The organism is Stappia sp. ABD4_338 (genome assembly GCF_056312175.1).
This window is the reverse complement of sequence record NZ_CM149982.1, coordinates 518,318-571,184: the sequence shown is the minus strand read 5'-3', so window position 1 is coordinate 571,184 and position 52,867 is coordinate 518,318. Positions and strand designations below refer to the sequence as shown.

62 protein-coding genes (2 of these 62 cut by a window edge) are annotated in these 52,867 nt (G+C 66.8%); 35 read left to right on the top strand and 27 right to left on the bottom strand.

Annotation, left to right across the window (positions count from 1 at the left end; genetic code table 11):
* The 3 genes from ACYX4S_RS02540 to ACYX4S_RS02530 all read left to right on the top strand — a co-directional run.
* A protein-coding gene (locus ACYX4S_RS02540) for an anhydro-N-acetylmuramic acid kinase (RefSeq protein ID WP_476361772.1) crosses the window boundary here: on the top strand, positions 1-976 show its 3' portion. The gene continues 188 nt to the left of window position 1, outside the view; the window shows 976 of its 1,164 coding nt (coding positions 189-1,164); its start codon lies off the left edge, out of view; the stop codon is at positions 974-976.
* Positions 977-985: 9 nt separating this feature from the next.
* Entirely contained in the window at positions 986-1,417 is a 432-nt protein-coding gene (locus ACYX4S_RS02535; protein WP_476361771.1) for a DUF6665 family protein, read from the top strand.
* Between the two features lie 122 nt (positions 1,418-1,539).
* The gene (locus ACYX4S_RS02530; RefSeq protein WP_476361770.1) at positions 1,540-2,562 is read left to right on the top strand and encodes a DUF1402 family protein; all 1,023 of its coding nucleotides are present in this window, start codon (positions 1,540-1,542) and stop codon (positions 2,560-2,562) included.
* Between the two features lie 26 nt (positions 2,563-2,588).
* On the opposite strand, the gene ACYX4S_RS02525 is transcribed toward ACYX4S_RS02530, so the two are convergent.
* Both ACYX4S_RS02525 and ACYX4S_RS02520 read right to left on the bottom strand, forming a co-directional pair.
* Complete coding sequence (locus ACYX4S_RS02525; RefSeq protein WP_422069642.1) at positions 2,589-2,876, bottom strand: hypothetical protein; 288 nt, start codon at positions 2,874-2,876, stop codon at positions 2,589-2,591.
* 33 nt (positions 2,877-2,909) lie between these two features.
* Positions 2,910-3,593, bottom strand: coding sequence for an MBL fold metallo-hydrolase (locus ACYX4S_RS02520; protein ID WP_476361769.1), 684 nt, complete (start codon positions 3,591-3,593; stop codon positions 2,910-2,912).
* 603 nt (positions 3,594-4,196) lie between these two features.
* On the opposite strand from ACYX4S_RS02520, the gene ACYX4S_RS02515 reads away from it, so the two are divergent.
* The 6 genes from ACYX4S_RS02515 to ACYX4S_RS02490 all read left to right on the top strand — a co-directional run bounded on the left by ACYX4S_RS02515 (position 4,197) and on the right by ACYX4S_RS02490 (position 8,885).
* Positions 4,197-5,033: a cold-shock protein gene (locus ACYX4S_RS02515; RefSeq protein ID WP_476361768.1), complete on the top strand. Its 837-nt coding sequence runs from the start codon at positions 4,197-4,199 to the stop codon at positions 5,031-5,033.
* 160 nt (positions 5,034-5,193) lie between these two features.
* A complete protein-coding gene (locus ACYX4S_RS02510) occupies positions 5,194-5,712 on the top strand; it encodes a GNAT family N-acetyltransferase (RefSeq protein WP_476361767.1) in 519 nt (172 codons plus the stop codon).
* A 3-nt stretch (positions 5,713-5,715) separates the two neighbouring features.
* Positions 5,716-6,579 carry a 23S rRNA (adenine(2030)-N(6))-methyltransferase RlmJ gene (locus ACYX4S_RS02505; RefSeq protein ID WP_422069643.1) on the top strand — a complete coding sequence of 288 codons (864 nt, stop codon included), beginning with the start codon at positions 5,716-5,718 and terminating at the stop codon, positions 6,577-6,579.
* Positions 6,580-6,700: 121 nt separating this feature from the next.
* Complete coding sequence (locus tag ACYX4S_RS02500) at positions 6,701-7,159, top strand: cytoplasmic protein (RefSeq protein WP_422069644.1); 459 nt, start codon at positions 6,701-6,703, stop codon at positions 7,157-7,159.
* Positions 7,153-7,827, top strand: a complete 675-nt coding sequence (locus ACYX4S_RS02495) for a ribonuclease T2 family protein (RefSeq protein ID WP_476361766.1) — start codon at positions 7,153-7,155, stop codon at positions 7,825-7,827. The genes ACYX4S_RS02500 and ACYX4S_RS02495 overlap by 7 nt, the downstream gene beginning before the upstream one ends.
* Positions 7,824-8,885, top strand: coding sequence for a DUF1176 domain-containing protein (locus ACYX4S_RS02490; RefSeq protein WP_476361765.1), 1,062 nt, complete (start codon positions 7,824-7,826; stop codon positions 8,883-8,885). Before ACYX4S_RS02495 ends, ACYX4S_RS02490 begins: the two co-directional genes overlap by 4 nt.
* A 24-nt stretch (positions 8,886-8,909) precedes the next feature.
* Here the strand turns inward: ACYX4S_RS02490 and ACYX4S_RS02485 are convergent, their stop codons facing one another.
* A complete protein-coding gene (locus tag ACYX4S_RS02485) occupies positions 8,910-9,164 on the bottom strand; it encodes a hypothetical protein (protein ID WP_476361764.1) in 255 nt (84 codons plus the stop codon).
* A gap of 300 nt (positions 9,165-9,464) precedes the next feature.
* Between ACYX4S_RS02485 and ACYX4S_RS02480 the strand changes: the two genes are divergently transcribed.
* Complete coding sequence (locus ACYX4S_RS02480; protein WP_476361763.1) at positions 9,465-10,079, top strand: glutathione S-transferase family protein; 615 nt, start codon at positions 9,465-9,467, stop codon at positions 10,077-10,079.
* Positions 10,080-10,089: 10 nt separating this feature from the next.
* Here the strand turns inward: ACYX4S_RS02480 and ACYX4S_RS02475 are convergent, their stop codons facing one another.
* Together ACYX4S_RS02475 and ACYX4S_RS02470 are read right to left on the bottom strand one after the other, a co-directional pair.
* A complete protein-coding gene (locus ACYX4S_RS02475; protein ID WP_476361762.1) occupies positions 10,090-10,929 on the bottom strand; it encodes a phosphate/phosphite/phosphonate ABC transporter substrate-binding protein in 840 nt (279 codons plus the stop codon).
* A gap of 157 nt (positions 10,930-11,086) precedes the next feature.
* On the bottom strand, positions 11,087-11,758 hold the full coding sequence (locus tag ACYX4S_RS02470) for an outer membrane protein (protein WP_476361761.1): 672 nt from the start codon (positions 11,756-11,758) through the stop codon (positions 11,087-11,089).
* A gap of 34 nt (positions 11,759-11,792) precedes the next feature.
* Between ACYX4S_RS02470 and ACYX4S_RS02465 the strand changes: the two genes are divergently transcribed.
* From ACYX4S_RS02465 to ACYX4S_RS02445, 5 genes are all read left to right on the top strand, one after another.
* Complete coding sequence (locus ACYX4S_RS02465) at positions 11,793-11,981, top strand: hypothetical protein (protein WP_293717856.1); 189 nt, start codon at positions 11,793-11,795, stop codon at positions 11,979-11,981.
* 113 nt (positions 11,982-12,094) lie between these two features.
* Positions 12,095-13,138, top strand: a complete 1,044-nt coding sequence (locus ACYX4S_RS02460; protein WP_476361760.1) for a calcium/sodium antiporter — start codon at positions 12,095-12,097, stop codon at positions 13,136-13,138.
* A gap of 102 nt (positions 13,139-13,240) precedes the next feature.
* Entirely contained in the window at positions 13,241-14,035 is a 795-nt protein-coding gene (locus tag ACYX4S_RS02455; RefSeq protein ID WP_476361759.1) for an SDR family oxidoreductase, read from the top strand.
* The gene (gene uvrC, locus ACYX4S_RS02450) at positions 14,032-16,083 is read left to right on the top strand and encodes an excinuclease ABC subunit UvrC (RefSeq protein WP_476361758.1); all 2,052 of its coding nucleotides are present in this window, start codon (positions 14,032-14,034) and stop codon (positions 16,081-16,083) included. Before ACYX4S_RS02455 ends, uvrC begins: the two co-directional genes overlap by 4 nt.
* 82 nt (positions 16,084-16,165) lie before the next feature.
* Positions 16,166-16,465: an HlyU family transcriptional regulator gene (locus tag ACYX4S_RS02445; RefSeq protein ID WP_476361757.1), complete on the top strand. Its 300-nt coding sequence runs from the start codon at positions 16,166-16,168 to the stop codon at positions 16,463-16,465.
* Positions 16,466-16,494: 29 nt separating this feature from the next.
* Here ACYX4S_RS02445 and ACYX4S_RS02440 read toward each other — a convergent pair whose 3' ends face one another.
* Positions 16,495-17,232: a GNAT family N-acetyltransferase gene (locus ACYX4S_RS02440; RefSeq protein ID WP_476361756.1), complete on the bottom strand. Its 738-nt coding sequence runs from the start codon at positions 17,230-17,232 to the stop codon at positions 16,495-16,497.
* A 195-nt stretch (positions 17,233-17,427) separates the two neighbouring features.
* On the opposite strand from ACYX4S_RS02440, the gene pgsA reads away from it, so the two are divergent.
* The 4 genes from pgsA to ACYX4S_RS02420 all read left to right on the top strand — a co-directional run bounded on the left by pgsA (position 17,428) and on the right by ACYX4S_RS02420 (position 20,318).
* On the top strand, positions 17,428-18,006 hold the full coding sequence (pgsA, locus tag ACYX4S_RS02435) for a CDP-diacylglycerol--glycerol-3-phosphate 3-phosphatidyltransferase (RefSeq protein ID WP_293717868.1): 579 nt from the start codon (positions 17,428-17,430) through the stop codon (positions 18,004-18,006).
* 53 nt (positions 18,007-18,059) lie between these two features.
* Entirely contained in the window at positions 18,060-18,311 is a 252-nt protein-coding gene (gene moaD / locus ACYX4S_RS02430) for a molybdopterin converting factor subunit 1 (RefSeq protein ID WP_476361755.1), read from the top strand.
* A gap of 12 nt (positions 18,312-18,323) precedes the next feature.
* Positions 18,324-18,815 carry a molybdenum cofactor biosynthesis protein MoaE gene (locus ACYX4S_RS02425; RefSeq protein ID WP_476361754.1) on the top strand — a complete coding sequence of 164 codons (492 nt, stop codon included), beginning with the start codon at positions 18,324-18,326 and terminating at the stop codon, positions 18,813-18,815.
* Positions 18,816-19,052: 237 nt separating this feature from the next.
* Complete coding sequence (locus ACYX4S_RS02420; protein WP_476361753.1) at positions 19,053-20,318, top strand: multidrug effflux MFS transporter; 1,266 nt, start codon at positions 19,053-19,055, stop codon at positions 20,316-20,318.
* A 67-nt stretch (positions 20,319-20,385) separates the two neighbouring features.
* On the opposite strand, the gene ACYX4S_RS02415 is transcribed toward ACYX4S_RS02420, so the two are convergent.
* Positions 20,386-21,483, bottom strand: a complete 1,098-nt coding sequence (locus ACYX4S_RS02415) for a serine hydrolase domain-containing protein (RefSeq protein WP_476361752.1) — start codon at positions 21,481-21,483, stop codon at positions 20,386-20,388.
* A 216-nt stretch (positions 21,484-21,699) separates the two neighbouring features.
* Positions 21,700-22,599, bottom strand: a complete 900-nt coding sequence (locus ACYX4S_RS02410; protein ID WP_476361751.1) for a branched-chain amino acid aminotransferase — start codon at positions 22,597-22,599, stop codon at positions 21,700-21,702.
* 356 nt (positions 22,600-22,955) lie between these two features.
* Here ACYX4S_RS02410 and ACYX4S_RS02405 point away from each other — a divergent pair, with 356 nt between their 5' ends.
* Genes ACYX4S_RS02405 through ACYX4S_RS02395 form a run of 3 tightly spaced genes read left to right on the top strand, consistent with a single transcriptional unit; the run spans position 22,956 to position 25,598 of the window.
* Entirely contained in the window at positions 22,956-23,432 is a 477-nt protein-coding gene (locus tag ACYX4S_RS02405) for a MarR family winged helix-turn-helix transcriptional regulator (RefSeq protein WP_293718197.1), read from the top strand.
* A 7-nt stretch (positions 23,433-23,439) separates the two neighbouring features.
* Positions 23,440-24,174 (top strand): response regulator, encoded by a 735-nt coding sequence (locus tag ACYX4S_RS02400; RefSeq protein ID WP_476361750.1) that lies wholly within the window; start codon positions 23,440-23,442, stop codon positions 24,172-24,174.
* A complete protein-coding gene (locus ACYX4S_RS02395; protein ID WP_476361749.1) occupies positions 24,165-25,598 on the top strand; it encodes an ATP-binding protein in 1,434 nt (477 codons plus the stop codon). The genes ACYX4S_RS02400 and ACYX4S_RS02395 overlap by 10 nt, the downstream gene beginning before the upstream one ends.
* Before the next feature lie 27 nt (positions 25,599-25,625).
* Here the strand turns inward: ACYX4S_RS02395 and ACYX4S_RS02390 are convergent, their stop codons facing one another.
* The 4 genes from ACYX4S_RS02390 to ACYX4S_RS02375 form a co-directional block, all read right to left on the bottom strand.
* Positions 25,626-26,312: a TetR/AcrR family transcriptional regulator gene (locus ACYX4S_RS02390; protein ID WP_476361748.1), complete on the bottom strand. Its 687-nt coding sequence runs from the start codon at positions 26,310-26,312 to the stop codon at positions 25,626-25,628.
* Positions 26,313-26,438: 126 nt separating this feature from the next.
* Complete coding sequence (gene proC / locus ACYX4S_RS02385) at positions 26,439-27,263, bottom strand: pyrroline-5-carboxylate reductase (protein ID WP_293717883.1); 825 nt, start codon at positions 27,261-27,263, stop codon at positions 26,439-26,441.
* Positions 27,260-27,760 carry a type III secretion system chaperone family protein gene (locus ACYX4S_RS02380; protein ID WP_293717885.1) on the bottom strand — a complete coding sequence of 167 codons (501 nt, stop codon included), beginning with the start codon at positions 27,758-27,760 and terminating at the stop codon, positions 27,260-27,262. Before ACYX4S_RS02380 ends, proC begins: the two co-directional genes overlap by 4 nt.
* Positions 27,761-28,105: 345 nt before the next feature.
* Positions 28,106-28,393: an accessory factor UbiK family protein gene (locus tag ACYX4S_RS02375; RefSeq protein ID WP_422069664.1), complete on the bottom strand. Its 288-nt coding sequence runs from the start codon at positions 28,391-28,393 to the stop codon at positions 28,106-28,108.
* A 186-nt stretch (positions 28,394-28,579) separates the two neighbouring features.
* Between ACYX4S_RS02375 and lgt the strand changes: the two genes are divergently transcribed.
* From lgt to ACYX4S_RS02345, 6 genes are all read left to right on the top strand, one after another.
* Positions 28,580-29,422, top strand: a complete 843-nt coding sequence (lgt, locus tag ACYX4S_RS02370) for a prolipoprotein diacylglyceryl transferase (protein WP_476361747.1) — start codon at positions 28,580-28,582, stop codon at positions 29,420-29,422.
* Positions 29,415-30,521 (top strand): class I SAM-dependent methyltransferase, encoded by a 1,107-nt coding sequence (locus ACYX4S_RS02365; protein WP_476361746.1) that lies wholly within the window; start codon positions 29,415-29,417, stop codon positions 30,519-30,521. The genes lgt and ACYX4S_RS02365 overlap by 8 nt, the downstream gene beginning before the upstream one ends.
* 89 nt (positions 30,522-30,610) lie before the next feature.
* Positions 30,611-31,381 carry a peptidoglycan editing factor PgeF gene (gene pgeF, locus ACYX4S_RS02360; RefSeq protein ID WP_476361745.1) on the top strand — a complete coding sequence of 257 codons (771 nt, stop codon included), beginning with the start codon at positions 30,611-30,613 and terminating at the stop codon, positions 31,379-31,381.
* A gap of 86 nt (positions 31,382-31,467) precedes the next feature.
* Positions 31,468-32,625, top strand: coding sequence for a M24 family metallopeptidase (locus tag ACYX4S_RS02355; RefSeq protein WP_476361744.1), 1,158 nt, complete (start codon positions 31,468-31,470; stop codon positions 32,623-32,625).
* Positions 32,626-32,699: 74 nt separating this feature from the next.
* Complete coding sequence (locus ACYX4S_RS02350; RefSeq protein WP_476361743.1) at positions 32,700-33,218, top strand: hypothetical protein; 519 nt, start codon at positions 32,700-32,702, stop codon at positions 33,216-33,218.
* A 250-nt stretch (positions 33,219-33,468) separates the two neighbouring features.
* Entirely contained in the window at positions 33,469-34,401 is a 933-nt protein-coding gene (locus ACYX4S_RS02345) for a ribose-phosphate pyrophosphokinase (protein WP_293717899.1), read from the top strand.
* Positions 34,402-34,478: 77 nt separating this feature from the next.
* Here ACYX4S_RS02345 and ACYX4S_RS02340 read toward each other — a convergent pair whose 3' ends face one another.
* On the bottom strand, positions 34,479-34,922 hold the full coding sequence (locus tag ACYX4S_RS02340) for a DUF4399 domain-containing protein (RefSeq protein ID WP_476361742.1): 444 nt from the start codon (positions 34,920-34,922) through the stop codon (positions 34,479-34,481).
* Between the two features lie 146 nt (positions 34,923-35,068).
* Here ACYX4S_RS02340 and ACYX4S_RS02335 point away from each other — a divergent pair, with 146 nt between their 5' ends.
* Complete coding sequence (locus ACYX4S_RS02335; RefSeq protein WP_293717903.1) at positions 35,069-35,515, top strand: DUF411 domain-containing protein; 447 nt, start codon at positions 35,069-35,071, stop codon at positions 35,513-35,515.
* A 4-nt stretch (positions 35,516-35,519) separates the two neighbouring features.
* Here ACYX4S_RS02335 and ACYX4S_RS02330 read toward each other — a convergent pair whose 3' ends face one another.
* The 6 genes from ACYX4S_RS02330 to ACYX4S_RS02305 all read right to left on the bottom strand — a co-directional run bounded on the left by ACYX4S_RS02330 (position 35,520) and on the right by ACYX4S_RS02305 (position 41,245).
* Positions 35,520-36,692 carry a glycosyltransferase family 61 protein gene (locus ACYX4S_RS02330; protein WP_476361741.1) on the bottom strand — a complete coding sequence of 391 codons (1,173 nt, stop codon included), beginning with the start codon at positions 36,690-36,692 and terminating at the stop codon, positions 35,520-35,522.
* 33 nt (positions 36,693-36,725) lie between these two features.
* Entirely contained in the window at positions 36,726-37,709 is a 984-nt protein-coding gene (locus ACYX4S_RS02325) for a UDP-glucuronic acid decarboxylase family protein (protein ID WP_476361740.1), read from the bottom strand.
* 86 nt (positions 37,710-37,795) lie between these two features.
* Positions 37,796-38,638 (bottom strand): ABC transporter permease, encoded by an 843-nt coding sequence (locus ACYX4S_RS02320; protein ID WP_476361739.1) that lies wholly within the window; start codon positions 38,636-38,638, stop codon positions 37,796-37,798.
* The gene (locus tag ACYX4S_RS02315; protein WP_293717909.1) at positions 38,625-39,398 is read right to left on the bottom strand and encodes an ABC transporter ATP-binding protein; all 774 of its coding nucleotides are present in this window, start codon (positions 39,396-39,398) and stop codon (positions 38,625-38,627) included. Before ACYX4S_RS02315 ends, ACYX4S_RS02320 begins: the two co-directional genes overlap by 14 nt.
* 40 nt (positions 39,399-39,438) lie before the next feature.
* Positions 39,439-40,488 carry an ABC transporter substrate-binding protein gene (locus ACYX4S_RS02310; protein ID WP_422069673.1) on the bottom strand — a complete coding sequence of 350 codons (1,050 nt, stop codon included), beginning with the start codon at positions 40,486-40,488 and terminating at the stop codon, positions 39,439-39,441.
* 178 nt (positions 40,489-40,666) lie between these two features.
* Positions 40,667-41,245 carry a cache domain-containing protein gene (locus ACYX4S_RS02305; RefSeq protein WP_476361738.1) on the bottom strand — a complete coding sequence of 193 codons (579 nt, stop codon included), beginning with the start codon at positions 41,243-41,245 and terminating at the stop codon, positions 40,667-40,669.
* 253 nt (positions 41,246-41,498) lie between these two features.
* Here ACYX4S_RS02305 and ACYX4S_RS02300 point away from each other — a divergent pair, with 253 nt between their 5' ends.
* The 6 genes from ACYX4S_RS02300 to ACYX4S_RS02275 all read left to right on the top strand — a co-directional run bounded on the left by ACYX4S_RS02300 (position 41,499) and on the right by ACYX4S_RS02275 (position 46,631).
* Positions 41,499-42,119 (top strand): 50S ribosomal protein L25/general stress protein Ctc, encoded by a 621-nt coding sequence (locus tag ACYX4S_RS02300; RefSeq protein ID WP_293717913.1) that lies wholly within the window; start codon positions 41,499-41,501, stop codon positions 42,117-42,119.
* An 81-nt stretch (positions 42,120-42,200) separates the two neighbouring features.
* Positions 42,201-42,962, top strand: coding sequence for an aminoacyl-tRNA hydrolase (pth, locus tag ACYX4S_RS02295; RefSeq protein WP_476361737.1), 762 nt, complete (start codon positions 42,201-42,203; stop codon positions 42,960-42,962).
* A gap of 114 nt (positions 42,963-43,076) precedes the next feature.
* Entirely contained in the window at positions 43,077-44,177 is a 1,101-nt protein-coding gene (ychF, locus tag ACYX4S_RS02290) for a redox-regulated ATPase YchF (protein WP_293717917.1), read from the top strand.
* 288 nt (positions 44,178-44,465) lie between these two features.
* On the top strand, positions 44,466-45,551 hold the full coding sequence (locus ACYX4S_RS02285; RefSeq protein ID WP_476361736.1) for a linear amide C-N hydrolase: 1,086 nt from the start codon (positions 44,466-44,468) through the stop codon (positions 45,549-45,551).
* Between the two features lie 124 nt (positions 45,552-45,675).
* Positions 45,676-46,134 (top strand): MaoC family dehydratase, encoded by a 459-nt coding sequence (locus tag ACYX4S_RS02280; protein WP_293717921.1) that lies wholly within the window; start codon positions 45,676-45,678, stop codon positions 46,132-46,134.
* Positions 46,131-46,631: a MaoC family dehydratase gene (locus ACYX4S_RS02275; RefSeq protein ID WP_476361735.1), complete on the top strand. Its 501-nt coding sequence runs from the start codon at positions 46,131-46,133 to the stop codon at positions 46,629-46,631. Before ACYX4S_RS02280 ends, ACYX4S_RS02275 begins: the two co-directional genes overlap by 4 nt.
* 46 nt (positions 46,632-46,677) lie before the next feature.
* Here the strand turns inward: ACYX4S_RS02275 and ACYX4S_RS02270 are convergent, their stop codons facing one another.
* From ACYX4S_RS02270 to ACYX4S_RS02235, 8 genes are all read right to left on the bottom strand, one after another.
* A complete protein-coding gene (locus tag ACYX4S_RS02270) occupies positions 46,678-47,160 on the bottom strand; it encodes a GNAT family N-acetyltransferase (protein WP_476361734.1) in 483 nt (160 codons plus the stop codon).
* 125 nt (positions 47,161-47,285) lie between these two features.
* Entirely contained in the window at positions 47,286-47,993 is a 708-nt protein-coding gene (gene bluB / locus ACYX4S_RS02265; protein WP_476361733.1) for a 5,6-dimethylbenzimidazole synthase, read from the bottom strand.
* The gene (locus ACYX4S_RS02260; RefSeq protein ID WP_293717926.1) at positions 47,990-48,538 is read right to left on the bottom strand and encodes an adenine phosphoribosyltransferase; all 549 of its coding nucleotides are present in this window, start codon (positions 48,536-48,538) and stop codon (positions 47,990-47,992) included. The genes bluB and ACYX4S_RS02260 overlap by 4 nt, the downstream gene beginning before the upstream one ends.
* 99 nt (positions 48,539-48,637) lie before the next feature.
* Complete coding sequence (locus tag ACYX4S_RS02255) at positions 48,638-49,513, bottom strand: S-methyl-5'-thioadenosine phosphorylase (protein ID WP_476361732.1); 876 nt, start codon at positions 49,511-49,513, stop codon at positions 48,638-48,640.
* 141 nt (positions 49,514-49,654) lie between these two features.
* Positions 49,655-50,542: a cytochrome c1 gene (locus tag ACYX4S_RS02250; protein ID WP_476361731.1), complete on the bottom strand. Its 888-nt coding sequence runs from the start codon at positions 50,540-50,542 to the stop codon at positions 49,655-49,657.
* Between the two features lie 28 nt (positions 50,543-50,570).
* Positions 50,571-51,836 (bottom strand): cytochrome b, encoded by a 1,266-nt coding sequence (locus tag ACYX4S_RS02245; RefSeq protein WP_476361730.1) that lies wholly within the window; start codon positions 51,834-51,836, stop codon positions 50,571-50,573.
* A 26-nt stretch (positions 51,837-51,862) separates the two neighbouring features.
* Positions 51,863-52,423: a ubiquinol-cytochrome c reductase iron-sulfur subunit gene (gene petA, locus ACYX4S_RS02240; protein ID WP_293718203.1), complete on the bottom strand. Its 561-nt coding sequence runs from the start codon at positions 52,421-52,423 to the stop codon at positions 51,863-51,865.
* Positions 52,424-52,649: 226 nt separating this feature from the next.
* Positions 52,650-52,867: the 3' end of an ABC transporter ATP-binding protein gene (locus ACYX4S_RS02235; protein WP_476361729.1), read on the bottom strand. It continues 1,624 nt past the right edge of the window; only the last 218 of its 1,842 coding nucleotides appear in the window; the start codon falls outside the window, past its right edge; its stop codon occupies positions 52,650-52,652.

The window sequence follows — 52,867 nt, the reverse complement described above, 5'->3', positions numbered from 1 at the left end:
AGCGGCGGACTGGGCCTTCACGGGGCCGGAGCCCGCGATCTTCCGTGAGGCGGAAGAGGCCGTGACCACGGCCCAGACACAGGCGGTCGCGGACTTCCTGGCCGAAGAAGGACTTGCCGCTTCCGACATCTCGGCAATCGGCTTTCATGGCCAGACGGTGCTGCACCGTGCGCCGGTCCCCGGGCGCCATGGCGAGACCCGCCAGCTTGGCGACGGACGTGTCATGGCGGATCGGCTGGGCATCACGGTGGTCAACGACTTCCGCAGCCGCGACATGCAGCTTGGCGGCCAGGGCGCGCCCCTTTCGGCGATCTATCATCAGGGACTGCTCGCCTCAATCGACGCCGGTCCCGAAACGGCGGTGCTCAATCTGGGCGGTGTCGCCAACATCACCTGGGTCGACGAGACGGGCACGCCCCACGCCTTCGACACCGGCCCCGCCAACGCTCCGCTCAACGACTGGATTCATGCCCACGGACGCGGCGAGATGGACCGCGACGGGCTGATCGCGGCGCGCGGAACCGTCGACCGGCAACGGCTCGGGCAGCTTCTCGACCATCCCTACCTGAGTGCGCCCTATCCCAAGTCACTCGACCGCAACTCTTTCACCGCCCGAATGGCCGACGGCCTCGGCCTTGAAGATGGCGCGGCGACGCTCACCGCCTTCACCGGCGGCGCGGTCGGCAAGGCGCTGGACCGCCTGCCCCGGCGCCCGCGCCGGCTCATCGTATGCGGTGGCGGCCGGCGCAATCCGGGGATGCTGGAAGCAATCGCGCGCGAGGCCGGAGTGGAGGCGACAAGCGCCGAAACGGTCGGTTGGCGCGGCGACGCCATCGAGGCGGAATGCTTCGCGTTCCTCGCCCGGCGTACGCTGGAGGGGTTGCCCATCGGCTTTCCCCTGACCACGGGCGTGCCCGAGCCGGCAACCGGCGGCGAGATCCATCATCCGGCCGCCGCCTCCGCCGCACGGAGCTGACGACACGCCATGGCTCCCCTGACAGGCCCCACCCGAAAGCCTCCCGCCGGAGAAGACCCGCTCGGAGAGGCGATCCGTCACGAGACGCTCGGCGAGATGGCCGCGACGCTTGGCCGACTCAACACGGAGCTGGCCACGGCGCTCGCGCGGCTGGAAGGCGCCCGCGACCGCCTGCTTGCGGCGGGACAGGACGGCGATGACGCAGCCGGTCTCGCCGAGCGATGGCAGCGTCGCCACCGGATCGCCTGCGAAGCGCTTTGGAACGTGATCATCCAGCGCGAATTGTGCGGCCTGCGCCGTCACGACGCCTTTCTCGACAGCGAGCGCGTACCGCGCTCGGTCCGCATTCTCATGGGGCCGGCCTCCCTTGCCCGGCCCGCCCCCGATCCCCGGCACTCAGCGCCGCGTCCCGTTTCGAGCCAGGACCCTTCCAAGACATGAAAGCCGCCTCGATTTCCCTAAAGTCAGAAAATCCCTGTCGCGACGGGCTTGCGCCCGTTCCCGCACGCAGCCAAACCGTGTATGGAGAGGGCGGTTCGAAGTCCTGCAAGACAAGGTCGCACATGTCCCGCGTCCGAAAATTCCTTGGCCGCGCGCGGCCTGCCCTGCGCCACCTGCCGCACGCCGTCGCCCTGGCGGCGTTCCTGCTGCCGCTGACGCCCGCGGCGGGCTCTCTCGGCCTTGGCATGGGCGTGGCCATGGCGGCAACGAAGGTGCCCGAGGGCAACCGCAACGCCAGCCAGCCACGCATTCCCTTCGCCTCGGCGCGTCGGACCTCGGCGAGCCGCAGCGCCTATGACAGCAAGTTCGAGCGCATTCTCAACGTGCTGCGACGCGACAGCCGGCTGATGCGCGACATCAAGCGCGTGGCGGGTCTCTACGGCATCGATCCGATCCACATGATCGGCGCAATCGTCGGCGAACACACCTACAACTACGACAGTCTGGACAGCGCCCAGTCCTACTACGTGAAGGCGTTGAGCTACGCCGGCATCCGCATGGAATTCGCCTATGACGGCACCCATGTCGCCGATTTCGTCCAGCGGCCGGAGTTCAAGCGCTGCAATGCCGGCTCCAAGGAGACCAGCCGGCTGTGGACCTGCTACGAGCGGATCTGGAATTCCCGCTTTCGCGGCAAGAAGGTCGACGGGACCCGCTATCCGCAAAAGAACTTCAACGAGGCGTTCTTCCAGCCCCTGTTCTCCGGCCAGAGCTTCGGGCTTGGCCAGCTCTCGCCGCTCACCGTCCTGAAGATGAGCGACAAGGTGGCCAAGACCAGCGGGTTTCCCAAGCTCGACGTGCGCAACGAGCAGGAGATCTATCGCGCCACCATGGACCCGGGAAAATCCCTCCACTACATGGCCGCAGTGCTGCGCGATTCCATCGACGCCTACAAGCAGGTGGCGAACATGGATATTTCCGGCAATCCCGGCCTGACGGCGACGCTCTACAATCTGGGCAATCCCTGGGACAGGGCGTCAGCCTTCCGCCGCCGCCGCGCCTCCGGAGCCGCACGCTGGCCGGAGGAGAACTACTACGGCTGGCTGGTCAACGAAAAGATCGAGGAGCTACGCTCCCTGCTATAGGGTGTGGCCAGGGCGCCGGCCCCGGCTCACTCCCACCAGCAGACTTCCTTCCGCACCTTGACGAGTTCGCCGGTCTTCGGATCGCGAACCGGGGTGGGCATGACATTGCAAACCTTCACGCGGCTTTGAAGCGGCGAACGACCGCCGCGAATGTAGGGACCGCCGCGCGCCTCGTCCCGCTCGAGCCGGTCGAGTTTCATGGTCCGGTCGAGGAAGTCCTCGGCCTTCGCGATGCCGGGCAGCGCAAGCGCAAGCACGCCGAGCAGAAGCCCCGTTCGCAGCACCGGAAACCGTCCCGTGCGATGTCCGCTCATGATCGTCACCCTGCCTCGTCTCCGGATCCCGCCTCAGCGCAGAAACGGGTTGGTCTTGCGCTCGTGGCCGATGGTTGACGCCGGACCGTGGCCCGGCAGGAAGCTGACATCATCGCCAAGCGGAAGCATCTTGTCGCGGATGGAGGCGATCAGGGTTTCGTGATCGCCTCCGGGAAGATCGGTGCGCCCGACGGACCCCGCGAACAGCACATCGCCCGAGATCGCGAAGCGCAAACCGCGATCGAAGAACACCACGTGACCCGGCGCATGGCCCGGGCAGTGCAGCACCTCGAAGCTGCGACCGGCCATCTCCAGGGTGTCCCCTTCCTCGAGCCACCGGTCGGGAGAAACGGAACGGAGACCGTCGACGCCGAACTGTCGCGCCTGCTCCTCGACCCGGTCGAGCAGCATCTGGTCGTCACGATGCGGGCCGATGACCTGGACACCGAGCCGCTCGGAGAGCTCCGCCGCGCCGCCCACATGGTCCAGATGCCCGTGGGTGAGCGCCACCAGTTCGACCTCCACCCCATTCTTTGCGATCGCGTCGAGGATCACCTCCACGTCGCCGCCCGGATCGATCACCGCCCCCTTGCGCGTTGCCTTGTCGAAGACGATGGAGCAGTTCTGCTGAAAACCGGTGACCGGGACGACGATGATCTGGATCGGCGGTTCGGCGGTGGCGGCGGCTTCCTGCGGGGTGTCGGACTGGTCGTTCATCTGGCGCGCCTCGCGGGGTCGGATTGCAGTGCCTCCTGACGTACCCCTTCCGCCCCCGATTTGACAACCACGCGCGGCCGGCCGCATCCGACCTGTCATTTTCGGCAGGAACGCGCGGGAGCGTCTCGCGAAAGTGTCTGGAGAAGTTGCAGGACCGACCGTTTCGTTGGGTTTTCCTTGCTCGAAAGCCGTTCAAGACCGTATGATGCGCGCGCGGTTGGCAAGGATGTGGCGGCAAACGGGTCCTGAATGGAATGGAGGTTGTGTCCGGCAGCACTTGCGTCGGGCATGAGCATGGGGAGCGCGATCCCCCACCGGCGCGAAAATCCGGACGGTTCGCGGTGAGGGTCCAGGGGGCTCCACGCGAGCGGAAGAACGGAAAGACGGCGCCGTTGCCAGAACATTCTCGATACGGGCGCGGATCGACGGATCGGACCGGAAGGTCCGGAATTCGGCGGCACCCGAACGAGGCACAGCATTCCCTGACAAACGTGCTTTGGAAACGGGGCGTCGCCGGGCGGGATCGCGCCTTGGCCGGACGACACCAGCATGGTGACCAGCGAGCCTATCGGATCAGCAGGCTCAAAACCGGGTGAATTGGACATGGATGACTGGGGTTCGGACAACCGTCGGCAAGGCAGACGGCGCGGTGGTTCGAAGGGATTTGGCGGCGACCAGGAAGAGTTTGGCGGCCCCGACCACGGCAAGCGCAACAAGCCCGAGCGTGGCCGCAAGCGCGACAGTTTTGGCGAGCCCGGCTGGGCCGGTGCTCCGGGCGATGAGCCCGGTTTCGTTCCCGACACCCGTTTCGGCGGTGGCGACCGTTTCGGTGGCGGTGGTGATCGTGGCGGCGACCGTTTCGGCGGTGGAAACCGTGGCGGAGATCGCTTCGGCGGTGGAAACCGTGGTGGCGACCGCTTCGGCGGTGGTGACCGTGGCGGCGACCGCTTCGGCGGCGGTGATCGTGGCGGCGACCGTTTCGGCGGTGGCAATCGTGGCGGCGACCGCTTCGGCGGCGGCGAGCGCGGCGGCGACCGCTTCGGCGGCGGTGACCGTGGTGGCGACCGTTTCGGCGGCGGCAATCGTGGCGGCGACCGCTTCGGCGGTGGCGAGCGTGGCGGCGACCGTTTCGGCGGCGGCGAGGGCGAAGGCGGGTTCCGCGGTGGCCCCCGGCGTCCGCGTCCTCCGGTCGAGCGCGGTCCACGCCAGGCGGGAACGGTTAAGTTCTTCAAGGCCGACAAGGGCTTCGGGTTCATCATGCCGGACAATGGCGAGGCGGATGTCTTCGTGCATATCTCGGCTGTCGAGCGCTCGGGCCTGACCACTCTGGAAAGCGATCAGCGCGTCACCTTCGAGACCGAGCCGGATCGTCACGGCAAGGGACCGAAGGCCGTTGAGCTGAAGATCGAGGACGGGGAAGGCGGCGACGCGGAAGCGTAAGCCAGATCTTCCGGCGACCTTCTTTCTTTTCGACATGTGCGGCGGCCCCTTTCCGGGGCCGCCGCATTGCGTTTCCAGGCACCATGCGTTTCGGGTTTGCGCGGCGCGCGCGCCTGGCTTAGGACAGCCCTTCATCGTCACCACCCAAGGACTGCTCCGAATGAGCGCGATCATCCGTCCCTATGTTCCGGAAGATGCCCGGGCGGTGCTTGCCGTGAACGAGGCGAGCCTGCCGGCGGTCAACAGCATCGACACGAGCGAACTCGACGACCTCGCCCGCCAGTCCGTCGCGACCCTGGTCGCGGTCGAGAAGGATACCTTGCTCGGCGTACTGATCTGTCTGGACCAGACGGCACGTTACGACAGCCGCAATTTCGCCTGGCTGAAGGAAAACCTGGGCGAGTTCCTCTATGTGGATCGCATCGCTCTCGCCCCCGAGGCGCGCGGTCGCGCACTTGGCCAGGCGCTGTACGGGCATCTGATCGACCTGTTCGCCCGAAACTCCGAATATGCCGGATTGCCGCTTGCCTGCGAGGTCAACACCCGCCCGGCCAACCCCGGCTCCCTGCGCTTCCACGCCCGTCTCGGTTTTCGCGAGATCGGCACGGCCGATCACGGCGACAAGGCGGTGGTTTATCTCGCCCGCTCGCTCGCCGGAACGCCCGCACAAGGATCCTGACCCGTGAACTATCGTCACGCTTTTCACGCCGGCAACATCGGCGACGTGCTCAAGCATGCTGTCCTCGCCCGCGTCATCACCTATCTCCAGGCAAAGCCCGGCGGCATCCGCATCATCGACACCCACGCCGGCATCGGGCTCTACGACCTGACCAAGGGCGACGCGCTGAAGACCGGGGAATGGCGTCAGGGCATCGGCAAGATACTGGACGCCAATCCGCCGAAGCAGATCGCCGAGCTTCTCGCCCCCTGGCTCGATGTCGTGCGCGGCATGCCGGAAAACGCGGACGGGCTGAAGGTCTACCCGGGGTCTCCGGTTCTGGCCCGTCGGCTGATGCGGCCCCAGGACCGGCTCTCGGTGACCGAACTGCATCCCGACGACTACAAGCGGCTGGCGGAACTCTTCGCCGGGGACGTTCACGTCAAGGCCATCGAACTCGACGGCTGGAACGCGCTGCGCGGTTTCGTGCCGCCGAAGGAATCGCGCGGCGTGGTTCTGGTCGATCCGGCGTTCGAGGAAACCAACGATTTCCAGACGCTGGCGACCGGCATCTACAAGGCCTGGCGCCGTTTCGGAACCGGCTGCTACATCGCCTGGTATCCGATCAAGGACCGAAAGACGGTCAATCGCTTCTATGATGCCATGAGCCAGGCCGGCATCCCGCGCATCCAGATCACGGAACTGATGGCCGCGAAGCCCCGCGCCGGGGGCCCCATGACGGGCAGCGGCCTGTTGATGATCAACGCGCCCTGGACGCTCAAGGCCGAGCTTCAGACCCTGCTGCCGTGGCTCACCAAGGTGGTGGCGCAGGGAGCGGGCGCGGACTGGCGCTTCTTCGATCTCACCGGCGAGATCAAGGAAGGTTGAGCCTCGCCGGGGAGGTGCATTGCCTCTTCGACTTGACCCCTGCGTGAGGCTGCCGCATCGTGCGGTTCCGAACGACCCGGAGGCACGGTGCCACCGGCATTTCCCTCATGAGGAGATTTCCATGGCAAGCCTCGCCTCGTCCGGCAAGTTCGCAGCCGGACTCGCGCTCGTTCTCGCCCTTGCCGCGCCTTTCGCTCCCTCCACCGCCGATGCCGGTGAGCGGCCCTACATGTCGTTCAACGGTGAGCCGCGGCTGCCCGCCTGCACCGATTCTTCGGTGACCGGAGCGGTTGCCGGACGTGTCGCGCGGGCCGATCCCGACTACGGCCGAGGCCTGACCATCACCGGCATGGAGCGCGTGGTGGAGACCTCCTACCAGGTCGACAGGCCAAGCCCTTATGCCCGCCGGTTCTGCGAGGCACGCGCGCACATGAGCGACGGACGCACCCGCCGCGTCTACTACGCGATCTCCGAGCATGCGGGTTTCCTGGGTCTGGGCTGGGGTCTTGAGGCTTGCGTTGCCGGTGTCGACCCCTGGCGGGTCTATGACGCGCGCTGCCGAACCACCCGTCCGTGGTAAGTCTCACGCGAAAACGTCTGGCACTGGGCGCGGCGGCATTTGTCCTGCTGGCCGCGCTCACCACCCTTGCACCGGCGCAGGCCCGGGCCGAAGCACCCGGGCGGTTCGACTACTACGTCCTGGCCCTGTCGTGGTCACCGAGCTATTGCGCCCGCGCCGGGCGCAAGGCCGACCCGACGCAGTGCAAGGTGACCCGCCCCTTCCGCTTCATCGTGCATGGCCTGTGGCCGCAGTACGATCGAGGCTATCCTGACTTCTGCGACGCCGGTCCGCGCGAACCCGACCGCGCAACGGTGAACGCGATGCTGGACATCATGCCGAGCCGGGGCCTCGTCCGGCACCAGTGGCGCAAGCACGGCTCCTGCTCAGGACTGTCACCCGCCGCCTATTTCGACCTCACCCGGCGCGCCTTTGACAAGATCCGCATCCCTCCCGCGTTCAATACGCTGAGCAGTGGCGGACAGGTCTCTCCCGACGCGGTGGAGAAGGCCTTCCGCCTTGCCAATCCGGGTCTGCGTGATGCGGCCATGGCCGTCGCCTGCCAAGACGGGAGACTGTCCGAGGTGCGCCTGTGCCTGACCAGGGATCTGGATTTCCGGACCTGCCGGGCCGTCGATCGGCGCGGATGCCGGCAAAAGAGCATCTCCGTGCCGGCGCCAGGCCGATGATAGACCTTCGCACGCTCCTCTCCCTTGCCGCTCTCGCCGCACTGGTGCCTTGCGCCCCGGTAAAGGCGAGCGAGACCGATACGGCCGGCTGGTCCGTCACCTGTCCCGCCGCGCCGCAGCAGCCCTGTTCGGCCCGGCTTGCGGAGGAAAATCCGCCCGAGGGCGGCCCGGCCTTTGCTCTGGTGCTCGAGCGCACGCCTTCAGGTCTGGCTCTTGCCTTCGAGGCGCCCTTTCCCCGCCCCGACGATGCGCGGGCCATGCAATGGGACGTGGACGGTCTCCCGCTCGTGGTGCTGGCGCCCGACGCCTTCGCCCCCTTCGGGTCGCTGTCGCACCTCTATGTGAGCGATCCCGCGACGGGCGGGCGTATCCTTCAGGGGCTCACCGGGGGAAACCGGCTGCGGGTCTCCTTCCTCGACGCGCTTGCAAACGCCCATGAGATTTCCTTCGAGCTTGCCGGCACGCGGGCCGCGATCACCCGGATTACCGGCGCGGACGCACCGTCCGCAGGCGCCGCGCTGCCGGGCGTCGGTCCGCCGACGGCAAAACCCCGCCTCGACCCGCCGTCGCGGGCCGAGGCCGTTGCCGCCCTTGGCGTCCCCCTGGCCGTGGTCGAACGCCATGTACGTGCCTCTGATTGCGAGGCTCCCGACAGCCCGGGCCTCGCCGGCGCTCAGACCCTGATCGGCGTGCTCTCGCAGGTCGCGACCCTTTACGCACTGCCCTGCACGGCAGGAGCGGGGGCCGGCAACACGGCCACCTGGCGGCTTTATGTGCGTGATTCGGGAGAAATCGGCGGGGTGGAGGATCTGGTCTTCGCCGTGCACGACCCGCGCTTCGGCTGGGTGGGAACCGACCTGCTGCCGCAACCGGCCTTCGACGGTAAAACCCTTGAACTTTCGGCAAGTTTCACCGGCCGCTCGGACCGCCACTGCGGCTTCTCCGGCCGCTGGGTGTGGCAGGATTACGCCTTCAGGCTGGAGGAAATGAAAAGCCCGCGCACCTGCGCCGATGCCGACACGCCGTCGCGGTGGGAAACCCGCTACGCGCGCCCCTGAGCTTATCGGACCGGCCGCAGGGGCCTACTTGCGCAATGCCCCGTCGAACCGGCTGCGCAACTGCCGCGGCGCCATCCGCAGCGGATCCGTCACGGCGGCAAGACTGGGGCTCGTGTCGCGGAAGACCGCGTTCACGGCGTCATGATAGCGCGACATGGGAACGTCGATCGCCTCCGGGCGCAGCGGAGCGAGCGCGGGGACCGACAGCGCATAGAAAACGGCCATCAGAACCGCCGATTTCATCAGCGCCGACAGTGGGGAGGCAAGAGAGAGGCGCATGTCCCGGTCCTTCGTTCACTCGCCACGGGCGACGGAACGACGCTAGAAACAGCCCCTTAACGGGATCTTACCCGACCGCTGTCAATTTTTCTCAAGAACGCGCTGAAAGCCTTGCAGATTTTCAATTGCTTGGGTTTCAATGCAATCTCGCGTTAACCAGCGCGAACCGCGGCGGCGTTTTCTTCGCCACCCACCACACGAGACGGCGCCGGCCTGCAGTGAAACCGCGCTGTTCCCGCCACCCGACATGCCTGCCAGGTTCAGGGACCTCCAGGCCGCACAAGTCAGGACCACTTCGTCATGCCCGTTCTTCGTTCCTCGCCCGCCTCCCCCTTTGGCCGCAAGGCCAAGATCGCCGCAGCCGTGCTCGGCCTGAGCGACCGGATCACGGTTGAGATGACCGATACGACCGACCCCAACGACACCATCCGCAAGCAGAATCCGCTCGGGAAGATCCCCGCCCTGGTGCTCGATGACGGCAAGGCGCTCTACGACAGCCGCGTGATCGTGGAGTATCTCGACCATCTCGCGGGTGGGGGAAAGGTGCTGCCGCAGGGGCCGTCGCGCTTCGACGTGCTGACCCTGCAGGCACTGGCCAACGGCATCATGGATGCCTCCATCCTGCAGGTTTATGAGGCCCGCTTCCGGCCCGAGGAGCGTCGCGATCCGGACTGGCTCGCCTACCAGGCGGACAAGGTGCGCCGGGGTCTTGCAGCGCTCGAAGCGACACCGCCCGCGACGATGGCGGACGGAGAAATCCCCGATGCGGGACAGATCGCCCTCGCCTGCGCGCTCGGGTACCTGGACCTGCGCTTCGAGGGCACCTGGCGGACCGAGCATCCCCGGCTTGTCGCCTGGCTGGCGGCCTTCGAGGCGGCGGTGCCCTCCTACGACCAGACCCGCTTCAAGCCCTGATCGGCAACGCTCACGCCAGATCCGGATAGCCGAGCGCGGCCGCTCCCGCGTCGCGCCCGGAGATCACCCGGTAGTCGTCCGGCGTGAAGGGGACGAAGCCCTCGAGAAGCAGCCCGGCGCGGGTTCCCGCGTCGAGTTGCCCGATGGACAGGGCAACCGCGCTGCGCAACTTCTCGACCTCGCGAGGTGAACGCGAGGCCGTGATGAGAGGCAGGCCCGGGGTTTCCGGCGTCCTCACAAGCACCCGAAGTTTGCCAGTCGCCGGTTCATGCAGGCGCGCAAGCTCGAAGCTCACCGCATCGATGGCAGCCGCATCGGCGGCCCCGTCCGCCACCGCCCGAAGGGCGGCGCGGTGCGAGCCCGTGGCGAGCACCTGCGAGAAGAACGGGGCTCCCCCGGCCAGGGGCGCAACCATGTGGCGCAAGGCGCCCTCGCCGGACTGCGATCCTGGATGGTTGAACGCAAGCCGGCATCCGCGCAGGCCGGAAAGCTCCCCGACATCGTCGTCGGCGCGCACCACCACAACGCTGCAATAGTGGCCGGGGCGGCAGCCGGACAGGCGATAGGCCGGCGCGCCAAGAAGGTCCACACGACCTTGCAGATGACGCACATAGGGAAGACCGCAGGTCTGCCCGACAAGCAGCCCCGGATGCAGCCAGAGATCCTCGAGCGAAAGCGCGCGGGCAAGCGCATCCGGCGCGGCGAAGCCCTCCTCGCGCAACGCGTCGCGCAACACGGACCACCAGCGGTCGTTCAGGTCGCGAAGCTCCGGCCAGTCATACATGGGAAGCCCGGCCACCGGCGCGCCATGCGCGGCTGACGCCGTCCCGACCGCATTGCCGCTGCTCACACCCTGCCCCACCCCTTCATGTCGCTCCTGGCCGCGAAGGTTAGGGGCGGCGATGGCAGCAGGCAAGCGGACACGAAAAAGGGGACCGGCTTGCCGGTCCCCTTGGTATCGTCGTTCAGCGCCGGGGCGCCTGTCCGGGGCGAGCCCGGACAATGCATCAGAACTTGTAGCTCATGCCGAAGCGGACCTGATTGTTGTTGAGGTCCGTCTTGTAGGCCTGACCGCCGAGCGAGAAGGTCTCGCTGCCGTAGTCCTGGTACATGTATTCCAGACGCGCTGTGACGTTCTGGGTCACGGCACCTTCGATACCGGCACCGGCGGCCCAGCCGACCTTGGTCTTGCTGTCCGAAATGCCGTTTGCCTTGGCTTCGACGTCCGCGATGGCAAGACCACCGGTACCGAACACCATGAAGCGGTCGAAGGCCCAGCCGGCGCGTGCGCGCACGGTGCCGTTCCAGTCGCTCGAGGTGTTGTAGTTCACACCGGCGACATTGCGGGTCTTGTCGATGTCGCTCAGGCTGAAGTCGGCCTCGGCACCGAGCAGGAAGTTCGGCGACAGCATGTAGTTGTAACCGGCGTGCACACCGCCCATGACACCGCTGTCACGATTGGTAAAGCGCCCGGTGACGCCGTTGGACGTCTCGAATTCAGACCAGTTCCAGCCCAGATGACCACCGAAATAGAACCCCGACCAGTCGAATCGCTCGGCCGGAACCGGATCGGTGTAGGTGTAGGTCTCGGCCGGCTGCGGAAGGTCGGCCGCCTGAGCCGTCGCGGCCGCGGCGATGGCGACGGCAAAGGTCATGCCGGCAGCTGCTAGACGCTTCATGCGAATACTCCGTTACAACGTGGATCTCGGTCGAATGGCACAAACCATCCGCGCCCCCAGCCCATCTGATATGGCGATTGAATGTGGCAATGGCAGTCAGGAAATGAGGAGAAATGCGGGCAATCGCGACTTTCTTGCCTGTCATGGTAACCAGTCGGTTACCATGCGCCGCCTGCAGCCCTGCATCCCGGCGGCCACGCTCGGTCTTTTCATCAAGGGGTGAATGCATATATAGGGGCGGGGCGTGCCCGGGGGGCACCGGAGGCGTATCGCGCGGGGGTCGACCCGTTCGGTCCCGCCGCCCTCATCTTGCACCGTCCGGGTAGTCCAGGGTTCATGATAATCGACTATGTCAGCCTGCTTGGCGGTCTCGTTGTTCTCATCGTCGCGGGCGACGTGCTGGTGCGCGGTGCCGTGGGTATCGCCGAGAAACTCGGCATTCCCACCCTCGTCATCGGCCTGACCATCGTCGCCTTCGGCACGAGCGCCCCCGAGCTTGTCATCTCGCTCAATGCCGCCCTGGACGGGTTGCCCGGCATCGCGGTCGGCAACGTGGTTGGCTCCAACATCGCCAATGTGCTCGCCGTGCTCGGTCTGCCGGCACTGTTCGCGGCCACCAACTGTCGCGAGGACGGCGCCACCCGCAACGCGCTCATCATGGTCGGCATCAGCATCGTCTTCGTGGCGATGTGCTTCATGTCGCCGATCTCGCGCCTCGACGGCGTGCTTCTGCTCGTCCTGCTTGCCCTGTTTCTGTATGAATCCGTGCGTGCGACCCGCAAGCACCGCGCCGCCAATGGCGCGGCGGCATTTGCCGACGCAGGCGTAAGCACCGGCGGCGGGTCCCCGGAAACCGCACCCGGTGACGATGCCTGCTGCGGCGGAGAGACCCCGTTCGAGGAAGTCGAAGGCGTGCCGGAAAGCCCGATGCTCGCCATTCTTTTCGTCGTGCTCGGCCTGATCGGCCTGCCTCTCGGCGCGCATTTCACCATCGAGGGGGCCTCGGCCCTGGCCCGAAGCTGGGGCGTGTCCGATGCCGTGATCGGACTGACCGTGGTCGCGCTCGGCACTTCGCTGCCGGAGCTGATGACCTCGCTGATGGCCGCCGTTCGCGGCCATGCGGCCGTTGCGCTCGGCAACGTCATCGGGTCCAACATCTTCAACCTGGTGGCAATCATGGGCATCACGGCGGTTGTCGTGCCCATCGACATTCCCCAGGAGGTGCTGGCACTCGACGTTTGGGTCATGCTGGCCGCCGGCGTTCTGGTTCTCGCCTTCGCTTGGTTCCGCACCACGATCCGCTGGCCTCTCGGACTGGTCTTGTGCGCTCTCTACGCTTCCTACATCCTTGCCGTGTTCCAGCTCGGAAAATCCATCTGAGCGAGAAGTCGGTGACCTCACGATCCGTCGTGACCAACACCGCGTAGGACAACGGCACGACCGGCGTGATCTCGCCGGCGCCATCCCGGGAGGAGAAGCGACATGGACCGCCACGACACAGACGGCTCCGGCGGGGCCGCCTCAATGCCCGTCGCGCTGGTGACCGGCGGCGCACGCCGGATCGGGCGCGCGATCGTCAAGGACCTTGCCGCGAGCGGCTTCGCCGTGGCGATCCACGTCAACACGTCACGCGAGGAGGGCGAGGCTCTCGCCCGCGACATTCGCGAAAGTGGCGGCGAGGCCGCCGTCGTGCAGGCTGACCTTACCCGCGCCGACGCCCCCGCGCGTGTCGCGCATGACGCCGCGAAGGCACTTGGCCCCGTCCGTCTCCTGGTCAACAGCGCCTCACTGTTCGAGCCCGACGAGATCGGTTCGCTCACGCTCGAGCGCTACGAGGCGCATCAGGCGATCCACACGCGCACTCCGGTCTTCCTTGCCCAGGAGATGGCAAACGCCCTGCCCGCCGGCCTCGAGGGCCTCATCGTCAATGTGATCGACCAGCGCGTCTGGAAGCCCACGCCCCAGTTTTTCTCCTACACGCTGTCCAAGGCGGCGCTGTGGAGCGCGACGCAGACCATGGCCCAGGGTCTTGCCCCGCGCATCCGGGTCAACGCCATCGGCCCCGGCCCGACGCTCGCGAACATCCGCCAGCAGCCGGAGGATTTCGCCAAGCAGGTCGCGGCGGTGCCCCTTCGCCGTGGCCCCGGGCTCGATGAATTCGCCCGCACCATCCGCTTCCTGTGGGAAACCCCCTCGATCACGGGACAGATGATCGCCCTCGACGGTGGTCAGCATCTTGCCTGGGAGACGCCCGACGTCGTAGGCATGGTGGAATGAAACCGGAACATCCGCAGGACGAAACGCCCGACGCTCCCGAGGCCTCGCCGACACCGCTCGGGCCTGACGCGCGCGGCGTCGAGGTCATCGCGCATTTCGTGCGCCGCCTGCCGTTCGCGCCCGGCGTCTACCGGATGCTCGATGGCGAGGGCAACGTGCTCTACGTGGGCAAGGCCCGCTCGCTCAAGAAACGCGTGACCAGCTACACGCGCCTTCAGGGGCAGTCCAACCGCATCATGCGGATGATTCTCTCCACCGCCTCGATGGAGTTCGTCACCACCCGCACGGAGACGGAAGCGCTCCTGCTCGAGGCGAACCTCATCAAGCGCCTCCGGCCGCGCTTCAACGTGCTGCTGCGCGACGACAAGTCCTTTCCCTACATCCTCCTGACCGGCGATCACGAGGCCCCCGCGCTCGTCAAGCATCGCGGCGCACGCCGGCGCAAGGGCAGCTATTTCGGCCCCTTCGCCTCCGCCGGCGCGGTCAACGGCACGATCAATGCGCTGCAGAAGGCGTTTCTGGTGCGCAACTGCACCGACAGCTACTACGCCAATCGATCACGGCCCTGCCTGCTGCACCAGATCAAGCGGTGCGCGGCCCCCTGCACCGGCGAGATCTCGCTGGAGGACTATGCCGGGCTCGTCGCCGAGGCGAAGGCGTTCCTGTCCGGCCGCAGCCAGATCATCAAGAAGGAGCTGGCCGCGCAGATGGAGCAGGCCTCGGCCAATCTCGACTTCGAGAGCGCGGCCATCTACCGCGACCGGCTGGCCGCTCTCTCCCACGTCCAGTCGCACCAGGGCATCAATCCGCAGACCGTGGTCGAGGCCGACGTCTTCGCCGTCCATCAGGAAGGCGGACAGACCTGCGTGCAGGTGTTCTTCTTCCGCACGGGGCAGAACTGGGGCAATCACGCCCAGTTTCCCCGTGCCGACCGATCCATGAACGAGGCGGAGGTTCTGGAGAGCTTCCTTGCCCAGTTCTATGACGACAAGCCGGCCCCCCGCCTGATCCTGCTGTCCCATGACGTGGAGGAGCGTGAGCTTCTGGCCACCGCCCTCGCCGAGCGGGCAGGTCACCGGGTCGAGGTCGCGGTGCCGCAGCGTGGCGAGAAACGCGAGCTGGTCGAACATGCCATCCGGAACGCCCGCGAGGCGCTCGGCCGCAGGCTGGCCGAGACGAGCAGCCAGGCTCGCCTTCTCAAGGGTGTCGCGGAGGTCTTCGGGCTGGAGCGCACGCCGGATCGCATCGAGGTCTACGACAACTCCCACATCATGGGCACAAACGCGGTCGGCGGCATGATCGTCGCCGGGGCCGAAGGATTTGCCAAGGGCCAGTACCGCAAGTTCAACATCAAGTCGGAAGACCTCGTTCCCGGCGACGACTACGGCATGATGCGCGAGGTCCTGACCCGGCGCTTCTCGCGCCTGCTGAAGGAACACGCCGAGGACCGTCCGTCGCTGCGCCATGCACGCGAGGCGGCGCGCGCGAGCGAGGCGGCGGAAGCGGAAAAGCCGGGAGCACCGCTTTCGCTTGCGGCGACCGTGGACGCGCCCGTGACGGAAAGCGAGCCCGATGCGGCCGCCGACACGGCGACCATGCCCGCCTGGCCGGATCTCGTCTTCATCGACGGCGGTCTCGGCCAGCTCAATGCGGCGCGCGAGACGCTTGAGAGCCTGGGGATCGACGACGTCCCTCTCGTCGGCATCGCCAAGGGACCCGACCGGGATGCGGGACGGGAGAAGTTCTTCATCCCCGGCCGCGACGCTTTCATGCTGCCCGAGCGCGATCCGGTGCTCTACTTCGTCCAGCGCCTACGCGACGAGGCGCACCGCTTCGCCATCGGCTCCCACAGGGCGCGGCGCAAGAAGGACATCGCGAAGAGCCCGCTCGACGAGATCGCCGGCATCGGCCCGGCCCGCAAGCGCGCGCTGCTGCGCCATTTCGGCACCGCAAAGGCCGTCTCCAAGGCCGGCATCTCCGACCTCATGGCCGTGGACGGCGTGTCGGAGTCCGTCGCCCGCACGATTTACGACCACTTCCACGAATAGGCGCGGGTCCCGCGCGGCTGGTGTCCCGCGAACGGGACCGTTATACCCTTAAAGGTACACACGAAACGGCGGGAGACGACCCATGGGGCTTGGCAAGTGGCTTGGCGGACTGTTCGGCGGCGGCTCAAACACCGGCTCCGGCGGCAAGGCCCGCTTCAAGGCCGAAGAGCACAAGGGATTCCTCATCACCCCGGCACCGACACAGCGTGACGGCCAGTGGCAGGTGGCCGGCACGATCTCTCGCGAGGGCGCCGACGGCACCCGCCAGGAACACGCCTTCATCCGGGCCGACCTCCTGCCGAGCGCCGACGAGGCCGCCGAGTTCGCCATGCGCAAGGGGCGCCAGATCGTCGACGAGCAGGGCGAACGCCTGTTCGGCTGATCCCCTGCCCGCCTGATTTGCAAGCCGCTTCAGGTCCTTGGCCGCAGGTCCGCCAGGCGCTGGCGCTGCTGTCCCCCGGCATCGAAGTTCTCCGGGTCGAGCCACGCCTCGAAAGCCTGCCTGAGTGCCGGCCACTCGCTGTCGAGGAGCGAATACCAGGCCGTGTCGCGGTTGCGCCCCTTGTAGATCGTCGCCTGACGGAACACGCCCTCGAACGTGAAACCGAGGCGCCGGGCCGCCGCCTGCGAAGGCGCATTGAGCGCGTCGCATTTCCACTCGTAGCGCCGATAGCCAAGCTCGTCGAAAACACGCGCCATCATCAGGTACATGGCCTCGGTCGCGATTGGCTTGCCCTGCATCAGCGGCGAAAAATGGATGTGGCCGACCTCGACCACGCCGCAGGCCGGATCGATGCGCAGGTAACTGGCAACCCCCACGGCCTTGCCGGTCTCCTTGTCGACGATCACGTGGAAGTGAGGATCCTCGCCGGTGTAGGTCTTCTCGGCGAAGGCCGTGAACGCCTCCAGCGTCTCGAACGGCCCATAGGCGAGATAGGTCCAGTTGCGTCCTTCCGTGTCGATCCGGTAGGCCGCGAAGAGATCGGCCGCATGACGTTTGGCATCGAAAGCCTCGAGGCGACAAAGCCGACCCTGCATGGGCGTGCGGGGCGGCCGCGGCCGAGCGCTCCAGCCCGCCAGTTCCTCCCCGATCGGCTGTCCCAGAGCGTTCTTTCTTTCCGCCATGCCGTGATCCGTTCCCTGCTTCATGGTTGGTTTCTTCCGATACGATCCTTGCCCTCGGGGAGACGCGGGTTCCAGTACCGCTTGCCGGCAAAAGGAAGGCCGGGCTGGTCCCATCCAATTCCTCGCGCGGGCCGCAGGCAGATTGACGGGACCCGCCGCACATGGTTGAAGGTTCGCAACGGACCGTCCTTCCCGGCAACCCGCGAGCCTGTTCACACGATGTCGCGATCCCACGTCTGGAGCCTTCCCAACATCCTGACCTACGGGCGGATTCTCGCCGTACCGGCGGTCATGGTGTGTCTGACGCCCGACTTCCAGGGTCACGGCGCCCGATGGAGCGCGCTGGCGATCTTCGTCATCGCGGCGATCACCGACTTCTTCGACGGCTATCTGGCGCGCGCGTGGCAGCAGCAGTCCCGCCTCGGGCAGATGCTCGACCCGATCGCCGACAAGCTGCTCGTCGCCGTCTGCCTGCTTCTGCTGGTCGGCAAGGGAGACATCGGCGGCTGGTCGATGATCGCGGCCGCCATCATCCTGTGCCGCGAGATCCTGGTCTCGGGCCTGCGCGAGTTCCTGGCCGACCTGCGCGTCAGCGTCCCGGTGACCAAGCTTGCGAAGTGGAAGACCACGGTGCAACTCGTCGCCATGGCGTTCCTGCTTGCCGGCCCCGCAGGCGAGGCGGTCCTGCCGGGCACCGAACTGATCGGCCTGACCGCCCTTTGGGTCGCCGCCGTGCTGACCCTATATACCGGCTACGACTATTTCCGCGCCGGCATCGGCCACCTGATGAGCGACTAGGGCATCCTCCTTGGAGCTCCCGTCGGCGCGCAGAGCACGCTTGAGGAAACGCCATGCAGATCCGTTACTTCGCCTGGGTGCGCGAACGCGTCGGCGTCGACGCCGAGACGATCGACCTGCCCGACACGGTAACGACCGTCGCCGGTTTGATCGACTGGCTGGCGACGCGCGACGAGTCGCATGCCCATGCCCTCGAGGACCGCGATACCATTCGCGTCGCGCTCGACCAGGAGCATGTGGAGCATGACGCGCCGCTTGCCGGCGCGCGCGAGGCGGCCCTGTTTCCGCCCATGACCGGCGGCTGAGCGGAGCACGTCGTGAGCGGACCTGTTGCCGACATTCTCGTACGCATCCAGGCGGAGGATTTCGATCCGGCCGCAGAAGTCGCGCGCATGACGGCCGGCCATGCCAACATCGGCGCGGTCGTGACCTTCACGGGCCTGTGTCGCGACGAGGACGGCACGCTCGACGCGCTGGAGCTTGAACACTATCCGGGCATGGCGGAAGCCGAAATCCGCCGCATCGCCGAGCAGGCCGCGGGGCGCTGGCCGCTCGACGGATTGACCGCGATCCACCGCCACGGCCGTATTGCGCCGGGCGCCAACATCGTCTTCGTCGCCGCCACCTCGCGCCACCGTCGCGCGGCCTTCGAGGCGGCTGAATTCCTCATGGACTTCCTCAAGACCCGCGCGCCCTTCTGGAAGAAGACCCACATGAAGGACGGCAGCAGCGGCACCTGGGTGGATGCGCGCGAAGCCGACCTGGCCGACGCGGACCGCTGGTCGGTTTCTTCCCCGGACAAGGGGTAGCAAGGGCACCCGGGCACGCCTCGCGAAGGGGCCTGTCAGAAAACCGTGCCTTGACCCGGAGCGAAAACCGGCCGAAGACTGAAGCAACCTCGGTCGCCGCCCCGCTTTTCGCGCCTTTCGCTGCGGCCCCTCTCCCGTCCGGTCGATTTCATTCGCCCCACGGTACGCCTTCGTGTCGCATCGCGCGCTCGCGGCCTGTCCCGCAGCGCGGCGGCGTGACGCCAGTCTGGATACGACATGCCACCCAGTTCCTCCTCCGCCGCGATTGCCGGCGCCGACATGACCGCGACAACCGGCGGCCAAAGACCGCGTCACGGACTTTCCTTTCGCGAATTCGTTGCGATTGCCGCCGCGCTGATGGCGCTGAACGCGCTCGCGACGGACATCATGCTGCCCGCTCTCGGCGACATCGCCCGCGATCTCATGGTCTCCGATCCCAACGAGCGGCAGAAGGTCGTCATCGTCTATCTGCTCGGGTTCGGCTGTGCGCAGCTTGTCTGCGGCACCCTGTCGGATCTGTACGGCCGGCGCACGGTCCTGCTCACCGGGCTCGTGCTCTACACGGCCGCCGCCGTGCTCTCCACCTTCGCCCAGACAATGGACCAGTTGCTTCTCAGCCGGCTGTTGCAGGGCATCGGCTGCGCCGCGCCACGCATCGTCGCGGTCGCCATGGTGCGGGACAGCTACTCCGGCGCCCGCATGGGCAAGGTCATGTCGCTCGTCATGATGGTGTTCATGACCGTGCCGGTTCTGGCGCCCTCCGTGGGTCAGGCGATCCTGCTCTTCGGCGAATGGCGCTCGATCTTCCTGGTGCTGGCGATCTGCGGCTTCATCCTCTTTGCCTGGGGCGGAGCGCGCCTGGGCGAAACCCTGCCCGCCGAGGAACGCAGCCCCTTCTCCGTCCGCGAGATGACCGGCGCCTTCGCCACCGTCTTGAGGACGCGCACCAGCGTCGGCTACATGCTGGCACTGACCTTCATCATCGGAGCGCTGTTCGCCTTCATCGCCTCCGCCCAGCAGGTTTTCGTGGAAACCTTCGGGCTGGGGTCGCTGTTCCCGGTGATGTTCGCGATGACCGGTATCGCGCTGGCGATCTCGTCCTTCTTCAGCGCTTCCGTGGTCGAACGCATCGGCCTGCGTCCGCTCTCCCACGTGGCGTTGGTGTTCTACGTTCTGGTCAGCCTGACCCAGGTTGTCGTCGCCGCCACCTGGGGCACCAGCCTCGTCGCCTTCGCGGGCCTGCTGATTCTCGGCATCTTCGCCTTCGGCATGATCGGCCCGAACTTCAACGCCATTGCCATGGAGCCCCTCGGCCGGGTCGCGGGAACGGGCGCGGCCATCATCGGCTTCGTCACCACGAGCGGTGGCGCGCTGCTCGGCTATCTGGTGTCCAGCCATTATGACGGAACGGTCCTGCCTCTGACGGCAGGCTTCGCCCTGTTCTCGATCAGCGCCCTGGTCGTCGTGGCGGTCACCGAGCGCGGGCGCATGTTCAAGCCCTGAACAAGCCTTGCGAAACCTCTGCGGCAAGAACGCAAGCGGGGCGGCCGGTGGCGGCCCCGTTTGCGTTTCACCCGTCGGGAAAGAGTTCGTAGAGCGTGGAATGCAGAAGCTGCATCCGGGCACCGAAGCGCACGACGACCGCGTCCTGTGCGGGCAGGAAATAGACCGTCTGGCCATCGAGGCCGGAGAAATAGGCAAAGGCTCCGTGAAGTGCCGCGTCCGGGCGGTCCAGCACGTCATGGCGGACCTGATCGCCATAAACGCCTTGCCGGCGCGCCTGCGGGGCCAGGTCGGGCAACAGAAGGTCCCGCCACAAGGCTTCCGGCAGGAACGGACTCTCCGGCGTGCCGTTGTCCAGCAGGAAGCGCCCTACCCGGACCCAGTCCAGAGGCCGCGCATAGAGGCAGCAATAGGCGGACACGCCCTCGCCTGCGGGATATTTGCGCCACCATGCATCGGCCGCCCCGGCGGGTTTCCAGATCAGCGACGACAGCAGCTCCGGCAGGGGCATGTCATAGACACGTTCCAGCATCAGGCCGAGCAACGCGGTATTGGCGCTTTGATAGTGGAACTCGCCCGCCATTTCCGGATCGACCCGCAGGTCGGCCATCACCGCTTCGATACCGTAGGCATGGATCCTCGCCAGCGGACCGAAGGGCGAAAACGCGTGATCATCGGCGGAGGCCATGCCGGTTTTCGGCGGCTCGGGTGACATCGCCAAGCCGCTGGACATGGTGAGCACATCGCCGACGGAGACATCCGGCGCGCGGGCTCCGAGAACCGCCCTCAGCCGCGTTTCGAGGCCGTCGATCTTCCCGTCCGCGACCGCCCGCAGAACCAGCGCTCCCACCAGGCTCTTGACCAGGGAATAGGAATTCAGCCGTGTATCGCGGTCAACGCCGCCAAGATAGACCTCACGCCGAAGAACGCCTCCACGCTCCATGAGAAGCGCGCGCCCCTCGCTTTCCGCAAGGCGCACCCGTACCGCCGCGGGCGGGGCCTCGGCGGGAGGCGGGTCGACCATCCCCGAGGCTCCCTCGACCAGAGAATAGGTACCCGCAGCCGGCCATACCGGCCCCGGAAAGCCCTCACCGGCGAGAATGAAGAGCTGAGGCGCGCGCCAGGCTGCCAGGCCCAGGGCGGCGAGCACGAGGGCGAGCGTCACGCAGGCCACGCTCCAGAAGCGTCGTGAGGAAGGAAAGCGTCCTGAAAAAGAGACCATCCGCGTCATTCACTCCAAGGGGAGCCGGCGGGACGAGGGCGGCCCTCCGATCGTGTCGCGCCCCAAAAACAAATGCCGTCGCGATGTCGGACATCGCGACGGCATTTTGATGGCACGGAATTCACGACCCGAAGTCGTGTCTCCGGAAACGTCCGCGTATCAGCCTGCGGCGGCCAGACGCGCCTCGCTGCTCGGCGTCACCTCGGCCGTGTAGTCGGTCATCAGCGTGCGCGTGATGTCGTCCACCTGGAACGAGAAGTCGGCGATCTCCGACACCGGCGTCACTTCCGCCGCCGTTCCGGTAAGGAAGCAGGCCTCGAAGCCCGACAACTCCTCCGGCAGGATCGTGCGCTCGACGACCTCGATGCCACGGCGCTTGGCCAGGTCGATGACCGTGCGTCGCGTGATGCCGTCGAGGAAACAATCCGGCGTCGGCGTGTGGATACGGCCTTCCTTGGTGAAGAACACGTTGGCGCCGGTCGCCTCGGCCACATGGCCGCGCCAGTCGAGCATCAGCGCATCGGCATAGCCCTTGCGCTCGGCCTCGTGCTTGGAGATCGTGCAGATCATGTAGAGACCGGCCGCCTTGGACCGGCTCGGCGCGGTCGCCGGATCCGGACGACGGTAGGGCGCCATGTCGAGGCGGATGCCCTTGAGACGCTGCTCCGGATCGAAGTAGCTCGGCCACTCCCATGCGGCAATCGCGAGATGGATCGTATTGTGCTGGGCCGACACGCCCATCATCTCGCTGCCACGCCAGGCAATCGGACGCACATAGGCGTCGACGAGGTTGCCGCGCTTCAGGAGCTCGCGGGTCGCGTCGTTGATCGTTTCGGCCGAATAGGGGATCTCGAAGCCGAGCAGACGAGCGGATTCGTGCAGGCGGTCGGTATGCTCGCCGAGCTTGAACACCTCGCCGCCATAGGCCCGCTCACCCTCGAACACGGCGCTGGCGTAGTGCAGGCCGTGGCTCAGCACATGCAGCTTCGCATCCGCCCAGGGCACGAACGCGCCGTCGTACCAGATCTGGCCTTCATGTTGATCGAATGGGATCGCCATCTCGTCTTAACTCCCGATCCTGGGGCGGGCTCCATCCCGCCTGCGTTTGCCTTCGCGATGCGGGTCTTGCCGCATCGTCGCTTTCCCGGTTCGCCTCCCTTGAGCGCCACATCAGCCTTTTGCGCGTTCCGTCAGGACTTTGTATGGTGACGGACCCGCGGGGCGGCACGGCCCCAAGGGCGATATCGCGACCGGGAGGATCATGCTCTGCAAAGCCAAAGGACAACATCTACCATGCCTGGCGGGCGATGACGTACGATCGTTTCGCAGAAGACCTCCAACGTGTAACAATCGGTCGGATATAAGTCAATATGGCTGACTTAAATTTCTCACAACCGGAGTCGGAGGCTGCACGCATGGTCGACGAGGGCGCGGAATCCCGCGATTCCGCCGTGGATCTCATCGAACTCCTGTTCTTCGCCTATCGCGATTTCACCGGCGATCCGGACGCGGTTCTGGCCGAATACGGTTTCGGGAGGGCGCATCACAGGGTGCTGCATTTCGTCACCAGGAATCCCGGCCTCAGGGTGAGCGATCTCCTGTCCATCCTGCGCATCACCAAACAGTCGCTGGCCCGCGTGCTCAAACAGCTTGTCGAGGAGGATTTCATCGTCCAGCGGCCCGGCCCGCAGGATCGGCGCGAACGGTTGCTCTATCCCACGGAGCGCGGCCGCGAACTCGCGGGCCGGCTGACCGACCTTCAGGCGCTGCGTATCCGACGGGCGCTGGAAGCCATGCCGGAGGACGCCCGCGACGTGGCGCGTCAGTTCCTGTTCCACATGATCGATGCCGACCAGCGCGCCGGCGTCGCCTCCCTGATCGATCACGGCTGAGGACCCAATGCCGACGACCGGTGACATGCAAGAGCCACGCGCAACCGTATCCAGGCCGCCGGAAGACGACGCGCCGCACCTTCTGCTCGTGGATGACGACACCCGCATCCGCACCCTGCTGCGCCGCTTCCTGAGCGAGAACGGCTTCCGGATCACCGCCGCCGCGACCGCCGCCGAGGCCCGGCGCCAACTCGAGGGCCTTGCCTTCGACCTTCTGGTGGTGGACGTGATGATGCCGGGCGAAAGCGGGCTCGACCTCGCCGCAAGCCTTCGCGCGACCAGCGAGGTGCCGATCCTGATGCTGACCGCCCGCTCCGATGCGTCCGACCGTATCGCGGGGCTGGAGGCCGGCGCCGACGATTATCTGGTCAAGCCGTTCGAACCGCGCGAACTCCTGCTGCGCATCCGCGCCATCCTGCGCCGACACACCACAGCGGACGCCCCGGTTCCGGCCGACATCCGTTTCGGCCCCTTCATCTTCGACGCCACCCGGCGCGAATTGCGCAAGGGGGAGGAGTCCGTGCGTCTCACCGACCGGGAGAAGGAAATCCTGGCGATCTTCGCCGACAAGCCGAACGAGACCGTGCCGCGCACGGAAATCGTCGGCGATGACAGCGGCCTTGGCGAGCGCACCGTCGACGTGCAGATCAACCGCCTGCGCCGCAAGATCGAGACCGATCCGGGCAATCCGCTCTACCTGCAGACGGTGCGCGGGATCGGCTACCGGCTCGTATGCGACTGACGGCCGCGCTCCGGTGGCTGGGCGAGTGGATCCGCGCGGTCCGCCTCCCCCTTCCCGCCCCGCTCGCGCGCCTCCTTGCCCTTCTTGCGGTGCCCTACCGCTGGATAGCGCGCACGCTCTACCGGCACAGTCCCAAGGGCCTGTTTCCGCGCACGCTGCTCATTCTCGTGGTGCCGCTCGTCATCATGCAGGCCGTGCTCGCCTTCGTGTTCATGGAGCGCCACTACAATCTGGTCACTCAGCGCCTGTCCGACTCGGTCGTCCGCGACATCGCCATGCTGGCCGAACTCATCCGCGATTATCCCGAGGAGGAGGATCTGGAGCGGCTGACGACCCTCGCCCGCGCCAATCTCGACCTCACCGTCACCATCCTGCCGCTGGAGCCCCTGCCGCCACCTCGACCCAAGCCCTTCTTCGACATCGTCGATCGCTACCTGTCGCAGCAGATCAGCCAGCGCATCGGCCGGCCCTTCTGGATCGACACGGTCGGGCGGTCCAGTTTCGTCGAGATCCGTATCCAGCTCGAGCGGCACACGCTGCGCGTCATCGCGCGCCGCAGCCAGACCTACGCGTCCAATTCGCATTTCTTCATCGTGTGGATGGTCTCGACCTCCCTGGTGTTGATGATCATCGCGCTGCTGTTCCTGCGCAACCAGACAAGGCCCGTCGAGAAGCTCGCAACCGCCGCCGAGAGCTTCGGCAAGGGACGCCCCATCGACAGTTTCCGCCCGTCGGGCGCACGCGAGGTGCGCCGCGCCGCCCAGGCCTTCATCGAGATGCGGCGGCGCATCGAGCGCCAGATCGAGCAGCGCACGGCAATGCTCGCCGGCGTCAGCCACGACCTGCGCACCATTCTCACGCGCTTCCGGCTTCAGCTCGCGCTCTTTCCCGACAGCGAGGAAGTGCGCGCCCTTCAGCGCGACGTGGACGAGATGAAGACCATGCTGGAGGACTATCTCGCCTTCGCCCGTGGCGAGGGCGATGAGCAGCCGACCCCGACAGACGTGGCACTCGTGCTGGAGGACCTTGAAGCGGAGGCGGAGATCGTGGGCGCGGAAGCCTCCTCGAGCTTCACCGGCGCACCGGTGGTCACGCTCAAGGCACTCGCCTTCAAGCGCGCGCTCACCAATCTCGCCACCAACGCGGCTCGCTTCGGCAAGCACGTGCGCATCGAGGGCCGCAACGCGGACGGCTGGCTCACCATCGTGATCGAGGATGACGGCCCGGGCATTCCAGAGGAGGAGCGGGAGAACGTCTTCCGCCCCTTCTACCAGCTCGACCAGGCGCGCAACCGGGATGCCGGCGGCAGCGGGCTGGGCCTCGCCATCGCGCGCGACGTCGTGCGCGCCCATGGCGGCGACCTGGTTCTTGGCGAAAGCTCCGACCTCGGCGGGCTGATGGCGAGGGTGCGCATCCCGACCTGAGCGAACGCCGGTCGTCCGCGAGGGCCTTTACGCCGCGGGAGCGGCCGGCTCTCCGGCCTCCGGGGTGTCGCTCTCCTGCGCGCGCGTCCCTTTCGGGGAGCGTGCTCCGAAGGCACGCCTGAAAAGCGGCGAGACCATCCGTTCGACCTTGTCGATCCGCCCCATCCAGCTCTCTCCCTCGTCGAGCTGCCGGTCGAGCGCCGCCATGGTCCGGGCCAGCCCCGGGTCCTCGTCTTCGAGCCAGACATCGATGACCCGGGAGAAGGCGACGACCAGTCCCTGCGCCATCATGCCGGCACGCAGCCCCGAGGCCGGAATGCCCGCCGCCGTCAGCATCCAGCGCGCGGAGGTCGCAAGTTCCCGGTTGAGTCGGAGCGCAAGGGCGGGATCGCGACGCGCCGCGACACCGATCGCGCGGATCGCCGGCTTGCAGGCGGACATGATGTCGAGACGCGTCATCAGGACGTCGAAGAGGCGATCGCGCGCCGGTTCGTCCGCCATGTCGGGATCGACACGGTCGAGCACTTTCTGGTCGACCTCCGACAGGAAGGCGCGCACGCAGGCCGTCTTGTCGGGAAACTCGCCCCTGAGCACCGAGAGCTTCACGTCGGCGGCACCCGCGAGTTCGGCCATCTCGAAGCCGGACCAGCCGTGTTCGCCGAGAAGCTCCAGAAAGGTATCGAGGATCTTGCGCCGGGTCTTCTGGGTCGCCATCGCACGTCTCCCTGTCAGCAGTCAGTGGCCGGGCACGACGCCCGGCTCATGACATGATCTAGGTCCGAAGCCGTCCGCTTGCGAGTCCCGTACGCCGGATTGCGCCCAGGATGGCAGCCTCGCCTGTCAGCCGGCCAGCTCCTCGGAGCGGCGCTTGGCCGCGGCAACCGCCTTGTCCATCACCGGCTGGATCCCGTCATCGGCCATGAGAACCTCAAGCGCGGCGGCGGTGGTGCCATTGGGCGAGGTGACGTTGCGGCGAAGCTGCTCGGCCGGAAGGTCGGACTGGTACAGAAGCTCGCCCGCCCCGCACACAGTCTGGCGTGCGAGCTTCATGGCAAGCTCCGCATCAAGCCCCGCCTTGCGGCCCGCCTCGGCCATCGCCTCGACAAGATGGAACACATAGGCCGGTCCGGAACCGCTGACGGCGGTCACCGCGTTGATGTCTTCCTCGCGCTCCACCCACGCCGTCGCGCCGATCGCCGCCATGAGCGCATCGACCGTTTCGCGCTGCGCCGCATCCGTGCGGGCGTTGGCGAAGCCCACGCTCATGCCGCGCCCGACCTGCGAGGGCGTGTTCGGCATCACGCGGACCACCGGCACGTCGCCGAAAGCCGCCTCGAAGGTGGCGACCGGCGTGCCCGCGGCAACCGAGATCACCAGCGTGTCGGGCGCGACGCCTGCCGCGAACGCGGGAAGAGCGGCGGCCATGACCTGCGGCTTCAGCGCCAGCAGAAGCACACCGGCGACAAGCCCATCGGGAAGGGTCGGCGCATGGGCCACCCCGCGCGTTTTCGAAAGCGCGAGAAGCTCGTCCGACGGATTGGGATCGATCACGAGGACCGACTGCGGCTCGACGCCGGAGGCGATCCAGCCCGCGAGCATCGCGCCCCCCATCTTGCCGGCCCCGACGAGAACCAGCGGACGCTCCTTGGAAAACGTGAAACTCATGCTTCGCCTGCCGTCTCGAAAAGCGCGGTATCGATAGCCTCGGACGCGCTCTTGCCCGCCCAGACCACGAACTGGAATGCCTGATAGTAGCGCTCGCAGGAATCGAGCGCATTGGTGAGAAGTCCCTCGATCTGCCGCGAGGTGGCCTCGGCGCCCCCCGCAAGCAGCAGGGACTGGCGGAAGATCACCACGCCTTCCCGGTTCCACAGGTCGAAGTGCCCCATCCAGAGCTGCTCGTTGACCAGCGCCAGAAGCCGCACGACCTCCGTGCGGCGCGGCTCGGGCACCTTGAGGTCGAACGCGCAGGCAAGATGCAGCGCCTCGATGTCTTCCATCCAGGAAAAGGAAACGTGGTAGTCGCACCAGCTTCCGGCGACGGAAATGGTGATTTCCTCGTCGCAGGAGCGTTCGAATGTCCAGTCGTTGATGGCGGCGATGTGCTCGATCGTGTCAACCGGATTCGCGGGCCGTTCGAAGTCGATGTCGATGAGGCTCATGAAGGTTCCTCTCGGCTTGCGGGACAGCCCGCCCGTCCCCGGGGCGCGTGTCCGTCATGTCGGTCCGCAGGTTGGTGGCCTGCCGCAAGCGAAGGTCCGCGAGCCGCCGCAACGGCAGGTCCCCTCAACCGGACCGGATCGCCGCGAATCTGCGCTTCCATCCGAGTATATAGGCACACTCGGCGTCAAAGATATGTTCACTCTTCATTTACGGTTTTGTAACTGTGGACGGCACGCGCCCGCATCAGGCGCGCAAACCGCGCCCGCCCGAGGAAAACCGCGCGATCCGGAATGCGCGCGGCCCGCCCCTTGGATTGTAAAAAATTACGATAAACCGCTTGCGCGTCAGGCGTCGTCTTTCTTGGCGCCCGGCGCGGAAGCGCCCTTGCCGGCGGCTGCCTCGAGTTCGGCGACGCGCGCTTCCAGCGCCTCGACCATGTCGAGCGCCTTGGCGGCCATGTCCTTTACGACGTCGTATTCCTCACGCTTGACGAGGTCCATGTCGGCCAGGAAACGCTCCGCCTGGGAGCGGAACACGCCTTCGACCTCACGCCGCGCGCCCTGCGCGACACCGGCGGCGTCCGTCATCAGCTTCGCCAGATCATCGAGAACGCGATTGGGGCCCTGTGTCATTCCGGCAATCCTTCCGCAAAGAGGCTGACGCGCACCCTGCTTCCGGGCCGCGCCCCCTTACCTAATGCGCTTTGGCGCGCGGCGAAACACCCCTGTCGGTGGAAAGTGTCGCAGTGTGGCCGCGCTTGACGGCCACACTCGCGCCCTGCAACGTCGCGCCGCCCGTCAGAGCCTCCTGGAGACCCGATGCCGACACTGGTCCTGCCCTTTCCCGCCATCGATCCCGTCCTGATCGAATTCGGCCCTTTCGCGATTCGCTGGTACGCGCTCGCATATATCGCCGGGCTGCTGCTCGGCTGGTACTACATGCGCCGTCTGGTCAGCGCGGACGGGTTGTGGCGGGGAACGCCGCATCCCTCGCTCCTGCAGGTCGATGACTTCGTTGTCTACGCGACGCTCGGCACCATCCTGGGCGGGCGTATCGGCTACGTCCTGTTCTATTCGCCGGACTATTACCTCTCCAATCCGGCCGAGATCCTGCAGGTGTGGACCGGGGGCATGTCCTTTCACGGCGGCTTCCTCGGCGTGGTCGCGGCCATGATCGTCTTCGCGTGGCGGCACAAGCTGTCGCTCTGGACGCTGTTCGACCTTGCCGGCACCGTCGCCCCCATCGGCCTTTTCTTCGGTCGTATCGCCAACTTCATCAATGGCGAGCTGTGGGGCCGCCCGAGCGACGTGCCCTGGGCCATGGTGTTCCCGGGCGCGGGTCCCGAACCGCGTCATCCCAGCCAGCTTTACGAGGCCGCGCTGGAAGGTGTCCTGCTCTTCGTCGTCACGGCGCTCGTGGTGCGCGCCGGCGGCTACCGGCGCCCCGGCCTCGTGGCCGGCGTCTTCGCGCTCGGCTACGGCATCGCCCGTTCCGTCTCGGAGCTTTACCGCGTGCCCGATGCGCACATCGGCTACTTCCAGTTCGGCCTGACCATGGGGATCATCCTGTCGCTGCCGATGATCGCCGCCGGCCTTTTCGCCATCGCCCGGGCCCTGTCGCGCCCGCGCGCCAAGGAAACGGGGCCGGCCAGCGATGCTTGAAGACACCCCGCTCGCGGCCCGCATCCGCGAGATCGTCACCCACAACGGCCCCATGCCGGTCGCCGACTTCATGGCGCTTTGCCTGGGCGATCCGGTGCATGGCTACTACATGCAGGCCGAGCCCTTCGGCGCCGCGGGCGATTTCATCACCGCGCCCGAGGTCAGCCAGCTCTTTGGCGAGATGGTCGGCATCTTCCTGCTCACCGCCTGGCAGCGCATGGGCGAGCCGGAGCGTTTCCATCTGGTGGAGTTCGGCCCCGGACGCGGCACACTCATGGCCGACGTGCTGCGGGTTCTGGCGCTGCGGCCTGCAGCCCTTGCCGGCGTCACGCCGCATCTGGTGGAAACGAGCGCCCGCCTGCGCGAGGTCCAGCGAGAAACACTTGCCGCCCGTGCGCCCGCGCCGGGCAACGCCCCATGCTGGCATGACAGCGCAAACGGCCTTCCCGAAGACGCGCCGCTGCTGATGGTCGCCAACGAGTTCTTCGACGCCCTGCCGATCCGGCAGCATGTGCTGAATGCCGGACAGTGGCGCGAACGCTGCATCGGGATCAATGACGCCGGCGCACTTGCCTTCGCCCTTGGCCTTGGAACGCTGGCACCCGCCGATCTGCCCGGGGACCTGTCGCGGGTCGCCGACGGCGCCGTGATCGAGACCCAGCCCGTTGCCAATGCCATCGCGGAGGAGCTTGGCGCGCGCCTCGCAGCCCAGGGCGGTGCCGGCCTGGTCATCGACTACGGCTACCCCCGGACGGCTCCCGGCGACACGCTGCAGGCCATGCGCGCCCATGCTCATGTGCCCGTGCTTGACGAGCCCGGCCGCGCCGATCTCACGGCCCACGTCAACTTCGAGGCCCTTGCACGCGCGTTCATGCGCGGCGGCGCCCCCGCCCGGCCGCTCATGACCCAGGGCGACTTCCTGCTCGGCCTCGGTCTTCTCGAGCGTGCCGGAAGGCTTGGCGCCGGCAAGCCCGCCAGGATCCAGGAGCAGATCCGCAACGACGTGGAGCGTCTTGCCGCGCCGGCCGAGATGGGTGAGCTGTTCAAGGTTCTGGCCGTCGCGCCGCAAGGGCTGGCACTTCCCCCTTTCAACGACTGACCGGCCCCTTTCAACGTTTGACAGGACCGCCGGGTGCACCCACCATCCCGGCGATCCGCTTCCGGCACTTCCACGGAGTCCCCGCCCCCATGCTGACATCGCCCGACCTCGCCGCACTCGACGGCATCGCTCACGGTTTCTTCACCCGTGCGGGCGGCGTGTCCCAGGGCATCTACGCCTCGCTCAACGTGGGACACGGCTCGGACGACGACCAGGAGGCGGTCCGCGAGAACCGCACCCGCATCAAGAGCCTGCTCGGACTGCCGAACGGCGCGCTCGTCTCGCCCCACCAGCACCACTCGGCGACCGCCATCGTCGTCACCGAGCCCTGGACGCCTGACAACCAGCCGAAGGGCGACGCGCTCGTAACCGACCGGCCGGGCATCGCGCTCGGCATCTCCACCGCCGACTGCGGCCCCGTGCTTTTCGCCGACGAGACGGCGCGCGTGATCGGCGCCGCGCACTCCGGCTGGCGCGGAGCGGTCACCGGTGTTCTGGAGGCAACGCTTTCCGCCATGGAGACGCTCGGTGCGCGCCGCGACCGCATCACCGCCGTTCTGGGCCCGACCATCTCAAGCGCCAACTACGAGGTCGGCTCCGAGTTCGTGGACCGCTTCATCGACGCGGACCCGGAAAACGCGCGCTTCTTCAGCCCCGGCGCGGGCCCGGACAAGGCGTTCTTCGACCTGCCCGCCTACATCCTGTTCCGCCTGAGCAGCGCCGGCGTGGGCCGCGCGGCGGATCTCGGCCGCTGCACCTATGCGGAGGAGGACCTGTTCTTCTCCTACCGGCGCGCCACCCATCGCGGAGAGCCGGACTACGGCCGCCTCATGTCCGCGATCGCCCTGCCCGGCCAGTAACCTCCCCATTCCTGCCGCCTCGCGGCGCGAACCGGGACATGGATCCCGGACGCCGCCCGGCCCTGCCCCATCGACCGGAGCCGTTCATGTCCCTTGCCTTTTCCCACGCGGAATACGCCGCCCGCCTCGACCGCCTCGTCGTGCGCATGGCCGAGGAGGACCTCGACGCGATGCTGCTCTTCGCCCAGGAGAGCATGTACTGGCTGACGGGCTACGACACCTTCGGGTTCTGCTTCTTCCAGTCGATGGTGGTCACCCGCGACCGGGACATCGTGCTGCTGACCCGCTCGGCGGACCTGCGGCAGGCGCAGATCACCTCCATCGTCGAGGACATTCGCGTGTGGGAGGACCGGGACGGCGCGTCCCCGGTGCTGCAGCTTCGCGACCTTCTTGAGGGAATGGGGCTCAAGGGCACGCGGCTCGGCGTCGAATACGACACCCACGGCATGACCGGGCGCATCGCGCTCGACATGGCCGCGCATCTGTCCGCGTTCGCCAGCCTTCATGACCACTCGCTTCTGGTGGAACGCCTGCGCGCGGTGAAATCCCCCGCCGAAATCGCCCTTGTCCGCAAGGCGGCCGCACTGACCGATGCGGCCTACGAGGCCGCCCTTCCATTGGTGGAGCCAGGCGCCCGCGAGGGCGAAATCCTGGCCGCCATGCAGGGCGCGGTCTTTGCCGGCGACGGAGATTATCCCGGCAACGAGTTCATCATCGGCTCCGGGCGCGAGGCCCTCTTGTGCCGTTACCAGACCGGACGTCGGGTGCTTGGAGAAAACGACCAGCTCACGCTCGAATGGGCGGGCGCCGCCCGGCGCTACCATGTGGCAGCCATGCGCACCGTGATCGTCGGGGAACCGGACCCGCGCCACGTCGCACTCCATGCCGCTGCCCGCGACGCCCTTGAAGCGGTCGAGGAAACACTCGTTCCGGGCAGGACCTTCGGCGACGTGTTCGCCGCCCATGCGGCGGCCGTCGACGCACGTGGAGAGAGCGCCCACAGGCTCAATGCCTGCGGCTACTCGCTTGGCGCGCGCTTCGCGCCGAGCTGGATGGACTGGCCCATGGCGTATCGCGACAATCCCGCCGTCATCGAGCCGGACATGGTGATTTTCATGCACATGATCCTGATGGATTCCGACAGCGGCGCGGCCATGTCGCTGGGGCAGACCTACCTCACCACGCAAGGCGCGCCGGAGTGCCTGTCCAAGCTTCCCCTCGACCTTCCGGTCAAGGCGGGCTAAACGGGAAGGGCCCGACAGGTTCCCGGATGCGGGGCCTTCCATCACGAGACGGACAGAAGATCGACAAGAAGCCGATGAGCGTCATCCGAGCAAGCCGCCCGACCGTTTTGCGCCTGACCGTCCTGGCGACGGCCCTCGCCCTTCTGACCGCCTGCGCGGGCGGTCCCGTGCCTCCGGCCGCGGTGGACAACCGCGCGACCACGCGCGCAACCGCCCCCGCCTCGACGTCGCCGGACAAGGTGACGGTCGCCTTCGAGCCCTTCACCGGTGCACCGGGCAACATCGCCGACGACCTGGCCCGCAAGATCGGCAGCGAGGCACGGGTCCAGAACCTCAAGCTCGTGCGCCGGGTCGGCGCGCCGGCCACCTACCGCGTGAAGGGCTATCTGGCCGCCTCGGGCGACCAGTCCTCCACCACCATGTTCTATGTTTTCGACGTGGTCGATGCCTCCGACACCCGCGTGCACCGCATCGTCGGCCAGGAATCAGCTCCCGGCTCCTCCGGCGACCCCTGGTCGGGCCCGAACAGCGACACGCTGGAGCGCGCCGCGCGGCGTGCCGTGACCGAACTCGTCGCCTGGATCAGGCGCTGACCTGCCATGTCCTCGTCCCCCGTCTTCACCAAAAACGGCAAGAAGGGGGCACAGGCCGGTTGTGAAACGGCGGTGCGGTTGATACAACGCCGCCGCCTGTTGGAGGAACGGCGGAGGAGACGCCGCTGATGGTGTCCTCATCGCATCCGAGCATGGCCAAGAACGAATATTCTGACAGACCACGTGTGACCCTGTCGCGCCGATGCCGCGCGTCCTGCGGCAGCGGACCCAGAACAAGGACTTGCGGGCCATGAAGATCGTCGCGGGCAATTCCAATCGCGCGCTTGCCGAGGAAGTGTCCAAATATCTCGACGCACCTCTTGCCAAATGCTCGGTGCGCCGCTTTGCCGACCAGGAAATTTTCGTCGAGATCCAGGAGAACGTCCGTGGCGAGGACGTGTTCATCCTGCAATCGACCAGTTTCCCGGCCAATGACCACCTGATGGAGCTGCTCATCATCATCGATGCGCTGCGCCGCTCCTCGGCCAAGCGGATCACCGCGGTGCTGCCCTACTTCGGCTATGCCCGCCAGGACCGGCGCGCCACGGGCCGCACGCCGATCTCCGCCAAGCTGGTCGCCAACCTCATTGCCCACGCCGGCGCGCATCGCGTCCTGACCCTCGACCTTCACGCGGGCCAGATCCAGGGCTTCTTCGACATCCCCACCGACAACCTGTTTGCCGCGCCGGTCATGACCCGCGACATCAAGGAGCGCTACACGACCGGCAACGTGCTGGTGGTGTCGCCCGACGTCGGCGGCGTGGTGCGTGCCCGTGCGCTTGCCAAGCGCATCGACGCACCGCTGGCGATCGTCGACAAGCGCCGCGACAAGCCCGGCGAGTCCGAGGTCATGAACATCATCGGCGACCCGGTCGGCCGTGACTGCATCCTGGTCGACGACATCGTCGATTCGGGCGGCACGCTGTGCAACGCCGCCGAGGCCCTGCTGGACAAGGGCGCCAATTCGGTGACCGCCTACATCACCCACGGCGTTCTGTCGGGCGGCGCGGTGGCCCGCGTGACCTCGTCCAAGCTCAAGGAGCTGGTCATCACCAACTCCATCGAGCCGACGGCGGCCGTGCTTGCCGCGCCGAACATCCGCACGATCTCGATCGCGCCGCTCATCGGCGAGGCGGTGTCGCGCACGGCGCTCGAACAGTCGGTGTCGAGCCTGTTCAACTGATCTGCGTCACTGGACGTCGAAGACGAAGACGGCGGGGGCAATCCCCGCCGTTTTGCGTTTCCAGGGCTTGATTGCGCCTATTCCACCGTCACCGTGATGACCCTGGATTCGACCGGCGGGTCATGCGGCACGTGATTCTGGTCCGCCAGAATGAGCTGAAGCGTGTGTTCGCCGGGCGCCAATTCCAGCGAGGTTTCCGTCTGCCCGCCACCGAAGTGCCGGTGGGTCTCGTCGGAGGGAATCGCGCTGTCGTAGTCCTCGAGCTTCTGGTCGATGAGCAGGTGGTGGTGGCCGGTGTTTTCCTTTTCAACGCCCGCGGGCGCGACGCCCATCCCCTTGAGACCGAAACGCACCGTCACCGGGCTCGACACCGTGTCACCGTCCTGCGGCGTGATGAAATAGACCTCGGCCCCGTCCGGAGCCGCCGTGCGGTGATCGTCGGCGAATGCCGGGACGGGAAGCAGGAGCAGTGGCAGGGCAAGCGCTCCGGCGAGCCGGCCGGCACCTTTGGTTCTGGACATGGGACGTCTCCTTTGTTTCGTGCCCTCCGCCCCCTGGTGAGTTGGGGCGCGTTCCGGCCTGCGACAAGGGAGCACTTGACCCTCCACTTGCTGGAAGCTCCAGACTGTTCCCGTTCCAACATCAGCCCACCAAGCTGGAGCCCCCGATGAAACGCCTGTCCCTTGCCGCCCTGCTTGTCGCAAGCGCCCTTGCAACGCCCGCCCTCGCCGCGGGCGGTCCCGCCATGACGGTCTTCAAGTCGCCCTGGTGCGGTTGCTGTGAAGCCTGGGCGAAAATCATGGAAGATGCCGGCTTCACCGTCACGATCGAGAATCGCGAGGACCTTGATCCCGTGAAGCGGCAGGCCGGCGTTCCGCAGGCGATGGAAGGCTGCCACACGGCGATGGTCGACGGCTATTTCGTGGAAGGCCATGTCCCCGTGGCGTCGGTCAGGCGGATGCTGTCCGAGCGCCCGCAAATTGCCGGGATCGCCGTTCCAGGCATGCCGTCCGGCTCGCCCGGCATGGGTGAGGATGCGAGCGCACGCTACGACGTCCTCTCGGTCGACGGATCGGGCAAGGCAGCGATCTACGAAAGCGTCGGCGCGCGCTGAGCGCCTATCCGCCGTCGGAGGCCAATCCGGCGGCGGACGCGCCCGTCCCCGCCACGTCCCGAAGCATGGCCGCGACCTCACCGGCATCGACGGAAAAGCCCGCGAAAAGCGGCTCCACGTCGTCCTCCTCGCTCAGCGAAGGGATGCTCCGGTAGACGAGGCCCGCCTGCGCGGCGAGATCCATGAAACACGGATTGGCGTGACGCCTTGGCATGAACTCGAGCAGCACCGTTCCCGGAGCCGCCCACACGATGTTGGTGAGGCCTGCGCCATGGGGCGCAACCACCATCTCCGCCTGGGCGAACAGGGTCCTCTGGTCCGCGACCGAAAGGGTCGCGCAGTCGACCACCTCGAAACCGTACGGAGCGAGTACCTCAAGGACCTCGGCCTCATTGAGAAAGGGCCTGCGCAGGGCGCCCCCGCGCGTGATGTAGAGCCGCCGCCCGGGAAGCGTGCGCACCGGCTGCCGCCAGCCACTGATTTCGTGCAGAGCCCTGACGATCCAGTCGTGGCTGCGGTTTCCGCCCTTGATCCGCACCGGAACATGCGCCCGCTCCACCTCGAAACCGTCGGCGGAAGACAGGGGCACGATGCGCTCGCGCGGAATGCCGCACAGACGCACGATCTCCTCCTGCCAGCCGGCACCGTTCCACGGCATGAGGAAATGTCGGACGGAGGCAAGGTCGACGCCGCACTGCCCGAGGAACCAGGCGTCGCACATCGCATCGGCCCAGAAGTGAAAATAGTTCCTGCAGTCGGAATAATAGGCGCCGAGCACCACCGCATCGCCGTCGAGCCTCGTGACGCTCATGGCCTTGTCGCGCCGCCGCTTGAGGGTGGCTCCCAGCCCCAGCTTCCAGTGCGCGAACCGGACGGTGCGCATCCGCGCGTCCGACAGCCGGAGCCAGCGGGCGTGTTCGTCCTTGTCCGGATTCACATGCGGAAGGGACGAGATCCGCAGTCCGTGCTCCACCAGAACGCCGGCCGGCCCGCCACCGGCCAGCGCCAGGTCCTCCCGGTTCCACACGAGCGGCGCCACATCCGGCCCGACGGTATCCCAGGTCGCGGGGGTCGACATGATCTCCTGCAGCCTGTCCGGCGCGGGGCGGAAGCCGGAGCGCTTCCGGGCGTCGATCGCGAACGCGCGATCGACCATGTCAATGAGGAAGGAATACACGTTCGCGCGCCGTCTTGTGAGCCTTGCAACCTGTCATTGCCGGCCGGGGGCGACACCTGTCAAGGCTTCGCGGTCACGGAACCAGGCCACAGTCTTCCTGACGCCGTCCTCCAGACTGACGGACGGCGTCCAGTCCAGCAGGTCGCGCGCCCGGCGAATATCGGGGCACCGCTGCCTCGGATCGTCCTCGGGCAGCGGCCGGTACTCGATCGCCGAGGCCGAATCCGTTTCCGCCAGAACGATGCGCGCCAGATCGCTGATCGTGTATTCTCGCGGATTGCCGAGATTGACCGGCACGACGCTTCCCGTCCTGGCACCCATCAGCCGGACCAACCCCTCGACCATGTCGGACACGAAACAGAACGACCGCGTCTGCGTTCCGTCGCCGTAGACCGTCAGCGCTCGTCCGGCCAGCGCCTGGACGATGAAGTTCGAGACGACCCGGCCGTCGGACTGCCGCAGGCGCGGACCGTAGGTGTTGAAGATGCGGGCGATCCTGACCTCGACGCCGTACTGGCGGTGATAGTCGGAAAACAGCGTCTCCGCACAGCGCTTGCCCTCGTCGTAGCAGGCACGCGGTCCGACCGGATTGACGTTGCCCTGATAGCCCTCCGCCTGCGGATGCACCAGCGGATCGCCATAAACCTCGCTCGTCGACGCTTGCAGCACCGGCACGCCCAGGCGTCTGGCAAGGTCGAGCATGTTGATCGCCCCCAGGACCGAGGCCCTCAGCGTCCGCACCGGATCACTCTGGTAGTGGAGCGGAGAAGCGGGACAGGCGAGATTGTAGATCTCGTCGACCTCGACCTCGAGCGGCACCGTGATGTCGTGCTTCAGGAACGTAAAAGCCGAAACGGACCCGAGATGGGCGAGGTTCTCCGGCGTTCCCGTGTGAAGATTATCGGCACATAACACCCGGTGCCCCGCGCCCAGAAGCCGGTCGACCAGATGCAACCCGATGAAGCCGGCGCCTCCCGTGACCAGGACACGCTTTTGGCTCTCTTTGAGCCCCGGCATTCAGGGGAGCTCCAACAGGCGGGGAAGTCCGCCCGAGCAGGCAGCGGACCAGGATCGCGTCGCGCCCGAACGATCGCGCCGATGCGTTACCCGCGCCAACGCAGGACCCACCGCTCAACCCGTCCGATGATGAAGGCGACACTCAGTCCGAGCACGGACAGAAGCGCGACACCGGCCAGAAGCTGGTCGGTGGCGAACAGGCTGCCGGCCATCAGCACATAGGCGCCGATGCCGTGTTCCGCGCCGATCATCTCGGCCGCGACAAGCAGTATGATGGCGATGGACGCGGAGATGCGCGCGCCCGACAGGATCGCCGGCATCGCGCCCGGCAGCACGATCTTGCGAACGATCGAATTCCACGACAGCCCGAACGACTGGCCCATGCGGATCAGCGTGCGGTCGACGTTGTCGACACCGCCATAGGTGGCGATCACCGTGGGGAAGAAGGACCCGAACAGGATCGTCGCCACCTTCGAACCTTCACCGATACCGAACCAGATCACGAAAAGCGGCAGAAGAGCGATCTTGGGAATGGGAAACAGCGCCGAAACGAGCGGCAGCAGGCCGGCCCGCGCCAGTGAAAACAGGCCGATCATCAGTCCGACGGCGATGCCGAGCGCGGTTCCAAGCGTCCAGCCGATCACCAGACGCTGGAGCGAGGCGCCAAGATGCAGCCAGATCTGCCCGCTCTCCACCAGATAGGCAAGGGCCGCGAACGCCTCGCTCGGAGCCGGCACGACAAGATCGCTGATGACCCCGGTCTGCGAACCGAGCTCCCAGAGGCCGATCAGAACGATGAACACGATCACTCCGGCAAAGGGCACCCGCTTCGGACGGAACCCGCCGCCGCGATAGGGCACCGGGCGCAGCTCCTGTTCCGCCGTTCCCTGCGAAGCGTCGTTTCGCGACCCGGCCTCAGCCTTCGACATCTGCAAGCTCCCGGTCGGCCGCGCGTGCCTCGTCGCGCAGAAGGGTCCACAGTTTCTGCTGGACGCGTTCCAGCTCGGCATCCCCGGCAACCCGCGCATCGAGATCGCGGTCGATCTCGACGATCTCGCGGATGCGTCCCGGGCGGCGCGACAGGAGCACGATCCGGTGACCGAGGCGCACCGCCTCGGCAAGGTTGTGCGTGACGTAGCAGGCCGTGAACCGCTCGCGCTGCCACAGACCGACGAGATCGTCCATCAGCAGCTCCCTGGTCTGGCTGTCCAGGGCCGAAAGCGGCTCGTCCATGAGCATGACCGCCGGCTTCACGGCCAGCGCCCGGGCAATCGCCACGCGCTGGCGCATGCCGCCGGAAAGCTGGCGCGGCACCGCCTTGCGGAAATCGGAAAGCCCCGTTCGGGCAAGCACGTCGGCAATGATCTCCTCGCGCTGGCGCGCATCGAGCGGATGGTCCTCGAGCACCAGCGAAATGTTCCCCTCAACGCTGCGCCAGGGCAGCAGCGCGAAATCCTGGAACACATAGGTCAGCGGATTGAGGGACCCTTGCGGCGCCTCGCCCGCCACGAGCACCTCGCCCGCATCCGGTCGCTCCAGCCCGCCGATGAAGCGCAGCAGCGTGGACTTACCGCAGCCCGACGGTCCGATGATGCACACGATCTCGCCCTCGCGCACGGCAAGGTCGATGCCGCTCAGGACATCGGTCTCGCCGTAGCGGTGGGAGATCCCTTTGAGAAGGAGATCCATGCGTGCGGGGTCCTTGACCGGGCGGGCTGGGCGCGCCGTCTTACTGCGTCTCGACGAACCGGTCGTCGACCAGCATCTCGAGGGTGATGGTATCGGCGACGAGCTTCTCGGACTTGAACCAGTCGAGCTGATCCTTGACCGACGTCACGTTGAGCCGGGCGCCTTCATTGATGCGCATGGCACCGTTGCGGATCGACGGCGCGGCCTTTTCCAGCGGACGGTCGGCATAGACGTACTTGTGCAGAAGCTCGATCATCGCGTCGGCCTCTTCCTCCCCGGCGGTCTTGTCGACCAGCGCCGCGTTGAAATCGGCCGCTCCCTTGGCAAAGGCCCTGAGGAAACGCTTCACCAGCTCCGGATTGTCGACCGTGTTGGCGGTCGAGGTGAAGACCGTGGTCACCTGATAGTCGGGAATGTAGTCGGCCACCATGCCGATGGCCTCGATCTCGGGGCCGGCCGAAATCGCCTTGGCGATATGCGGCACGATTGCCCAGGAATCGATCTGCCCGCTCTTCAGCGCGCCGATCACGGCCCCCACCTTCTGCAGCGGGCGAAGCGTGATCTCGGAGCGGGCGAAGCCCTCCTTGTCGGCGATCTTGTGGGCCATGTAGTGGAAGGAAGACCCCGTCTGGGTGATGCCGAAGCTCCTGCCCTTGAGTTCCGCCGGGGTCGTCAGACCCGCGTCATAGGCCGCCTTCGAGGCCAGGATCATCTGGCCGTCGATGCCCGGCTCTTCCTGCAGCGCGCCGCCGACGACCTTGATCGCCCCCTTTTCGGCCAGGTTGATGAGCCCGCCGGAAATGGCCGTCAGGCCGAAATCGACATCCCCCGAAGCGATCGCCACGGCCATCGGCTGCGCCGCCTGGAAGAACTCGAAGGTGACGTCGATGCCCTCTTCGGCGAAATAGCCGCGCTCGAAGGCGACGAAGCTCGGCGCATGGGAGGTGAAGCGCAGCGCGCCCAGTTTGACCGCGTCGTTGGCGAGCGCCGGCGAAATGCCCGCCGCCAGTCCCGCGACCAGCGTTACAGCCGCCGCGATCCGGCCCATCGAAAGGCTCGCGCGGGTTCCGCGTCCCGTCCGTGTCGTCATGATGTTCCTCCCGTGCCGCCCGACCTCACGTGCCGGCGTCCTTTTCGTGTGTCACCCCTGTCCGGGCGGCTCGCCCTCCCGGGACGGCCCCAGGCAGGCCGCGACCGGCAAGTGAGCGCAGCCGGCAGGGATTGTCAATCCGAACAGGGCGTTCGCCGGGACAGCCCGTTTGGCGGGCTTACAGCCGCTCCACATTGACGCCGAAAGTCGCCGCGCCGATGACCTGTCCGCTTTCCGGATCGATCACGGGCACGCTGACCTGGCTCTGGACGGTGAGCGTGGAGTCGTCCTCGACGAGCGCGCCGATGTTGATCGCTCCCGGACCGCCCGAGACCGTGTCCTGCCACATCGCCTCGTCCCCCTGCCAGTAGTCGGACGTGACCCTGCTCTGGCCGACGTTCAGCCCGCGCGCATCGGTCACGAAGATCTCCGTGAAGAGCCCCTGGCTCGCATCCTGCACCCCGGCCAGATACAGGGAGAGAGGCCGCTCCATAACGGCATCGATCATGGGCTGTTCGGCCGACTCCGCCTCGGCACGCCACGTGCGGTCGAGTTCGTCGATGCGCTCCTGCCCGAACGCCGCGGTCTCCGTGTTCTGGGCCCGCACGGCCTCCACAACCTGCGGCGACGACACGATCTCCGCGATCCGCCCCGTCGCCAGCGCCCTGAGGTCTTCCCTGAAACCGTTGGCCAGCCCCGGGCCGACGCAGGCGACAAGCATCATTACGGCGGCCAATGGCAGCAGCGACGGTCTCATGTGCCCCTCGAAATAACATGCGCAATACAAGCGGGATCTTACGGAAGCCGCCCGCGCCGCACAATCGGCGCGCATACGGCGGAAAATCGGCCTTCCGCTTGCCCTTTCGACCGGCTTCGGCTATGAGACGCGCGCGCACCTGCACCCCTGGAGGCGGCGCACCCGGATCGTTCCGCTGTTCGAAACGACGCCCGAAACGGCGTGATCGGGAGCGGAGCGGTTCTTTGTTTCATGAAACTCAAGGAGAATTGCCATGGCTGAAGGCTATGTGCTGAAGGCTTCGGCGCGTGATCGGGTTGGCAAGGGGGCCGCTCGGGCACTGCGTCGCGAAGGCCTCGTTCCCGCCGTGATCTACGGCGACAAGAAGCCCGCCCTTCCGATCGCGATCCCGATGAAGGAGTCGACGCTGGCGCTGCATCGCGGCGGCTTCATGACCCATCTGGGCAAGATCGACATCGACGGCACCACCCACACGGTGATCGCGAAGGACTACCAGCTCGACCCGGTTCGTGACGACCTGATCCACGTCGACTTCCTGCGCGTCGCCAAGGGCTCCGAGCTCACCGTCGACGTTCCGGTCCACTTCATCAACGAAGAGAAGTGCCCGGGCATCAAGCAGGGTGGCGTGCTCAACGTCGTGCGTCACACGGTCGAGATGACCGTCCCGGCGGATTCGATCCCCGAGGCCCTCATCGTGGATCTCTCCACCGTGAAAGCCGGCGACTCGATCCATATTTCGGCCATCGACGTTCCGGCCGGCTGCACGCCGACCATCACCGACCGTGACTTCACCGTCGCCACCATCGCCGCCCCGGGCGGCGGCGCCGGCGAGGACGAAGAAGAGACGGCGGACGAGGAAGAGTCCGAGGACTAAGGTCCACGGCCCGCCCGGCCGGTCGATGCGACCGGCCGTGCGACCTGCCCCTCCAGCTTCCAGCGTGACGGAGATTTCGCGATGCGGCTCATTGTCGGCCTCGGCAATCCCGGAGCCCGATACGCTCGCAACCGGCACAACATCGGTTTTCTGGCCGTGGACGAGATCCATCGTGCCCATCCCGGTTTCGGCCCCTGGCGCAACCGCTTCCAGGCCGAGGTGAGCGAGGGCACGCTGGGCGGCGAGAAGGTGCTTCTCGTCAAACCCCAGACCTTCATGAACGAATCCGGCCGCTCCGTCGGCGAGGCGCTGCGCTTCTACAAGGGCGAACCAGCCGACGTTCTCGTCATCTACGACGAGCTGGACCTGCCGCCCGCACGCTTCCGCATGAAGGCCGGAGGCGGACACGGCGGACACAACGGCCTGCGGTCGATCACCGCCCATATCGGCGACGCCTACCGTCGCCTGCGCCTCGGCATCGGCCACCCCGGCGACAAGTCGCGGGTGACGGGACACGTGCTCGGCGATTTCGCCAAGGTGGATGACGAGTGGCTGGAGCCGATGCTTTCCGGTATCGCGGACCATGCCGCCCTGCTGGCCGCCGGACAGGACAACCAGTTCGCCAACAAGCTGACGCTCCAGCTCCAGCCGGAGAAGGCACAGCGCCCCGACAAGCCGAAGAAGCCCGCCGGCACGCCGGGGCCCGCACGGCCCGCGGCTGGTGCGAAGGGCCAGAGCCATATCCGCCAGGCGCGTCCGCAGCAGGCGCCCCGGATGCCATCCAAGGGGCCGATGGCCGACATGCTCAGGAAGCTCCTGGGCAACGACGACGGCAAGGCCTGAAGCCCGCCTTCAGCCCCTTGTATCACCGCCGCCTTCCGGCGCGATGCTTGACCTTCGCGCGCCCCTCGGGCAAGAAGCGGCAACCTTCTCGACCAGCACGAAAGCAGCGTTTCCATGGGTTTCCAGTGCGGCATCGTCGGTCTGCCCAATGTCGGCAAGTCCACGCTCTTCAACGCGCTCACGCGCACGGCTGCCGCTCAGGCGGCCAACTATCCCTTCTGCACCATCGAGCCGAACACCGGTGAGGTCGCGGTTCCCGATCCGCGCATGAAGAAGGTGGCGGAAATCGCCAAGTCGGCCAACATCCTGCCGACGCGACTGACGTTCGTCGACATCGCCGGCCTGGTGCGCGGCGCCTCGAAGGGCGAGGGCCTTGGCAACCAGTTCCTCGCCAACATCCGCGAGGTCGACGCGATCGCCCACGTCCTGCGCTGCTTCGAGGACGACGACATCACCCATGTCGACGGCCGCATCGACCCCATCGCCGACGCGCAGACGGTCGAGACCGAACTGATGATCGCCGACATGGAGAGCCTGGAGCGCCGCCTCGCCCCGCTAAAGAAGAAGGCGACGGTGGGCGACAAGGAAGCCAAGGCCGCGGTTCCGGTGATGGAAGGGGCGCTGGAGCTGCTGCGCGACGGCAAGCCCGCCCGCCTGCTCGAGACCTCGACGCCGGAGGAGAAGAAGATCCTCGACGGCCTCAACCTGCTGACGACGAAGCCGATTCTCTATGTCTGCAACGTGGAGGAAGGTTCCGCCGGCACGGGCAACGCCCAGTCCGAACGCGTGCGCGAGATGGCGGAAGCGGAAGGGGCCGCCTGCGTCGTGATCTCGGCCGCGATCGAGTCCGAGATCGCGCAGCTCGAGGACGCCGAACAGGCCGAGTATCTTGAGTCCATGGGGCTCGAGGAGCCCGGTCTCGACCGGCTGATCCGGGCCGGCTACGACCTTCTGGGCCTCATCACCTATTTCACGGCCGGTCCGAAGGAGACCCGCGCCTGGACGATCCGCCAGGGCACCAAGGCCCCGCAGGCGGCCGGCGTGATCCACTCGGACTTCGAACGCGGCTTCATTCGCGCCCAGACGATCGCCTATGACGACTACGTCGGGCTCGGCGGAGAAAGCGGCGCCAAGGAAGCGGGCAAGGCCCGCGACGAAGGCAAGGAGTATGTCGTCAAGGACGGCGACGTGCTGCTGTTCAAGTTCAACACCTGACAATCCGGCGCAAGCTCGCGCAATTTTTTGCGAAGAATTGCGCGAAAATCGAGTCGGATTGCCCGAGCACGACGGCGACCCCTTCCAAAAGGAGAGGCCGCCGTCTTCGTTTTCGAACACCACGACCGCGACCGGCGGAAATCCCCGCTCCGCACTCCGCCTCGTCCGGCGGGGACAAGGTTTCGTTTTCCCTCTTCCTTTGCCCGGCCTTAACACGGAGCCGATAGGACTCGGCCCTGCAAGCGGCGCGCGACCCGCGCCCGCACCGAAATCAACGAGGCCGTCCACATGACCCGCAAAAAGCTCGTCGCCGCCCTTGCCGCCCTGATGATGACCGGAGGCAGCCTGCTGCCCTCCGTCGCCTCCGCCTGCACGCGTGCCGTCTACGTCGGCAAGGACGGCACCGTCATCACGGGCCGCAACATGGACTGGGTCGAGGACATGCAGACGGACCTGTGGGTCTTCCCGCGCGGGATGGAGCGTTCGGGCAACGCCGGCCCGAACTCGCCGACCTGGACGGCGAAATACGGCAGCGTCATCGCCTCGGGCTACAACATCGCCTCCGCCGACGGCATGAACGAGAAGGGGCTGGTGACCAACCTGCTCTATCTGGCCGAGGCCGACTACGGCAACGACAGCGACGAGCCGCCGATGACGGTGGGAACCTGGGCCCAGTACGTGCTCGACAACTTCGCGACCGTGGCGGAGACCGTCGAGGCGATGGAGACCATGCCGCTGCACATCGTCGCGCCGAAGCTGCCCAACGGTTCGGCGGCGACCCTGCATCTGTCGGTGTCCGACCCCAGCGGCGACTCCGCCATCTTCGAGTACCTCAACGGCGAACTCGTGGTCCATCACGGCAAGGACTACAAGGTCATGACCAACTCGCCGACCTACGACAAGCAGCTCGCGCTGACCGCCTATTGGGACAACATCGGCGGCAACGCCTTCCTGCCGGGCACCGTGACGGCGGCCGACCGCTTCGTGCGCACCAGCTTCCTGCTCGGCGCCATGAAAAAGGAAACCGACAAGAACATCATCGCCGCGGTTCCCGACCAGAGCTACGCCAACCAGGCCGTCGGCCAGACCCTCTCGCTGATGCGCGGCGTGAGCGTGCCGCTCGGCATCTCGACGCCGGACAAGCCGAACATCGCCTCGACGCTTTGGCGCACGGCGGCCGATCAGACCAATCTGGTCTACTATTTCGATTCCGCCACCACGCCGAACACCTTCTGGGTCGATTTCTCGGATCTCGATTTCTCCGAGGGCGCGAGCCCGAAGAAGCTGCCGATCGCAGGCGGCAAGTACTACGCGGGCAACGCGGCCGGCCATTTCGTCGAGGCCAAACCGTTCGAGTTCATGTCGGTGAAGTAACCGCGAGGCCCCGATAAGGGGTCACCCGATCGAGCGAGCGGGCGCCTTTCGCGCCCGTTCGCGCCCCGACTTTGCGACAAGGCCGCTCGACAGTCATGCGGCTCGCGTCGTATAGACGCTTTTCATGAGCACATTCCGTCATTTCGAGGATTTCACGGTCGGCGAGACCATCGATCTCGGGTCGACCACGGTGACCCGCGAGGAGGTTCTCTCCTTCGCGCGCGAGTTCGACCCCCAGCCCTTCCACCTCGACGACGAGGCCGGGCGCGCCTCCGTCCTCGGCGGGCTTGCCGCCTCCGGATGGCACACCTGCTCGATGTTGATGCGCCTGCTGTGCGACAATCTGCTGCTCGCCTCGAGCTGCAACGGCTCTCCGGGCGTCGAGGAAGTGCGCTGGATGCGGCCGGTGTTTCCCGGTGACCGCCTGTCAGCCACGGCCGAGGTGCAGGCCGCGCGCCCGCTTCGTTCGCGCCCGGGCCTTGGAATGGTCACCCTGGTCGCCACCGTGCGGAACCAGGACGGCCTGCCGGTGATGACCTCGCGCAACGCCATCCTCTTCGCGAAGAAGGACATCGCGGCATGATCTACCTGGAAGACCTGGAGATCGGAAGCCGGCGCGAGCTCGGCTCCCACACCTTCACCGCCGAGGAAATCGTCCGCTTCGCTCGCGCCTTCGACCCGCAGCCGTTTCACCTCAGCGAGGAAGGCGCGGCGGCGACCCACTTCGGCCGCCTGTGCGCCTCGGGCTGGCACACGGCCTCCGTCTGGATGAAGCTGGTGGTCGCCTCCCAGGAGCGCGAGCTGGCAGAGACCGGCCGCCGCGTGCAGGCGGGCCCCTCGCCCGGGTTCACGGACCTGAAGTGGATCCGCCCCGTCTTTGCCGGCGACACCATCTCCTACAGCTCAACCCTGCTGGAAAAGAAACCGCTCAGGACCCGCCCGGGCTGGGGCATGGCGACCAATCTGAACGAGGGCGTGAACCAGGACGGAGAGCTGGTGTTCTCCTTCGTCGGCAAGGTGCTGATCGCAACCCGCCCGCAGACGGACGCCGCCGCGACCGGAGCCTCCGAGCCGGCCTAGGGAGGCGGCCCCGTCTCGCTTGCGGGCGCCCCCCTGACGCGCGGAGTTACAGCGATCTGGCGAAGACCACCTCGTCATGGATCGGGATGCCGTATTCGCCAAGCAGCGGGATCTCCGGGCGAAGCTTGCGTTCCTCGTCGATGGCCCCGGTCACGATCTTCTCGATCCGGAAACCGCGCCGCTGGTAGAAGCGGAAGGCGTCGAGGTTGTCGTTCGACGTGCGCACCATGAGCCGGCGGATGCCCTGTTCGAGCGCCGAGCCGATCACCGCGTTCAGCAGAAGCGTTCCGACCCCGCTCCAGCGGGTCAGCGAGTCGAGCGTCAGGATCTCCCATTCGCGCTCGCGCTTGATGAGGGTCACCAGGCCCGCGGTCTCGCCCTCGGTATCCTCGGCGAGGAACCCCGGCAGCAGCGAGCCGTCGATCAGTTCGCCTTCAATGAGGATTTCCGGACTCGTCCAGCGGCGGGTCAGAAGCTCGACCACGGCCCCGTGATCGGCCTCGCTCTTTTCGCGAATTGTCACGCCCATCTTGTGCTCCCTGTGCGTGCGCGGCCCGGGACCGCTGCACGGCTCTCGTTGATGTCCTTGCCGGCCGAGGCCGGATGCGCCGCCGGCTCAGGCCGGCCGGCAATACGGGTCAGGGTCAAGCCCCGTCAGCGGTGCAGGATACGCGTCTCAAGCCCCTCGCGATCCTGCCAGCCCGCGCGTTCCAGTTCCGGGTCCAGATGCTCCTCGAGCGGGCGCCCGAGGCAGAGATAGGCGACGAGCCGCCAGCCGTCCGGCACATCGAGCAGGCCGGTCACCTCGCGCGGGTCGAGGATCGACACCCAGCCGACACCGACCCCCTCGGCCCGCGCCGCAAGCCACAGCGTGTTTATGGCGCAGACGCAGGAATAGGCCAGCATCTCCGGCATGGTCCGCCGCCCGAGCCCGTGTCCCTGGCCCGTCACCTCGTCGCAGAAGACGGCAAGCTGCACGGGCGCGTCGTCGAGCCCGGCGAGCTTGAGACGCGCATAGGTGCCCGCCCTGTCGCCGGTGTAATCCGAAAGCGCCTCGGCATTCGCCGTCAGGAATGACGCGCGAACGCCCGCTCGGGCCTCGCTCCCCTCCACCAGCACGAACCGCCAGGGCTGGCTGTTGCCGACCGAGGGCGCCTGATGGGCAACGGCGAGCAGTTTCTCGACAAGCCCGTCGGGCAGCGGATCGGGACGGAAGCGGCGCACGTCGCGCCGCCAGGCGACAAGCTCGGCGAACCGGTCGCGAAACGTCGCATCGAAGGTGCCGGCGGGCGTTTCGTCCCGCCGCTCGTCCGCCTGCGCCGTGTCCGCCCTGGCGCCGGTCGGGCCCTCCCGCCCGCTCAATGGCCCGGGTAGGCGACCAGCGTGCGCACCGGCACGCCGAGCGCCTCGATCCGTTTGCGTCCGCCGAGGTCCGGCAGGTCGACGATGAAACAGGCGGCGACGACCTCGGCTCCCATCTGCTGCAGCAGCTTCGTCGCGGCTTCCGCGGTGCCTCCGGTGGCGATCAGGTCGTCCACGAGAATGACCTTCTCGCCCGCCACGATCGCGTCCTTGTGCATCTCCATCTCGTCCAGCCCGTATTCCAGCGAATAGGCGATGCGCACCGTCTCGTAGGGCAGCTTGCCCTTCTTGCGGATCGGCACGAAGCCGGCGGAAAGCTGATGCGCGACCGCACCGCCCAGAATGAACCCGCGCGCCTCGATGCCCGCGACCTTGTCGACCTTCGAGCCGGCCCAGGGCTGCACCAGCGCATCCACCGCGCGGCGAAAGGCCCGGGCATCCCCCAGCAGCGTGGTGATGTCGCGAAACAGGATCCCTTCCTTGGGATAGTCGGGGATGGTCCGGATCGCCGCGAGAAGGTCCTCGGCTACGCTGGTGTCGGTCATTCTTCGTGTCCTGCCCCTTTGCGTGCCGGAACGCGCGTCCGGCATCTTCGCCTATTTGTGCCCGTCTTCAAGATCGGGAGAAGTCGCAAGTGCCGCACCTCAGCGCGAAAGCACCCGCCCCGCCACGGCATCGAGCTTCGCCAGAAGCTCGGGGTCGCGCGCCTCGGGCGCGGTCATCAGCGCATATTCCAGCGCCGTGTCCGAGCCCACCGGGCACGGCTGCGGCGTGCGCGGCAGTTCCCGCGCCAGCCGCGCCACCAGCCGGCGCGCGTTGTCGGCATTGGCGTGCAGCACCTTGATGATCGACTGGATGTCCACCGACCCGTGATCGGGATGCCAACTGTCGTAGTCGGTGACCATGGCCACGGTCGCGTAACAGATCTCGGCCTCGCGGGCGAGCTTGGCCTCCGGCATGTTGGTCATGCCGATCACGTCGCAGCCCCACTGCCGGTAGAGCTTGCTTTCCGCCAGCGAGGAGAACTGCGGCCCCTCCATGGCGAGATAGGTGCCGCCGCGATGATAGGTGAGCCCTTCCGCGATCGCAGCCTCCGCGATGTGGTCCACGAGACGCGGCGACACCGGATCGGCCATGGACACATGCGCCACGCAGCCCTTGCCGAAGAAGCTCTTTTCGCGCGCGATAGTGCGGTCGATGAACTGGTCGACGAGCACGAAGTGTCCGGGCGCCATCTCCTCCTTCAGCGAGCCGACCGCCGAGACGGAGACCAGCGAGGTCACGCCGCAACGCTTCATGACGTCGATGTTGGCGCGGTAGTTGATGTCGGAGGGCGCGAAGCGATGGCCGCGCCCGTGGCGGGGCAGAAAGACGACCTTGAGACCGTCGACGGTGCCGATGCGCACCTGGTCCGACGGCTCGCCCCAGGGCGTTTCGACGCTCTCCCAGCGTGCGTTCTCCAGATCGGGCAGGTCGTAGAGCCCCGATCCGCCGATGATGCCGAGCACAGCCTCGCTCATGTTTCCCTCATCCTCGTCAGGTCCCGGATGCGCTGTCATGCCACATTCGCCCGGGCAGGCCAATAAACCGGCCGGTCCCAAGAAAAAGGGGCCGCCGCGTCTGCCGCGGCGGCCCCTTGATATGTCGAAACGTCGGATCGATCAGTGATCGACGTCGCGCCAGATGGCCCGCTTCACGAAGTACAGAAGCGATGCGAAGACCACCAGGAAGATCATCACGCGGAAGCCCATCTGCTTGCGCTGCTCGAGCTTCGGCTCGGCCACCCACATCATGAAGGCGGCAACATCATGCGCGTACTGATCGACCGTCATCGGCGTGCCGTCGGTGTATTCCACCGACTCCGCGTACAGCGGCGGAGCCATGCCGATCGGACCACCGGTCAGATGCGCCTCGCCCTTGCAGTCCTCGAAGGTGATCGAGCCGCCGAGGAACTTCGTGTTGTAGTTACCAACGAAGTCCTCGGGGAAACAGGACGGCGGATCCTCGTACCCGGTGAGCAGGGCATAGATGTAATCCGGCCCCTGCTCCTGATACTGCGTGAACACGTCGAACACGAAGTTAGGAAAACCCCGGTGCCCGGCGCGGGCCTTGGCCAGCGTCGAGAAGTCCGGCGGATAGGCACCGCCGTTGGACGCACGCGCCGCCTGCTCGTTGGGGAAGGGCGACGGCCAGTGGTCGGAGAGGACCGCCGGACCCTCGATCGGCTCGCCGGCGTCGTCGAGGCCCTTGGGCACGGTGTACTCGGCCGCGATGACCTTGGCCTGGTCCTCGGTGAAGCCCGGGCCGCCTTCCTGCGCCAGATTGCGGAACGCCAGGAACTTGGCGCCGTGACAGGAGGCGCAGACCTCCTTGAACACCTTGAAGCCACGCTGGAGCTGGGCCTTGTCATAGGTCCCGAAGGGACCCGAGAAGGACCATTGCTGGCGCTCGATGTGCGGCGCCTGGCCCGCTGCCAGTGCCGGGGTTGCCAGCGCGAGGCCGGCAACCACCAGGACGGCACCACGGACGGATGCGATCTTCGTTTTCATGAGTGCGAACTCCCAGTCCGATCCGTGGTCACTTCGTCTCCGGCGCGGCAGCCGCACCGGCCGGCTTCCCGCTTCCCGACGCGAGCACCGCCTCGGAGATCGAGTTCGGCGTCGGCCGCGGCTTCTCGAGGAAGCCAAGCAGCGGCAGGATGATGAGGAAGTGGGCGAAGTAGTAGGCGGTGAAGAACCGCGCGAAGAACACGTACCAGCCCTCCGGCGGCATGGCGCCGAGGTAGCCAAGGCCCACGCAGACCGCGGCGAAGATCCAGAAGAACTGCTTGAACAGCGGGCGGTAGGTGCCCGAGCGGACCTTCGACGTGTCGAGCCACGGCAGCACGAACATGACCGCGATGGCACCGAACATCAGGATGACGCCGCCGAGCTTGTCCGGCACGGCACGCAGGATCGCGTAGAACGGCAGGAAGTACCACTCCGGAACGATGTGCGCCGGGGTGACCAGCGGATCCGCCTCGATGTAGTTGTCGGCATGACCCATGTAGTTCGGCACGTAGAACACGAAGTAGGCGAAGAGGATCATGAAGACCACGATCGCGAACAGGTCCTTCATCGTGTAGTACGGATGGAAGGGAACCGTGTCCTGCTTTGACTTCGGCTGGATGCCGGTCGGGTTGTTGTTGCCGGTGGTGTGGAAGGCCCACACGTGCAGCAGAACGACACCGAAGATCATGAAGGGCAGCAGGTAGTGCAGCGAAAAGAAGCGGTTCAGGGTCGGATTGCCGACGGAGAAGCCGCCCCACAGCCACTGCACGATCGGCTCACCCACGAGCGGGATCGCCGAGAACAGGTTGGTGATCACGGTGGCGCCCCAGAAGGACATCTGGCCCCAGGGCAGCACGTAGCCCATGAAGGCGGTGGCCATCATGATCAGGAAGATGATGACGCCCAGGATCCACGAGATCTCGCGCGGGGCCTTGTAGGACCCGTAGTACATGCCGCGGAACATGTGGATGTAGACGGCGATGAAGAACATCGACGCGCCGTTGGCGTGCAGGTAGCGCAGCAGCCAGCCGAAGTTCACGTCGCGCATGATGTGCTCGACCGAGGCGAAGGCGATCTCCGTGTTCGGCGCGTAATGCATGACCAGCACGATGCCGGTGATGATCTGCGCGATCAGGACGAAGAACAGGATGCCGCCGAAGGTCCACCAGTAGTTGAGGTTCTTCGGGGTCGGGAAATCGACGAAGGAACCGCGAACGAGCGAAATGACCGGCAGGCGGCTCTCGAGCCACTTCGCCGCCGCGCTCTGCGGCACGTAGTTGGAATGTCCAGCCATGGCTGTCTCCTCTGGAAGGCCGCGTCTCAACCGACCCGGACGACGTTGTCCGAGATGAACTCGTAGGGCGGGATCAGGAGATTCTGCGGAGCCGGACCCTTTCGGATGCGGCCGGCGGTGTCGTAGTGCGAGCCGTGGCAGGGGCAGAACCAGCCGCCAAAGTCGCCCGCCTCGCCGAGCGGGATGCAGCCCAGGTGGGTGCACACGCCGACCATCAGGAGCAGCGCCTCGCGATCCGGCATGCCGCGATTGACGTCGGTGGCCTCGGCATCGCCGGGGAGGTTCAAGTTCCGCGCGAGCGGATCCGGCAGGTCGGACACCGGAACGGCGTTCGCCTCGTCGATTTCCTTCGCCGTGCGGTTACGAATGAACAGCGGCTTGCCACGCCACATCACCTTGATGGACTGGCCCTCCTCGATCGGGGAGACGTCCACCTCGATCGAGGCGAGCGCCAGAGCCGAGGCGTCCGGGTTCATCTGATTGATAAAGGGCCAGGCGAGCGCGCCCGCGCCAACCGCACCCATCGCGCCGGTCGCGATATAGAGGAAATCGCGGCGGGTGGGTTCGACCGTATCCTGCTGTGCCAAGGTCGCGTCCTCTTTTAACCTGTGCCCGACGACGACATGCGCCGTCACCGTCCGTTCCGGAGATCGAAACGGCAAGGCGGTCGGCGCGCGTCCTTCGGGCGGCAAGTGCGGGTGTCCGCACCTTTCCAAGCGGTGGCGTTTTTGGCACCCTTGCCACCGCTTGTCCAGATGTTGCGTCACGGCGATGACGCTTTGTCGCGCTTTTTTCGCCACGAACGGGCGGGGTTCACCCGCCCGTCTGCGTGCTGTCGATGAACCCGCCGGACTGGCGCGCCCACAGATCCGCGTAAAGTCCGCCGCGCGCAAGCAGTTGCTCGTGACAGCCGTCTTCCACGATCCGCCCCTTGTCCATGACGATGAGACGGTCCATGGCGGCGATGGTGGAAAGCCGGTGCGCGATGGCGATCACCGTCTTTCCTTCCATCAGTTCCGTCAGGCTGTCCT

Excerpts from the sequence above, each read along its gene's own strand:
- ACYX4S_RS02310 (WP_422069673.1), bottom strand. The coding sequence starts at position 40,488 with ATGACGACACGGACGGGACGCGGAACCCGCGCGAGCCTTTCGATGGGC.
- ACYX4S_RS02480 (WP_476361763.1), top strand. The coding sequence starts at position 9,465 with ATGCCCGTTCTTCGTTCCTCGCCCGCCTCCCCCTTTGGCCGCAAGGCC.
- ACYX4S_RS02320 (WP_476361739.1), bottom strand. The coding sequence starts at position 38,638 with ATGTCGAAGGCTGAGGCCGGGTCGCGAAACGACGCTTCGCAGGGAACG.
- ACYX4S_RS02525 (WP_422069642.1), bottom strand. The coding sequence starts at position 2,876 with ATGAGCGGACATCGCACGGGACGGTTTCCGGTGCTGCGAACGGGGCTT.
- ACYX4S_RS02515 (WP_476361768.1), top strand. The coding sequence starts at position 4,197 with ATGGATGACTGGGGTTCGGACAACCGTCGGCAAGGCAGACGGCGCGGT.
- pgsA (WP_293717868.1), top strand. The coding sequence starts at position 17,428 with ATGTCGCGATCCCACGTCTGGAGCCTTCCCAACATCCTGACCTACGGG.
- lgt (WP_476361747.1), top strand. The coding sequence starts at position 28,580 with ATGCCGACACTGGTCCTGCCCTTTCCCGCCATCGATCCCGTCCTGATC.
- ACYX4S_RS02355 (WP_476361744.1), top strand. The coding sequence starts at position 31,468 with ATGTCCCTTGCCTTTTCCCACGCGGAATACGCCGCCCGCCTCGACCGC.
- ACYX4S_RS02465 (WP_293717856.1), top strand. The coding sequence starts at position 11,793 with ATGGCACAAACCATCCGCGCCCCCAGCCCATCTGATATGGCGATTGAA.
- ACYX4S_RS02395 (WP_476361749.1), top strand. The coding sequence starts at position 24,165 with ATGCGACTGACGGCCGCGCTCCGGTGGCTGGGCGAGTGGATCCGCGCG.
- ACYX4S_RS02300 (WP_293717913.1), top strand. The coding sequence starts at position 41,499 with ATGGCTGAAGGCTATGTGCTGAAGGCTTCGGCGCGTGATCGGGTTGGC.
- ACYX4S_RS02470 (WP_476361761.1), bottom strand. The coding sequence starts at position 11,758 with ATGAAGCGTCTAGCAGCTGCCGGCATGACCTTTGCCGTCGCCATCGCC.
- ACYX4S_RS02405 (WP_293718197.1), top strand. The coding sequence starts at position 22,956 with ATGGTCGACGAGGGCGCGGAATCCCGCGATTCCGCCGTGGATCTCATC.
- ACYX4S_RS02500 (WP_422069644.1), top strand. The coding sequence starts at position 6,701 with ATGGCAAGCCTCGCCTCGTCCGGCAAGTTCGCAGCCGGACTCGCGCTC.
- ACYX4S_RS02455 (WP_476361759.1), top strand. The coding sequence starts at position 13,241 with ATGGACCGCCACGACACAGACGGCTCCGGCGGGGCCGCCTCAATGCCC.
- ACYX4S_RS02345 (WP_293717899.1), top strand. The coding sequence starts at position 33,469 with ATGAAGATCGTCGCGGGCAATTCCAATCGCGCGCTTGCCGAGGAAGTG.
- ACYX4S_RS02365 (WP_476361746.1), top strand. The coding sequence starts at position 29,415 with ATGCTTGAAGACACCCCGCTCGCGGCCCGCATCCGCGAGATCGTCACC.
- ACYX4S_RS02510 (WP_476361767.1), top strand. The coding sequence starts at position 5,194 with ATGAGCGCGATCATCCGTCCCTATGTTCCGGAAGATGCCCGGGCGGTG.
- ACYX4S_RS02270 (WP_476361734.1), bottom strand. The coding sequence starts at position 47,160 with ATGGGCGTGACAATTCGCGAAAAGAGCGAGGCCGATCACGGGGCCGTG.
- pgeF (WP_476361745.1), top strand. The coding sequence starts at position 30,611 with ATGCTGACATCGCCCGACCTCGCCGCACTCGACGGCATCGCTCACGGT.
- ACYX4S_RS02340 (WP_476361742.1), bottom strand. The coding sequence starts at position 34,922 with ATGTCCAGAACCAAAGGTGCCGGCCGGCTCGCCGGAGCGCTTGCCCTG.
- ACYX4S_RS02275 (WP_476361735.1), top strand. The coding sequence starts at position 46,131 with ATGATCTACCTGGAAGACCTGGAGATCGGAAGCCGGCGCGAGCTCGGC.
- ACYX4S_RS02390 (WP_476361748.1), bottom strand. The coding sequence starts at position 26,312 with ATGGCGACCCAGAAGACCCGGCGCAAGATCCTCGATACCTTTCTGGAG.
- pth (WP_476361737.1), top strand. The coding sequence starts at position 42,201 with ATGCGGCTCATTGTCGGCCTCGGCAATCCCGGAGCCCGATACGCTCGC.
- ACYX4S_RS02400 (WP_476361750.1), top strand. The coding sequence starts at position 23,440 with ATGCCGACGACCGGTGACATGCAAGAGCCACGCGCAACCGTATCCAGG.
- moaD (WP_476361755.1), top strand. The coding sequence starts at position 18,060 with ATGCAGATCCGTTACTTCGCCTGGGTGCGCGAACGCGTCGGCGTCGAC.
- ACYX4S_RS02350 (WP_476361743.1), top strand. The coding sequence starts at position 32,700 with ATGAGCGTCATCCGAGCAAGCCGCCCGACCGTTTTGCGCCTGACCGTC.
- ACYX4S_RS02530 (WP_476361770.1), top strand. The coding sequence starts at position 1,540 with ATGTCCCGCGTCCGAAAATTCCTTGGCCGCGCGCGGCCTGCCCTGCGC.
- ACYX4S_RS02260 (WP_293717926.1), bottom strand. The coding sequence starts at position 48,538 with ATGACCGACACCAGCGTAGCCGAGGACCTTCTCGCGGCGATCCGGACC.
- ACYX4S_RS02375 (WP_422069664.1), bottom strand. The coding sequence starts at position 28,393 with ATGACACAGGGCCCCAATCGCGTTCTCGATGATCTGGCGAAGCTGATG.
- ACYX4S_RS02245 (WP_476361730.1), bottom strand. The coding sequence starts at position 51,836 with ATGGCTGGACATTCCAACTACGTGCCGCAGAGCGCGGCGGCGAAGTGG.
- ACYX4S_RS02250 (WP_476361731.1), bottom strand. The coding sequence starts at position 50,542 with ATGAAAACGAAGATCGCATCCGTCCGTGGTGCCGTCCTGGTGGTTGCC.
- ACYX4S_RS02380 (WP_293717885.1), bottom strand. The coding sequence starts at position 27,760 with ATGAGCCTCATCGACATCGACTTCGAACGGCCCGCGAATCCGGTTGAC.
- ACYX4S_RS02285 (WP_476361736.1), top strand. The coding sequence starts at position 44,466 with ATGACCCGCAAAAAGCTCGTCGCCGCCCTTGCCGCCCTGATGATGACC.
- ACYX4S_RS02335 (WP_293717903.1), top strand. The coding sequence starts at position 35,069 with ATGAAACGCCTGTCCCTTGCCGCCCTGCTTGTCGCAAGCGCCCTTGCA.
- ACYX4S_RS02280 (WP_293717921.1), top strand. The coding sequence starts at position 45,676 with ATGAGCACATTCCGTCATTTCGAGGATTTCACGGTCGGCGAGACCATC.
- ACYX4S_RS02520 (WP_476361769.1), bottom strand. The coding sequence starts at position 3,593 with ATGAACGACCAGTCCGACACCCCGCAGGAAGCCGCCGCCACCGCCGAA.
- ACYX4S_RS02535 (WP_476361771.1), top strand. The coding sequence starts at position 986 with ATGGCTCCCCTGACAGGCCCCACCCGAAAGCCTCCCGCCGGAGAAGAC.
- ACYX4S_RS02485 (WP_476361764.1), bottom strand. The coding sequence starts at position 9,164 with ATGCGCCTCTCTCTTGCCTCCCCACTGTCGGCGCTGATGAAATCGGCG.
- ACYX4S_RS02445 (WP_476361757.1), top strand. The coding sequence starts at position 16,166 with ATGGGGCTTGGCAAGTGGCTTGGCGGACTGTTCGGCGGCGGCTCAAAC.
- ACYX4S_RS02490 (WP_476361765.1), top strand. The coding sequence starts at position 7,824 with ATGATAGACCTTCGCACGCTCCTCTCCCTTGCCGCTCTCGCCGCACTG.
- ACYX4S_RS02460 (WP_476361760.1), top strand. The coding sequence starts at position 12,095 with ATGATAATCGACTATGTCAGCCTGCTTGGCGGTCTCGTTGTTCTCATC.
- ACYX4S_RS02255 (WP_476361732.1), bottom strand. The coding sequence starts at position 49,513 with ATGAGCGAGGCTGTGCTCGGCATCATCGGCGGATCGGGGCTCTACGAC.
- ACYX4S_RS02325 (WP_476361740.1), bottom strand. The coding sequence starts at position 37,709 with ATGCCGGGGCTCAAAGAGAGCCAAAAGCGTGTCCTGGTCACGGGAGGC.
- proC (WP_293717883.1), bottom strand. The coding sequence starts at position 27,263 with ATGAGTTTCACGTTTTCCAAGGAGCGTCCGCTGGTTCTCGTCGGGGCC.
- ACYX4S_RS02410 (WP_476361751.1), bottom strand. The coding sequence starts at position 22,599 with ATGGCGATCCCATTCGATCAACATGAAGGCCAGATCTGGTACGACGGC.
- ACYX4S_RS02420 (WP_476361753.1), top strand. The coding sequence starts at position 19,053 with ATGCCACCCAGTTCCTCCTCCGCCGCGATTGCCGGCGCCGACATGACC.
- ACYX4S_RS02305 (WP_476361738.1), bottom strand. The coding sequence starts at position 41,245 with ATGAGACCGTCGCTGCTGCCATTGGCCGCCGTAATGATGCTTGTCGCC.
- uvrC (WP_476361758.1), top strand. The coding sequence starts at position 14,032 with ATGAAACCGGAACATCCGCAGGACGAAACGCCCGACGCTCCCGAGGCC.
- ACYX4S_RS02315 (WP_293717909.1), bottom strand. The coding sequence starts at position 39,398 with ATGGATCTCCTTCTCAAAGGGATCTCCCACCGCTACGGCGAGACCGAT.
- ychF (WP_293717917.1), top strand. The coding sequence starts at position 43,077 with ATGGGTTTCCAGTGCGGCATCGTCGGTCTGCCCAATGTCGGCAAGTCC.
- ACYX4S_RS02440 (WP_476361756.1), bottom strand. The coding sequence starts at position 17,232 with ATGAAGCAGGGAACGGATCACGGCATGGCGGAAAGAAAGAACGCTCTG.